General features: G+C 67.1%; 56 protein-coding genes (2 of these 56 cut by a window edge). 30 read left to right on the top strand and 26 right to left on the bottom strand.

Annotated elements, in window-relative coordinates; translation table 11 throughout:
• The 3 genes from CFB89_RS30275 to CFB89_RS30265 all read right to left on the bottom strand — a co-directional run.
• Positions 1-564 carry the 5' portion of a hypothetical protein gene (locus tag CFB89_RS30275; protein ID WP_089471171.1) on the bottom strand. 48 nt of this gene lie to the left of the window's left edge, so only the first 564 of its 612 coding nucleotides appear in the window; its start codon is at positions 562-564; its stop codon lies off the left edge, out of view.
• A gap of 29 nt (positions 565-593) precedes the next feature.
• A complete protein-coding gene (locus CFB89_RS30270) occupies positions 594-887 on the bottom strand; it encodes a RebB family R body protein (protein ID WP_050014033.1) in 294 nt (97 codons plus the stop codon).
• Between the two features lie 115 nt (positions 888-1,002).
• Entirely contained in the window at positions 1,003-1,560 is a 558-nt protein-coding gene (locus tag CFB89_RS30265) for an RNA polymerase sigma factor (protein WP_089471170.1), read from the bottom strand.
• Positions 1,561-1,815: 255 nt separating this feature from the next.
• On the opposite strand from CFB89_RS30265, the gene CFB89_RS30260 reads away from it, so the two are divergent.
• Positions 1,816-2,646: a Crp/Fnr family transcriptional regulator gene (locus CFB89_RS30260; RefSeq protein WP_256979806.1), complete on the top strand. Its 831-nt coding sequence runs from the start codon at positions 1,816-1,818 to the stop codon at positions 2,644-2,646.
• A gap of 81 nt (positions 2,647-2,727) precedes the next feature.
• On the opposite strand, the gene CFB89_RS30255 is transcribed toward CFB89_RS30260, so the two are convergent.
• From CFB89_RS30255 to CFB89_RS30240, 4 genes are all read right to left on the bottom strand, one after another.
• A complete protein-coding gene (locus tag CFB89_RS30255; RefSeq protein ID WP_089471685.1) occupies positions 2,728-3,051 on the bottom strand; it encodes a RebB family R body protein in 324 nt (107 codons plus the stop codon).
• A gap of 173 nt (positions 3,052-3,224) precedes the next feature.
• Complete coding sequence (locus CFB89_RS30250; RefSeq protein ID WP_089471168.1) at positions 3,225-3,596, bottom strand: RebB family R body protein; 372 nt, start codon at positions 3,594-3,596, stop codon at positions 3,225-3,227.
• A gap of 190 nt (positions 3,597-3,786) precedes the next feature.
• Positions 3,787-4,122, bottom strand: coding sequence for a RebB family R body protein (locus CFB89_RS30245; protein WP_034209306.1), 336 nt, complete (start codon positions 4,120-4,122; stop codon positions 3,787-3,789).
• A gap of 80 nt (positions 4,123-4,202) precedes the next feature.
• Positions 4,203-4,841 carry a hypothetical protein gene (locus CFB89_RS30240; protein WP_089471167.1) on the bottom strand — a complete coding sequence of 213 codons (639 nt, stop codon included), beginning with the start codon at positions 4,839-4,841 and terminating at the stop codon, positions 4,203-4,205.
• A 473-nt stretch (positions 4,842-5,314) separates the two neighbouring features.
• Here CFB89_RS30240 and CFB89_RS35120 point away from each other — a divergent pair, with 473 nt between their 5' ends.
• Entirely contained in the window at positions 5,315-5,470 is a 156-nt protein-coding gene (locus CFB89_RS35120) for a hypothetical protein (protein ID WP_179233565.1), read from the top strand.
• 209 nt (positions 5,471-5,679) lie between these two features.
• Positions 5,680-6,693: a tryptophan--tRNA ligase gene (gene trpS / locus CFB89_RS30235; protein ID WP_089471166.1), complete on the top strand. Its 1,014-nt coding sequence runs from the start codon at positions 5,680-5,682 to the stop codon at positions 6,691-6,693.
• 70 nt (positions 6,694-6,763) lie between these two features.
• On the opposite strand, the gene CFB89_RS30230 is transcribed toward trpS, so the two are convergent.
• The 3 genes from CFB89_RS30230 to CFB89_RS30220 all read right to left on the bottom strand — a co-directional run bounded on the left by CFB89_RS30230 (position 6,764) and on the right by CFB89_RS30220 (position 8,997).
• Positions 6,764-7,426 (bottom strand): amino acid ABC transporter permease, encoded by a 663-nt coding sequence (locus CFB89_RS30230; protein WP_089471165.1) that lies wholly within the window; start codon positions 7,424-7,426, stop codon positions 6,764-6,766.
• Between the two features lie 27 nt (positions 7,427-7,453).
• Positions 7,454-8,104 (bottom strand): amino acid ABC transporter permease, encoded by a 651-nt coding sequence (locus CFB89_RS30225; RefSeq protein WP_089471164.1) that lies wholly within the window; start codon positions 8,102-8,104, stop codon positions 7,454-7,456.
• A gap of 65 nt (positions 8,105-8,169) precedes the next feature.
• The gene (locus CFB89_RS30220) at positions 8,170-8,997 is read right to left on the bottom strand and encodes a transporter substrate-binding domain-containing protein (RefSeq protein ID WP_089471163.1); all 828 of its coding nucleotides are present in this window, start codon (positions 8,995-8,997) and stop codon (positions 8,170-8,172) included.
• 477 nt (positions 8,998-9,474) lie between these two features.
• Between CFB89_RS30220 and CFB89_RS30215 the strand changes: the two genes are divergently transcribed.
• From CFB89_RS30215 to CFB89_RS30190, 6 genes are all read left to right on the top strand, one after another.
• Entirely contained in the window at positions 9,475-10,413 is a 939-nt protein-coding gene (locus CFB89_RS30215) for a LysR family transcriptional regulator (RefSeq protein WP_089471162.1), read from the top strand.
• Between the two features lie 102 nt (positions 10,414-10,515).
• Positions 10,516-11,664, top strand: coding sequence for an SRPBCC family protein (locus CFB89_RS30210; RefSeq protein ID WP_089471161.1), 1,149 nt, complete (start codon positions 10,516-10,518; stop codon positions 11,662-11,664).
• Between the two features lie 49 nt (positions 11,665-11,713).
• Positions 11,714-12,892, top strand: a complete 1,179-nt coding sequence (locus CFB89_RS30205) for an ABC transporter ATP-binding protein (protein ID WP_089471684.1) — start codon at positions 11,714-11,716, stop codon at positions 12,890-12,892.
• Between the two features lie 2 nt (positions 12,893-12,894).
• Entirely contained in the window at positions 12,895-13,959 is a 1,065-nt protein-coding gene (locus tag CFB89_RS30200) for an ABC transporter substrate-binding protein (RefSeq protein WP_089471160.1), read from the top strand.
• Positions 13,960-14,055: 96 nt separating this feature from the next.
• Positions 14,056-15,294 carry an ABC transporter permease gene (locus CFB89_RS30195; RefSeq protein ID WP_373559888.1) on the top strand — a complete coding sequence of 413 codons (1,239 nt, stop codon included), beginning with the start codon at positions 14,056-14,058 and terminating at the stop codon, positions 15,292-15,294.
• A 25-nt stretch (positions 15,295-15,319) separates the two neighbouring features.
• Positions 15,320-16,153 (top strand): ABC transporter permease, encoded by an 834-nt coding sequence (locus tag CFB89_RS30190; RefSeq protein WP_089471158.1) that lies wholly within the window; start codon positions 15,320-15,322, stop codon positions 16,151-16,153.
• Positions 16,154-16,339: 186 nt separating this feature from the next.
• On the opposite strand, the gene CFB89_RS34600 is transcribed toward CFB89_RS30190, so the two are convergent.
• Positions 16,340-16,606 (bottom strand): hypothetical protein, encoded by a 267-nt coding sequence (locus tag CFB89_RS34600; RefSeq protein ID WP_144030179.1) that lies wholly within the window; start codon positions 16,604-16,606, stop codon positions 16,340-16,342.
• Here CFB89_RS34600 and CFB89_RS30185 point away from each other — a divergent pair.
• From CFB89_RS30185 to CFB89_RS30160, 6 genes are all read left to right on the top strand, one after another.
• A complete protein-coding gene (locus tag CFB89_RS30185) occupies positions 16,584-17,936 on the top strand; it encodes an NAD(P)/FAD-dependent oxidoreductase (RefSeq protein ID WP_089471157.1) in 1,353 nt (450 codons plus the stop codon). The two genes, CFB89_RS34600 and CFB89_RS30185, sit on opposite strands and share 23 nt — an antisense overlap.
• Before the next feature lie 58 nt (positions 17,937-17,994).
• Complete coding sequence (locus CFB89_RS30180) at positions 17,995-18,441, top strand: RidA family protein (protein ID WP_089471156.1); 447 nt, start codon at positions 17,995-17,997, stop codon at positions 18,439-18,441.
• Position 18,442: 1 nt separating this feature from the next.
• Complete coding sequence (locus CFB89_RS30175; RefSeq protein ID WP_089471155.1) at positions 18,443-19,120, top strand: DUF1028 domain-containing protein; 678 nt, start codon at positions 18,443-18,445, stop codon at positions 19,118-19,120.
• Positions 19,113-20,297 (top strand): acetylornithine deacetylase, encoded by a 1,185-nt coding sequence (gene argE / locus CFB89_RS30170; RefSeq protein WP_089471154.1) that lies wholly within the window; start codon positions 19,113-19,115, stop codon positions 20,295-20,297. The genes CFB89_RS30175 and argE overlap by 8 nt, the downstream gene beginning before the upstream one ends.
• Positions 20,298-20,519: 222 nt before the next feature.
• A complete protein-coding gene (locus CFB89_RS30165; RefSeq protein WP_089471683.1) occupies positions 20,520-21,398 on the top strand; it encodes an amino acid ABC transporter ATP-binding protein in 879 nt (292 codons plus the stop codon).
• Positions 21,399-21,539: 141 nt separating this feature from the next.
• On the top strand, positions 21,540-22,262 hold the full coding sequence (locus CFB89_RS30160) for a class II aldolase and adducin N-terminal domain-containing protein (protein ID WP_089471153.1): 723 nt from the start codon (positions 21,540-21,542) through the stop codon (positions 22,260-22,262).
• 58 nt (positions 22,263-22,320) lie between these two features.
• On the opposite strand, the gene CFB89_RS30155 is transcribed toward CFB89_RS30160, so the two are convergent.
• The 4 genes from CFB89_RS30155 to CFB89_RS30140 form a co-directional block, all read right to left on the bottom strand.
• Complete coding sequence (locus tag CFB89_RS30155; RefSeq protein ID WP_089471152.1) at positions 22,321-22,734, bottom strand: VOC family protein; 414 nt, start codon at positions 22,732-22,734, stop codon at positions 22,321-22,323.
• Positions 22,735-22,827: 93 nt separating this feature from the next.
• Positions 22,828-23,748, bottom strand: a complete 921-nt coding sequence (locus tag CFB89_RS30150) for a bestrophin family protein (RefSeq protein WP_089471151.1) — start codon at positions 23,746-23,748, stop codon at positions 22,828-22,830.
• Between the two features lie 169 nt (positions 23,749-23,917).
• Positions 23,918-24,925, bottom strand: coding sequence for a cytochrome d ubiquinol oxidase subunit II (cydB, locus tag CFB89_RS30145; protein ID WP_050014042.1), 1,008 nt, complete (start codon positions 24,923-24,925; stop codon positions 23,918-23,920).
• A 2-nt stretch (positions 24,926-24,927) separates the two neighbouring features.
• The gene (locus tag CFB89_RS30140; RefSeq protein WP_089471150.1) at positions 24,928-26,328 is read right to left on the bottom strand and encodes a cytochrome ubiquinol oxidase subunit I; all 1,401 of its coding nucleotides are present in this window, start codon (positions 26,326-26,328) and stop codon (positions 24,928-24,930) included.
• A 422-nt stretch (positions 26,329-26,750) separates the two neighbouring features.
• Between CFB89_RS30140 and fdhD the strand changes: the two genes are divergently transcribed.
• The 5 genes from fdhD to moaD all read left to right on the top strand — a co-directional run bounded on the left by fdhD (position 26,751) and on the right by moaD (position 31,104).
• Entirely contained in the window at positions 26,751-27,623 is an 873-nt protein-coding gene (gene fdhD / locus CFB89_RS30135; protein WP_089471149.1) for a formate dehydrogenase accessory sulfurtransferase FdhD, read from the top strand.
• On the top strand, positions 27,620-28,834 hold the full coding sequence (gene glp, locus CFB89_RS30130) for a gephyrin-like molybdotransferase Glp (RefSeq protein ID WP_089471148.1): 1,215 nt from the start codon (positions 27,620-27,622) through the stop codon (positions 28,832-28,834). Before fdhD ends, glp begins: the two co-directional genes overlap by 4 nt.
• 217 nt (positions 28,835-29,051) lie before the next feature.
• Positions 29,052-30,176, top strand: coding sequence for a GTP 3',8-cyclase MoaA (moaA, locus tag CFB89_RS30120; protein ID WP_089471147.1), 1,125 nt, complete (start codon positions 29,052-29,054; stop codon positions 30,174-30,176).
• Between the two features lie 47 nt (positions 30,177-30,223).
• Positions 30,224-30,796: a molybdenum cofactor biosynthesis protein MoaE gene (locus CFB89_RS30115; RefSeq protein WP_089471146.1), complete on the top strand. Its 573-nt coding sequence runs from the start codon at positions 30,224-30,226 to the stop codon at positions 30,794-30,796.
• Positions 30,797-30,846: 50 nt separating this feature from the next.
• Positions 30,847-31,104, top strand: coding sequence for a molybdopterin converting factor subunit 1 (moaD, locus tag CFB89_RS30110; protein ID WP_089471145.1), 258 nt, complete (start codon positions 30,847-30,849; stop codon positions 31,102-31,104).
• An 899-nt stretch (positions 31,105-32,003) separates the two neighbouring features.
• Here the strand turns inward: moaD and CFB89_RS30105 are convergent.
• Positions 32,004-33,428 carry a PLP-dependent aminotransferase family protein gene (locus CFB89_RS30105; protein ID WP_089471681.1) on the bottom strand — a complete coding sequence of 475 codons (1,425 nt, stop codon included), beginning with the start codon at positions 33,426-33,428 and terminating at the stop codon, positions 32,004-32,006.
• A gap of 563 nt (positions 33,429-33,991) precedes the next feature.
• Between CFB89_RS30105 and CFB89_RS30100 the strand changes: the two genes are divergently transcribed.
• Positions 33,992-36,172 carry a DUF4132 domain-containing protein gene (locus CFB89_RS30100; protein ID WP_089471144.1) on the top strand — a complete coding sequence of 727 codons (2,181 nt, stop codon included), beginning with the start codon at positions 33,992-33,994 and terminating at the stop codon, positions 36,170-36,172.
• Positions 36,173-36,182: 10 nt separating this feature from the next.
• Here CFB89_RS30100 and CFB89_RS30095 read toward each other — a convergent pair whose 3' ends face one another.
• A complete protein-coding gene (locus CFB89_RS30095) occupies positions 36,183-37,595 on the bottom strand; it encodes a PLP-dependent aminotransferase family protein (RefSeq protein ID WP_089471143.1) in 1,413 nt (470 codons plus the stop codon).
• Positions 37,596-37,825: 230 nt separating this feature from the next.
• On the opposite strand from CFB89_RS30095, the gene CFB89_RS30090 reads away from it, so the two are divergent.
• Both CFB89_RS30090 and CFB89_RS30085 read left to right on the top strand, forming a co-directional pair.
• Positions 37,826-39,055, top strand: a complete 1,230-nt coding sequence (locus CFB89_RS30090; protein WP_089471142.1) for an FAD-binding oxidoreductase — start codon at positions 37,826-37,828, stop codon at positions 39,053-39,055.
• Between the two features lie 38 nt (positions 39,056-39,093).
• A complete protein-coding gene (locus tag CFB89_RS30085; protein ID WP_089471141.1) occupies positions 39,094-40,248 on the top strand; it encodes a branched-chain amino acid ABC transporter substrate-binding protein in 1,155 nt (384 codons plus the stop codon).
• 41 nt (positions 40,249-40,289) lie between these two features.
• Here CFB89_RS30085 and CFB89_RS30080 read toward each other — a convergent pair whose 3' ends face one another.
• The 5 genes from CFB89_RS30080 to CFB89_RS35115 all read right to left on the bottom strand — a co-directional run bounded on the left by CFB89_RS30080 (position 40,290) and on the right by CFB89_RS35115 (position 44,276).
• On the bottom strand, positions 40,290-41,210 hold the full coding sequence (locus tag CFB89_RS30080; protein ID WP_089471140.1) for a hypothetical protein: 921 nt from the start codon (positions 41,208-41,210) through the stop codon (positions 40,290-40,292).
• A gap of 219 nt (positions 41,211-41,429) precedes the next feature.
• Positions 41,430-43,166 (bottom strand): site-specific integrase, encoded by a 1,737-nt coding sequence (locus CFB89_RS30075; RefSeq protein WP_089471139.1) that lies wholly within the window; start codon positions 43,164-43,166, stop codon positions 41,430-41,432.
• Between the two features lie 183 nt (positions 43,167-43,349).
• On the bottom strand, positions 43,350-43,541 hold the full coding sequence (locus CFB89_RS30070; RefSeq protein WP_027786097.1) for a DUF2964 family protein: 192 nt from the start codon (positions 43,539-43,541) through the stop codon (positions 43,350-43,352).
• A gap of 13 nt (positions 43,542-43,554) precedes the next feature.
• Positions 43,555-44,034 carry a universal stress protein gene (locus CFB89_RS30065; RefSeq protein ID WP_089471138.1) on the bottom strand — a complete coding sequence of 160 codons (480 nt, stop codon included), beginning with the start codon at positions 44,032-44,034 and terminating at the stop codon, positions 43,555-43,557.
• A 92-nt stretch (positions 44,035-44,126) separates the two neighbouring features.
• On the bottom strand, positions 44,127-44,276 hold the full coding sequence (locus CFB89_RS35115) for a hypothetical protein (RefSeq protein ID WP_179233564.1): 150 nt from the start codon (positions 44,274-44,276) through the stop codon (positions 44,127-44,129).
• Positions 44,277-44,331: 55 nt separating this feature from the next.
• Between CFB89_RS35115 and CFB89_RS30060 the strand changes: the two genes are divergently transcribed.
• The 4 genes from CFB89_RS30060 to CFB89_RS30045 all read left to right on the top strand — a co-directional run bounded on the left by CFB89_RS30060 (position 44,332) and on the right by CFB89_RS30045 (position 49,916).
• A complete protein-coding gene (locus CFB89_RS30060; protein ID WP_089471137.1) occupies positions 44,332-45,093 on the top strand; it encodes a 2-keto-4-pentenoate hydratase in 762 nt (253 codons plus the stop codon).
• 31 nt (positions 45,094-45,124) lie between these two features.
• On the top strand, positions 45,125-46,537 hold the full coding sequence (locus CFB89_RS30055; RefSeq protein ID WP_089471136.1) for a 3-deoxy-D-arabino-heptulosonate 7-phosphate synthase: 1,413 nt from the start codon (positions 45,125-45,127) through the stop codon (positions 46,535-46,537).
• Positions 46,538-47,032: 495 nt separating this feature from the next.
• Positions 47,033-49,201, top strand: a complete 2,169-nt coding sequence (locus CFB89_RS30050) for a hypothetical protein (RefSeq protein WP_089471135.1) — start codon at positions 47,033-47,035, stop codon at positions 49,199-49,201.
• A 7-nt stretch (positions 49,202-49,208) separates the two neighbouring features.
• Entirely contained in the window at positions 49,209-49,916 is a 708-nt protein-coding gene (locus CFB89_RS30045; RefSeq protein WP_089471134.1) for a DUF3142 domain-containing protein, read from the top strand.
• A gap of 139 nt (positions 49,917-50,055) precedes the next feature.
• Here CFB89_RS30045 and CFB89_RS30040 read toward each other — a convergent pair whose 3' ends face one another.
• The gene (locus CFB89_RS30040) at positions 50,056-50,892 is read right to left on the bottom strand and encodes an alpha/beta fold hydrolase (protein ID WP_089471133.1); all 837 of its coding nucleotides are present in this window, start codon (positions 50,890-50,892) and stop codon (positions 50,056-50,058) included.
• Between the two features lie 135 nt (positions 50,893-51,027).
• Entirely contained in the window at positions 51,028-51,861 is an 834-nt protein-coding gene (locus tag CFB89_RS30035; RefSeq protein WP_089471132.1) for an oxidoreductase, read from the bottom strand.
• A 94-nt stretch (positions 51,862-51,955) separates the two neighbouring features.
• On the opposite strand from CFB89_RS30035, the gene CFB89_RS30030 reads away from it, so the two are divergent.
• Positions 51,956-52,927: an AraC family transcriptional regulator gene (locus tag CFB89_RS30030; RefSeq protein WP_089471131.1), complete on the top strand. Its 972-nt coding sequence runs from the start codon at positions 51,956-51,958 to the stop codon at positions 52,925-52,927.
• A gap of 221 nt (positions 52,928-53,148) precedes the next feature.
• Here the strand turns inward: CFB89_RS30030 and CFB89_RS30025 are convergent, their stop codons facing one another.
• Both CFB89_RS30025 and CFB89_RS30020 read right to left on the bottom strand, forming a co-directional pair.
• Complete coding sequence (locus tag CFB89_RS30025; RefSeq protein ID WP_089471130.1) at positions 53,149-54,354, bottom strand: MFS transporter; 1,206 nt, start codon at positions 54,352-54,354, stop codon at positions 53,149-53,151.
• Entirely contained in the window at positions 54,351-54,716 is a 366-nt protein-coding gene (locus tag CFB89_RS30020; protein WP_089471129.1) for a RidA family protein, read from the bottom strand. Before CFB89_RS30020 ends, CFB89_RS30025 begins: the two co-directional genes overlap by 4 nt.
• Before the next feature lie 134 nt (positions 54,717-54,850).
• Here CFB89_RS30020 and CFB89_RS30015 point away from each other — a divergent pair, with 134 nt between their 5' ends.
• Both CFB89_RS30015 and CFB89_RS30010 read left to right on the top strand, forming a co-directional pair.
• Positions 54,851-55,669, top strand: coding sequence for a TrmB family transcriptional regulator (locus tag CFB89_RS30015; RefSeq protein WP_089471680.1), 819 nt, complete (start codon positions 54,851-54,853; stop codon positions 55,667-55,669).
• A 16-nt stretch (positions 55,670-55,685) separates the two neighbouring features.
• On the top strand, positions 55,686-56,155 hold the 5' portion of the coding sequence (locus CFB89_RS30010) for a PhzF family phenazine biosynthesis protein (protein WP_089471128.1). 391 nt of this gene lie beyond the right edge of the window; 470 of the gene's 861 nt are visible here — the first part of the coding sequence; the start codon lies at positions 55,686-55,688; its stop codon lies off the right edge, out of view.

The raw sequence follows: 56,155 nt of genomic DNA, 5'->3' as shown, positions 1-56,155 counted from the left end.
GTCGATCCGGTCGAGCGCAACGCTCGCGGCCTCCCCTTCGATCGCTTCCGCGGCGCCCGCGACGACCGCCGCGGTCGCGACGAACAGATCCGTCAACAGCAGGCCCACCGCATCCATCGCCATGCCTTTCACGTCCTCGTCGATGGTCTTCTGCGCGAGGTCCTTCATCAGCACGCTCTTGCCCGCGATCGCCAGCGACGTCGACGCCTCGAAGTAGTTGGCCGCCGCCTGCGCGACCATGCCGCCGGCCTGCGTGATCATCATGTTCGGGCCGACGGCGATCTGCGTGGTCGCGTAGGACGCCGCCTCCGCGTTGATCGCCTGCACGGTCTTCAGCGCCGACGGGGCGGCCCCGGTCGCCCCCGCGATCTGGTCCGGCGCCTTCAGCGCATCGGTGAACCTGCGCAGCCGATTGACCGGCCACGCGCGCTTGCCGGGTGTCGGCGTCGCGTCGTGCGGCGCGACCTCGGCCGGCGCCGTTGCTTCGGCCGCGGCGTCCACGGCGTCGTCCGGCGCTTGCGTCGCACCTTCTCCGCGTCCGCCCAAAAGACCTTTCATGTTCATGATTCAGGTATCCCGATAGTCGTCGCGTTCTAATGCGTGGAACCCGTCGGCGAGCCGCCCGCCGCGGGCAGCGACGCACCGCCCGATGCCGGCTTCGGCGATGCCTCGACGGACAGGATCATGGCCACGGCCTTCGACACGACGGCGTTCGAAATCTGGTTCAACGCCGCCTGCTGCTGTGTCATGTTCTGCGCCGAGATGCCGACGGCCTGGCTGAACATCTGGTAAAGCATGCCCAACGCCTGGGCCGGCGATCCCGCGACGACGTTGACGTTGGTCTGCGTCAGCGCATCGGTAATCTGCTCATTGACTTTGTCTGCCACGAGGCCTCCTCGGATCTCGGCTCCGGCATGCGATTGAAGGAAAACGGCGGGCCGGCAGGCCATCGACGCCGCGCATGCCGTTAGGAACGCTGCATGCCGGCATTCGTGAACGCGCTCACGCGAGTTCCTCGCGCAACTTCTTGCGCAGCAGTTCGACGCGCTTTCTGGCCAGCGGCTCGTTGATCCCGAGCGTCGCGGCGATGTGGAAATACGGCCGGTCCTCCTCGAACTTCAGCGTGAACAGCATCTGCTGCTGCGGGGAGAGCACCGACAGCGCCTGCTCGAGACGCAGCAGTTGTTGCCGCAGCAGCAGTTGCTGCTCGACCGACGGCGCGTGGCCGGCCAGTTCGACCGCGTGATCGTCGTCCCAGGCCGGATCGAATTCGAGCATGCCGCTTTCGCGCAGGCGGCGGCGCGCGCCATCGAGGAACGCGTGATTCAGCGCGAGAAAGAGAAAACCCGTCAGATTGCGAACGCGCTCAGGCGAGCGCTGCAGGTAAATGTGGACCTTGAGCGCGGTATCGGAAAGCAGTTCGTCGGCGCGGTGAATATCGCCCTTGCACAACAGGCGCGCGCGGCGCCGCAATTTCCCCTGCATTTCCCGCCACGTGCGGTCGAGCTGCTGCGCCGGAGATTCAGGCGTCGGGGCAGCGTGCTGGTTCGAGGTCGTCATCCCGTGTCTTCCTTTTTTATGGAAAACACAGAATCGATTCGATGCCGGGAATGGCGCTGTTACCCGTGTAACACCGATATAACGATAATCGGTTTCGGTAAATTTTCTTGATTATTATGAATGGAAATTCAAATTCACCGGCATAACCCGATCCGTCGTTTCAGGTGCACCGCCGGGCCTGACCGAATAACGGCATGGCGATGAAAAAGAACGATTGCCGCAGCGATGCGTCCGTGCGCCGGCCTGCTGCTTCCAATGTCGGTCGATCACACGCACTGGCTGCCAAAGTGCCGCCTTGTCCGTACCGCCCGTCGATTATTTCGATACTTTCATTATTCATTTTTCACGCAATGCCGAAAGCAGCGTTTTTCGCTAGGTGGCTGCATCGTCCAACAACCTCGCGCGGAAAACATGCCTGCCCTTGCTAACGCTCAAACGCTGCGCAATATACCGATACTCGCCGATCTGCCGGAAAGCCTGCTCGCCCACGTCGAGCGGCATGTCACGCCCTGGCCCGAACACGGCAATCGCCTGTTGTTCTTCAAGGGCGACCCGGGAGATTTCGTCGCGTTCGTGCACCGCGGCCGCGTCTACAAGACGCTGCACGAGCCCGGCGGACGCGAGATCATTCTCGGCCACTCGATGCCGGGCGAGCTCATCGGCGAAAACACGCTGATTCTCGCGCACCGGCGCAGCTTCACCGCGCAGTTGAGCGCCGACTGCCGCATTTCGCTGCTGCATCGCCAGCACTTCGCGCCGCTGCAGGCCAACGCGGAATTCATGGCGCGCATCCACGAGCAGTTGTGCCGGCACATTCATCAGCTGAGCGACTTCGTCGAGTCGGCGTGCCTGTACCGGCTCGAAGCACGACTCGCGCGCCATTTGCTGAACCGCATGCAAGGGAACGATCTCGAGGTGCCGCTGCCGGAGAGCCAGAGCATTCTCGCCGCGATGCTCAACGTCAGCCGGCCGCGACTGAACAGCAGTCTGCAGAAGATGCAGCGCGACGGCCTGATCCGGCTCCACGAACACGGCGTGACGATTCGGAAACCGGAGCAGCTCCGGACCATCGTCGACGCCAATTGACGCCCCGGCAAGCGTGCGCGTGACGCGGCGCCGCCGTGCGGGCAGGTTGCGCGCGCCGCGTTGCGCGGCGCGCCGTGAAGGTCAGCCGCGCCCGTGGCCGATGGCGTTCATCAACTGCGCGACGGCCGCCAGTTGCGAGACGAAGCTGTCGTTCGCCGACCGCGCCGCGCTGGCCTGCGCCGCCGGCGAGCTCGCATAGAGCTGCATGATGCCGACGGTCGTGGCGGCGAGGTTGGACGCCGCCTGGTTCGCCTGCATCTGCACCGCGTTGTGAAGCAGGATCGCGGACGCGTGGCTGTTCGATTGCATGAGCGTGCCCAAGGCCACGGCGGGCGCTTCGCCTACCACCTTGACGTTGGCTTGCGTGACTGCATCGGTCATCGCAGGGGAAACCTGTTCCGGCATGTCGTTGCTCCTGATGGGATCGCCGCTGCGGCGCGGCCGCGGCGAAAGCATGAGTGGGTCGGTCGGCGCCGTCGAGACGCGGCAGGACGTCCGCCGTCACGGGCGCCGACACGACGTCGGGCGCCGGACGACAGCCACCGGGTTCGGGGCCGCCGCCCGGCGCCGACGCCGGGTTACTCGGCCAGCGCCTTGCCGAGCGCCAGCACGTCAGCCAGCACGGACAGCACGCCGTTCGAGCCGATTTCCGTCGCGGCGGCGCCAGCGCTCGCCGGCCCGAGCGTGTACAGCTGCATCGTGCCGACGTTCGTCGAGGTCGGCAGTTGCACCGCGGACTGCGACTGCTGCTGCACGGCGTTCTCGAACAGCACGCTGAGCGAATGGCTCTGGGCCTGGTACAGCGAGCCCGTTGCCATCGCGGGCGCTTCGCCCACCACCTTGACGTTGGTCTGCGTGACCGCGTCGGTGATCGCGGCGTTCACCGCGCAGGTCTTGCAGGGGGCCTTCGGATCCTTCGTGTCAAGCGGATCGTTGACGTCGTTTGCCATCGTATTTCTCCTGGTTCGGGAACGGGCACCGCATCGAATCGGCTCGGCCCGCTCCGTCGTTTGCTCCGGAACACCGCGCGGCGCCGCTGGTCGGGCGCCGGCGGTCATGCTGAGAATCCGCGGCACGGCGGCGGTATCGGCGGCGCGTGCCGCTTGCGCCGCCGCTCGGCCACGGCGCCGCGACGACGCCTTACTGCTTGGTCACGGCCTTCCCGATCGCGATCACGTCGGCCAGAATGGAAATGATCCCGTTCGCGCCGATTTCCGTGGCGGCCGCGCCCGCGCTTTCCGGTCCGATCGTGTAGAGCTGCATCGTCCCCACGTTCGTCGACGTTTGCGACTGGATCGCGGCCTGCGACTGCTGCTGCACCGCGTTCTCGAACAGGATGCTGAGCGAATGGCTCTGGGCCTGGTACAGCGAGCCCATCGCCATTGCCGGCGCTTCCGCGACCACCTTGACGTTGACCTGTGTGACCGCATCGGTAATCGCGGGATTGACCTGGCACACTTGACACGTATCAGCCATTTGTTGCTCCTTGGTTCACGTAGTTGAGAGGTCGCACATCGGGGCCGGCCGGTTTCGCGTTCGGCCGCATGACCCGCGTGCTACTCCATGGACGCTGCGCCGGGCGTCTCGTGAACGGCAGCGGTGGGTTCGGACGGTTCGGCCGGGGCGCCGATGCGCCGCAACCGGTCCTCCATCGCGTCGAGTTTGACGGCGAGCGCTTCGGCAAGCCGTTCCGCGAGCGCATCGCCGTATTGCCGGAAGCATGCTTCGATTTCCTGACGGATCAGGCCCGTCAACTGTTCGCCGATCATCGTCAGCGCCTCGCGGGTGCTGTCCTGGATCGCGGCCACGTCGGATGCCTGCGCGTCGCCGGCCGGCTCGTGCGCGTCGAGTACGCCCGATACTTTCCGCTGTTCCGACGCGAGCATGCCGAGGGTCGTCTCGTTCTGCGTGTCGATCGTCTGCAGGATGCCGCGCATCTTCTCGTACGCCTTTTGCTGGTTGAGCTGCAGAAAATGCTTGACCTGTTCGCGCGCCTCTTGCCGGGTCTTGAACTGCGGCAAGGGCGGCTTCGCGGCGCTCGCCTGCGCGGCCGGGCCGGCGGCGGGGGCCGGCGGGTTCCCGTGCCGGCTCGGTAGCCGCTCCAGCAGCACCTGTTCTTCGGCCGGCTCGAGAGGCCGCCGCAGTCGCTTCTCCGCAAGTTGCCGCAGCAGCGGTTCGAGTGCTTCGTTGCTCATGGCTTACACCCCGTAAAGGTTCGCCCGCGGCACGGATATATGCGGTTCGGGTTTGGATGGACGCCGCGCCACGGCGGCCTGGTCGGCGTGCTGCAATGGATATCGCATGGGGTTCTCCTGGAAACGGATGTGCGACGGCCTGGCCGGAATTTCGGCAGGACCGTTGCAAGGACGAACCGTGGGACGGGGATGTGAAGTCGGCCGCTGGCGGCGCACCGGTCGCGCCCATTCCCGACACTTTTTGACTGTGTCCGGCCCATCGAACTGGTAGGATGCCGGTCGCCCCGACGCGGGCAGCCGGCATCGACCACGAACTGCCCCCTTTTTCGAGGGCCCGCGACTGGTAAACTTCGCGCTCGGCTCGGACAACCCGGGCGAACAGTACCCTATCCCCGTAAAACCCGTCATACCCCGGCTCGCCCCGCGCGACCCGTTGCAGTAACCGTTGGAGTGGCGCACCCGCGCCTGCAAGCATGAAGAAATCGAAGCAACCCATCCGCCCCTCACGCGACAAGGACCGCGCGCCGCTCGTACGCGCCGGTGCATGGCTGCTGATGGCCGGCCTGCTGTACCTGCTGTGGCCGTCCGCCGAAACCGCCTACCTCGCGATGGAGTCGGTGATCCGCTGACGCGCGCGGCCAACCGTGCACTACGCTATACTGCCGCGATGGAAACCCAACCCGCCTCGCCGATCGTGCATTGCTGGTGGCGCGCCTGACCCAGGCGGCCCGTTTCCTTTTGCATGTCCCGAACGTGATGCCGCCAGCCATGGCGGCATTTGCGTTTCTGCGCTGACGTCATCGCTGGCGGCCTCGACAACCCGGAGCCAACCACGACCATGACGCAACCCACCCGCCCGACCATCCTCACCGGCGACCGCACCACCGGCCCGCTGCATCTCGGCCACTACATCGGCTCGTTGCGCGCACGCGTGCAGATGCAGCACGAGGCGACGCAGTTCCTGCTGCTCGCCGATACGCAAGCGCTGACCGACAACATGGGCCGCCGCCAGCGCGTCACCGAGAACGTGATCGAAGTCGCGCTCGACTACCTCGCCGTCGGCATCGATCCGGCGATCTCGACGATCGTCGTGCAGTCGCAGGTGCCCGAGCTTGCCGAGCTGTCGCAATACCTGCTCAACCTCGTCACGGTCGCGCGCCTCGAACGCAATCCGACCATCAAGGAAGAAATCCGCCTGCGCGGGTTCGAACGCGACATCCCGGCCGGCTTCCTGACCTACCCGGTGAGCCAGGCGGCCGACATCACCGCGTTCAAGGCGACCCACGTGCCGGTCGGCGACGATCAGTTGCCGATGATCGAACAGACCAACGAACTCGTGCGCCGCTTCAACGCGACCGTCGAGCAGCCGGTGCTGGTCGAGTGCGAGGCCGTGCTGTCGGCGGTCACGCGGCTGCCGGGCATCGACGGCAAGGCGAAGATGAGCAAGTCGCTCGGCAACGCGATCACGCTCGGCGCGACGCCGGACGAGATCGCGCAGGCCGTGAAGGACATGTACACCGACCCGAGCCACCTGCGCGTGAGCGACCCGGGCCAGGTCGACGGCAACGTCGTGTTCACGTTCCTCGATGCATTCGAGCCGGACGTGGCGAAGGTCGACGAGCTAAAGGCGCACTATCGCCGCGGCGGCCTCGGCGACAGCGTCGTCAAGCGCGTGCTGAACGAGCGGCTGCAGGCGCTGATCGAGCCGATCCGCGCGCGCCGTCGCGCGTTCGAGGCCGACAAGGCCGAAGTGATGGCGATCCTGAAGCATGGCACGCTGCATGCACGGGAAGTGGCGGGGGCGACGCTCGCGCAGGTGAAGGGCGCGATGGGGTTGACGTATTTCGATTGAGCGGCGATGCCGGCGTGCATGGCACCCGCCATGCCATGCACGCCGGACCTGAACGTCGACGTGGGCCGCGTCATGCGAGCCGACGCGCGACGCGCCGTTCGACGGCCGTACCCGCCCACGTCGCCATTTCGACGAGCAACAGGTAACACGCGGATAGCGCGAGCAACGTCTCGACGAACGCGAAGCTCGCCGAGCCGATACCGGTCAACACGAATGTCAGTTCCGGAACGGTGACGATCGACAGCACCGCGGTTTCCTTGCTCAGCACGATGGTCAGATTGGTCAGCGCCGGCAGGATCAGCACCATCATCTGCGGCAATTGCACGCGAAAGGTCGTTTGCCAGCGGCTCAGGCCGAGACAGGATGCCGCTTCGACATGCCCTTTCGGCACCGCCAGGAATCCGGAACGAAATGCCTCGGTGAAATAGGCGCCCGCGTAGAGGGCAAGGCCGACCACGCCGGCCGTCAGCGGATCGAGCGTCAATCCGAATGCGGGGCCGCCGTAGTACAGCAAAAAGAGCTGCACGAGAAACGGCGTGCCGCGAAACAGCTCGACATAGACACGAATCGCCGCGCGTACGAAGCGGCCGCCCGCCTGCTGCGCAAGCGCCGCACCGAACCCGATCGCCGCCCCCGCGAGCGTACTCGCCATCCAGGTCGCGACGGTCATCGCGAGACCCGCGCCGATCTCCGGCAGGTTGTTCACGAGTACATCGGGATGGAAAGTCAGCATGAGGATCTCCGGCGAGCAACTGATGCGTCATGCGGCGCGCAGGCGCCGCTCCGCGCCATGCGCGATCAGCGCCAGCGAACCGCAGAGCAGAAAATAGATCATCCCGGCCGCGACATAAGCCTCGAGCGGCTGGTACGTGCTGGCCGCGATGTTCTGCGCGGTTCGCGTGATCTCCGCCACGCCGACCACGGAGACGAGCGACGATGCCTTGATCAGCAGCACCATTTCGTTGACGAGCGACGGCAGCGTCATCCGTACGGCCTGCGGCACCTGGATCCTCCACAGGCGATCCTTCGTCGAGAGCCCGAGCATCGTCGCCGCCTCGAGCTGCCCCTTCGGGAGATTCGCGAATCCGCCCCGGAGAATTTCGGCGATGTATGCGGCCGAGCACAGCGACACGGCGCTGACGGCCGCCATCACGGGCGGCACGTTGACGCCCACGAACGGCAGGAAGTAGTAGACGAGCAGCAGTTGCACGAGCAGCGGCACCCCGCGAAACGCCCGCACATACGCGCCCGCCGCGACACGTATCGCAACGTGCGGTGCAAGCCGCCCGCAGCAGATCGCGAGGCCGATGAAGAAGCCGAGCACGAGCCCGGCCGCGGACACTTCGAGCGTCATCAGCGCCGCATGGAACAGCAACGGCAGGCCGTCGATGAAAGTGTTCAGGCTGAACATGGCAGGTTGCTCGGTAGCGGTGCTCGTCGGCGGTCGCGCTCGATCGTGTTGCCCGGACGCGGCGCTCAGTAGTTCGGCGTGGGCATCTCGGTCGGCAGTGCGGTCGCGACGCCGAGCCACTTGCGCTGCAGTGTCGCCAGCGTGCCGTTCTTGTTCAACGTGACGAGCGCCGCGTTGAACGCATTGGCCAGCGACGCGCTGTCCGCATCCTTGCGCAGCGCATAGGCGAAGTAGACTTTCGCGCCGAACGCAGGCTGCACCACCGAGAATACGGCCGGGCGCTGCTTCGCGACATACGCGATGTTGGTCAGCGAGTTGGCGACGGCGGCGATGCGCCCGGTCGCGAGGTCCGCATACGCCTGGTTGTTATCGACGTATTCGCGGATCGTCGGCGGCTTCGGCAGCGTCGCCGCGTAGCTTTTCAACTGTTCGAGCTGCGCGCTGCCCTTGCCTGCTCCGACGACTTTACCCGCTATATCGGCAGAGGTCTTGAGACTGCCGTCGCCGGTTCGCTTGAGCAACGCATCGGTGGCCTCCGCGACCGGCAACGAGAACGCATAGCGCTCCGTGCGCGCCTTCGTGACGGTCAGCGGTCCCGCGACCATGTCGTACTTGCCCGCGTCGAGCCCGGGCAGCACGCTCTCCCACGGCAGATCGATGAAGCGCACCTTCACGCCGACGATCCGACCCACCGCCGCGAACAGATCCTTGTTGAAGCCCGCCTGCTGGCCGTTTTCGAGGAAATCGAACGGCGCGAACTGCATTTCGGTCCCCACCACCAGCTCGCCGTGCTGCTTGACGCGATCGAGCAGGCTCTCGGCATGCGCGGCCACACCGGCTGCCGCGAGGGTCAATGCGATGAACAGCGAAGTGCAGCACTTGGATCGTTTCATCTGACGTGTTCCTTCGAATCGGAATTGACCGGATGACCGGATGACCGGATTGACTCCCGCCCGGTCGTCGCCCGGCGAATCCGTCGTCAATGCAATCTACGTGGCCAATTTATCGGCAGAAATATTGTTTTCCGATCCACCGAAAAGCTTTTCCTTATGCACGCCGTCTTGCATCGTCTCCGCGCCGCTTCGTGGTGCGGCGACGCGTCTCGCGCGTGCAATCAATCGTCTGCCAATTCATTGCCCGGACGAGCGGTTTGCACGGTTTTGTCGCGTCATGCACCAGTGCGGGTCACCCGTTCGAGCGCTGGATGCACGTACGGAAGCATCCACGCCGTCCTCGGGACGCACGCGCAAATGCGCATGGGAAAAAATGATGCAGATCTTCGATCATCCTCTTTTTGACTATGCAAAATGGCAGCGCGCCTCGCGTTGCGAGCCGTGCCCGATCCCGATACTTTGTGCGAGCCACGCTTCATGGAAAATATTGCGTTGCGCTATTCGTTGCGCCAGTTGCGCTACTTCGTGGTCACGGCGGAAACGCTGTCGTTTACTGCCGCCGCGCGCCAACTGCACATTTCCCAGCCGTCGATCTCCACCTCGATCGGCGAACTGGAATCTTCATTCGGCATCCAGCTCTTCATCCGCCATCGAGCGAGCGGCGTGTCGTTGACGCCGGCCGGCCGCGACCTGCTCGGCCAGGTGCGCAATCTGCTGAAAAACGCGGAAGAACTGCAGACGATGGCACGCGAGATGGACGGGGGCATGTCAGGCACGATCGCGCTGGGCTGCCTCGTCTCGCTGGCTCCGCCGTTGATGCCGGTATTGATGAGCCGCTTCGTTTCCGAGCACGGCGGTATCGGCTTCCGCACGATGGAGGCCAACCAGGACGACCTGCTGTCGGCACTGAGCAACGGCACGCTGGACATGGCGCTCACCTACAGCCTCGATATCGCCGAAGACATTTCGTTCACGCCGCTCGTCACGCTGCCGCCATACGCAATCCTGCCGCTCGAACACAAGCTCACGCGCGGCAAGACGGTCGCACTCGCCGATCTGCTCAACGAGCCGTATGTCCTGCTCGACCTGCCGCACAGTCGCGAGTACTTCGCGGGACTGTTCGACCCGCTGGGCCGACGGCCGACGCCGACGTTCCGTTCGTCGCAGCCGGAAGTCGTGCGCGGCATGGTTGCCAACGGTCTTGGCTACAGCATCCTGAACTTCCCGCTTCGTTCTACCCGCACCGTCGATGGCGCGACTTTCGCGGTCCGTCCGTTTCGCGACGAGGTCACCGCGATCACCCTCGGCATCGCCATGTCGCGCAGCATGAAACCCCGCCAGCTCGTCACGCGCTTCGCTCAATTCTGCGAAACCTACATCCCTCGGGTGCACGTCCAGGCAACGCCGGCCGCATAGGAAAAAACTTCTTGTTGCATCCGAAAAGAATATTTCGACTCTTTATTGGACTTGTTAAATTGGTCGCCAATGTGATCGGTTTGAACGTTTCCCGGAGGCACGATGCGTTCCATTCCTACGGCAGCGCCGTCTATCGACGTGATCGTCCGCGACCTGAAAACCAACTGCGAACGCGACTTCAGCGACGCCCGCGCGATGCCGCCGGGCGTCTACACGTCGCCCGAGTTTCTCGAACGGGAACGGCAGACGCTCTTTCGCAACGAATGGCTGTGCATGGGCCGCGCGAGCGCGCTGCCGAATCCGGGCGACTACCTGACAGCGGAGATCGCCGGCCAGCCGATCATCGTGATCCGCCGCGACGACGGCACCCTGCGTGCAATGTCGAACGTATGCCTGCACCGCATGTCCACCCTGCTCGAGGGCCGCGGCAACGTGCGCCGTATCGTCTGCCCCTATCACGCGTGGAATTATTCTCTGGACGGCGAGCTGCGTGGCGCGCCGATGATGGACAGGCAGGACGGTTTCTGTAAGGACAGCTACAAGCTTCCGCAGGTTCGCTGCGAGATCTGGCAGGGCTGGGTTTACGTCACGCTCAATCAGGAGGCGTCGCCTGTTGCCGCTCGGTTGAAGGAACTCGACGAACTGATCGCCGATTACGACATGGCGTCGTATGTCGAAACCTTCCACGAAGAACACGTGTGGGACACCAACTGGAAGATCCTCGCGGAAAACTTCATGGAGAGCTATCACCTGCCGATGCTGCATCGCGCGACGGTCGGCCCGCACTCCAAGCTCGACGAGATGGAGTGCCCGCCCGGACTGCCCGCATTCAACTATCACTGGATCACGAAAGAGGCGTCGCTGCCGATCGGCAATGCGCATCCGAACAACACTCGCCTGCAAGGTCAATGGCGCAAGACGACGGCGCTGCTCGCGATCTACCCGACTCATCTCGTCACGCTGACGCCGGGCTATTTCTGGTATCTGGTGCTTCAGCCGCTGGGCGTCGATCACGTGCATATCCGCTTCGGCGGCGGCCTGTCGCCGGAATTCATCGACGACCCGAAGGCCGCCGAATACATGGCGACGCTGAAGAAGCTGCTCGACGAAGTCAATCTCGAAGACCGGCGCGGCGTCGAGGCGGTGTTCCGCGGCGTGCATGCCCCGCTTGCGAAGCCCGGTCATCTGAGTCATCTGGAACGGCCGAACTACGACTTCGCGCGCTATCTGGCGTCGCACGTCGCGATTTGAAGCCGCACGCCAACGACTCGCCACCCACGTCACCTCATTGAAGCTCACGATGACCAGCCAACCCTACATTTCGTTCGTCGGCGTCAGCAAGTCCTACGACGGCCGGCATGCGGTTGTCGACGGTCTCGATCTCGACATCGCCCGGGGCGAATTCGTCTCGCTGCTGGGACCGTCCGGCTCGGGCAAGACCACCACGCTGATGATGCTCGCCGGTTTCGAGACCCCGACCGACGGCACCATCCTGCTCGACGGCCACCGCCTCGACGACAAGCCGCCGCATCAGCGCGACATCGGCATGGTGTTCCAGAACTACGCGCTGTTCCCGCACCTGACGATCGCCGAGAACGTCGCGTTTCCGCTCTCCGTGCGCAAGACCGGTCGCGAAGCGCGCAAGCAGCGCGTGCAGCGCGCGCTCGACATGGTGGAGCTGTCGCATCTCGCGTCGCGGCGCCCCGCCCAGTTGTCCGGCGGCCAGCAGCAGCGCGTCGCGCTGGCCCGCGCACTGGTATTCGAGCCTCGCGTGGTGCTGATGGACGAGCCGCTCGGCGCGCTCGACAAACGGCTGCGCGAAACGATGCAATACGAAATCATGCGGCTGCATCGCGATCTGTCGCTCACGATTGTCTATGTGACGCACGATCAGAACGAAGCGCTGACCATGTCGAATCGCGTCGCCGTGTTCTCGGACGGACGCATCCAGCAGGCCGCGACACCCACCGAGCTGTACGAAAACGCGCAGAACGCCTTCGTCGCGAACTTCGTCGGCGAGAACAACGGTCTCGCCGGGCGCGTCAGCGCGCTCGATGGCGAATGGGCCGTGCTTCAGCTTCGCGACGGCATCACGATCCGCGGTCGCCGCGGCAGCCAGGTCGAGGCCGGCGACGACGCCACGCTCGCGCTGCGCCCCGAGCGCGCGCAGGTACTCGGCGCGGCCGAAGCCGCGAACGTGCCGGCGGGCTCGAACGCCCTCGCGGCGACCGTGCGCGACATCGTGTATTGCGGCGATCATCATCGCGTTCAGCTGCAACTCGGCAGCGGCGACACGATGGTCGTCAAGGTCTCCAACACGCGCCTCGTCGCGCTGCCGCCGATCGGTGCGGCCGCAACGATCGTCTGGCGACACGACGACTGCAAGGTGCTGTCGCCGTCGGCCATCACCCGCGTCGCGAGCGCCGCCGTTCGTTTACCCACCCTGCCTGTTGCCGTGCCCATCGCCTCTGGAGCCTGATAATGCAAAACCCTCGCTACGCATCCCCGCGCCGCACGATCGCGGCTGTCGTCGCACTCGGCGCCTTTTCCGCGCTGCCTGCCGCTCGCGCGGCGGATACGCTGTCCGTCGTCACGTTCGGCGGCGCCTATGAAACGGCCGCACGCCACGCGTGGTTCGAGCCGTTCACCGCGAAGACCGGCACCCAGTTCCAGACCGAGTCGTACGACGGCGGCCTGGCCAAGCTGCAGGCCATGGAACAGGCGAAGAACCCGACGTGGGACCTGATCGACATGGAGACCAACGACGCGATCAACGCCTGCGACGAAGGTTTGCTCGAGAAGCTGGACAGCAAGACCATCGGCAACACGTCGGATTTCCTGCCGGGCGCGCTGCGCGAATGCTCGGTGGCCGCGATGGTGTGGTCGACCGTGTATGCGTACGACGCGTCGAAGCTGAAGACCGCACCGACACGCATCGCGGACTTCTTCGACCTGAAGAAATTCCCGGGCAAGCGCGGCCTGAGAAAGTCGCCGAAGGTCACGCTCGAATGGGCGCTGGTCGCCGACGGCGTGGCCCCGGCGGACGTCTACAAGGTGCTCGCGACCCCCGCCGGCGTCGATCGCGCATTCGCGAAGCTCGACACGATCAAGTCGAGCATCGTCTGGTGGGAAGCCGGTGCGCAAGCGCCGCAGTTGCTCGCGGACGGTGCCGTGACGATGGTGCAGGCCTACAACGGCCGCATCGACAGCGCCGTTCACCAGGACAAGAAGCCGTTCAAGATCGTCTGGGACGCGCAGGTATACGACTATGAATGGTGGGGTGTGCCGAAGGGGGCGAAGCACGCCGCGACCGCGAAGCGGTTCATCGCCGCATCGGCGCAGCCGCAGGCATACGCGGATCTGTCGAAGTACATCGCCTACGCGCCGCCGCGCAAGGCATCGTTGCCGCTGATCGACAAGGCACGCCTTGCCGACCTGCCGACCGCGCCCGCCAACTTCAAGCGACCGATCCAGATCGATGCGAACTTCTGGGCCGACAACGGCGATGCGCTGACCAAGCGCTTCCAGACATGGCTCGGCCAGTAATGCGCGTCTGCATGACGTCGTAGCGGTTTTACGCGACGCGCCCCGCTCCGGGCGCGTCGCTCCGGGGTTCCGATGAACGATTCGCCAATGTTTCCCATGACGGCGGCAAGCCCCGCGCTCGCCGCCGGGCACGCCGTCAAATACCGGCAGGCGCGGCGCAAGGCGGCGTTACGCGCGCTGCTGCTGACGCTGCCCCTGCTCGTGTTCCTGCTCGCCACGTTCATCGCGCCGATTGCTTCGCTGCTGGCCCGCAGCGTGCGCAATCCGGAACTGTCCGGCGCGATGCCGTCGTTCGCGCAGACGCTGCGACACTGGAACGGTCAGGGCGTGCCGGACGAGCGGGTGTTCGCGTCCCTCGCCAACGGACTGAAGAGCGCCGGCGACGCCGGCACGCTCGGCGACGTCGCGCGCCGGATGAATTTCTATCAGCCCGAGTTCCGCACGCTGCTGCTGAAGTCGGCACGCACGGTGCGTGCCCAGGATGCCGTCACCGCATGGAAGCCCGTCCTGCTCGCCGCCGACGATCGCTGGAACCGGCCGGAAACCTGGCGCCTGCTGAAACGCGCGGCGTCGCCATGGACGCCGGACTATCTGCTGAACGGCCTCGACGCGCAGGTGTCGCCCGATGGCGCCGTCCATTCGGTGCCCGCGAACAGCGCGGTTTACCGCACCGCGTTCATGCGCACGGTGTCGATCAGCGCCACGGTCACGCTGCTGTGCCTGCTGCTCGCGTACCCGGTATCGTGGCTGCTCGCCAACCTGCCGGCCAGGCAGGGCAACCTGCTGATGCTGTTCGTGATCGTGCCGTTCTGGACCTCGCTGCTGGTCCGCACGACCGCGTGGTACGTATTGCTGCAACCGGGCGGTGTGGTCAACCGCGTACTGCTCGCGCTGCATGTCGTCGATCATCCGCTGCCGTTGATCTTCAACCGCGCCGGCGTGCTGATCGGCATGACGCACGTGCTGCTGCCGTACATGATTCTCGCGATTTACTCGGTGATGAAAAGCGTGCCGCCGATCTACATGCGCGCCGCGCAATCGCTCGGCGCTCACCCGGTCGTCGCGTTCTTTCGCGTGTACGTGCCCCAGACGCTGCCGGGCATCGGCGCCGGATGCTTTCTCGTGTTCGTGCTGGCGCTCGGCTACTACATCACGCCGGCCCTGCTCGGCGGTGCGGGCGACGAGATGATCAGCCAGCTGATCGCGTCGCAAACCAACGATCTGCTCAACTGGGGGCTGGCCGGTGCGCTGTCCGCGTATCTCGTGATCTTCACCGCCGTGTTCTATTTCATCTTCAACCGGCTCGTCGGCATCGACCGGCTCCGGTTCGGCTGACGCCCGACGTCACTGGAGCCGCATCGTGTCCGTGAACCCCAACAGCCTGCCGTCGACGCGCATTGCCACTGCCGGTGTGCGCATCCACTGCGCGGTCGTGCTGTTCTTTCTGGTTGCGCCGATCCTCGTGATCATTCCGCTGTCGTTCAATTCGGGCTCGTATTTTTCGTACCCGATGGAAGGCTTCTCGCTGCGCTGGTACGCGCAGGCATTCGGCAGCCCGGACTGGCAGCGGGCCTTTCTGAACAGCCTCGCGATCGGCGCGGCGTCCACAGCAATTGCAACGACGCTCGGCACGCTCGCCGCGATCGGTCTCGCGCGCGACGACTTTCCGTTCCGCTCGCTGATCATGCCGATCCTGATCTCTCCGATGATCATCCCGATCGTCGTGGTCGCGGCCGGCTTCTACCTGATCTTCGCGCCACTCGGGCTCGTCAACTCCTATCCGGGTGTGATCCTCGCACATGCGGCACTCGGCACGCCGTTTGTCGTGATTACCGTGACCGCGTCGCTGCTGTCGTTCGACCGGAGCCTGCTGCGCGCCGCCGCCAATCTCGGCGCCGCGCCGTGGACGACCTTTCGCCGCGTGACGCTGCCGCTGATCCTGCCGGCTGTGGCCACCGGCGCCGTGTTCGCATTCGCGACATCGTTCGACGAAGTGATCGTGATCCTGTTCATCGGCGGTCCCGATCAACGCACCGTACCCCGGCAGATGTGGAGCGGCATTCGCGACCAGATCGATCCGTCGATCCTCGCCGTCGCCACCGTGCTGATCGTGTTCGCGATCCTGCTCTTCATCAGCATCAACTGGCTGCGTGGCCGTGCGCAGGCCGCGGGCGCCGCGCGCGAAGCGGCATAGCGGCCGTCCGCCGCGCAGCGGGAAGGCGGCCTCGACCCATGCCGTCGCGTCGTGCGTTTCGTTGCGTCCGCTTCCTTTCTTTTCCCGCTTCGATGGCGGCCTCGGCGTTTTGCCGGCGCCATCCGCTTGCGTTCAGTTCATTGCCGGTCCGTACGCACGCATCTGCATAGGCAAACCGGATGCAATTCATTTTTTAAATATATTTTTCAGATTCAGTGCACCGGCGTAGATTTTCTTCAGCAGAACGCAATGCTCAGGAAACACGGCCGCACGACGCACATCGCTTCGGATTACCGACGCGTTCCGGCTTCGGTGCTCGAACGTCGCGATCGCCTCGCGCAATCGCATCGCGAGCACTGCGGCGAATTGCGGCGAAACGGATTTATCCGTCCATGAACAACCCGATCGATATGCACCAGGAAAAATCAACATGACCGTCGAAGTCACATCCATCGATACGCTGGTGGTCGGCGCCGGACAGGCCGGCATCGCGATGAGCGAACACCTCCGTGCGCTCGGCGTGCCGCATCTCGTGCTGGAACGCGCTCGCATCGCGGAGCGCTGGCGCACCGCGCGCTGGGATTCGCTGGTGGCGAACGGCCCGGCATGGCACGACCGCTTCCCCAACATGACTATCGGCGGTGTCGATGCGGACGGGTTCGCAACGAAGGATCAGATGGCCGAGTACTTCGTCGACTACGCGCGCATGATCGACGCGCCGATCCGGACCGGCGTCGACGTCAGGCGCGTGGTCCGCGACGCCGGCCGTCAGGGCTTCGTCGTCGAGACGTCGGACGGCACCTTCCACGCGAACCGCGTCGTGGTTGCGACCGGGCCGTTCCAATGCCCGGTCATTCCGGCCATCGCGCCCACCGACGCGCGCCTGACGCAGATTCATTCCGCCGACTACCGCAATCCGGCGCAACTGGCCGCCGGCAACGTGCTGGTCGTCGGCGCGGGGTCGTCGGGCGTCCAGATCGCGGCCGAACTGCAACGCTCGGGCCGTCAGGTCTATCTGTCCGTCGGCCCTCACGACCGTCCGCCGCGCGCGTATCGCGGACGCGATTTCTGCTGGTGGCTCGGCGTACTGGGTCTGTGGGACATGGAAACGATGCGCCCCGGCCGGTCGCACGTGACGATCGCCGTGAGCGGCGCGGACGGCGGCCACACGGTCGACTTCCGCCGTCTCGCGTACGACGGCGTGACGCTGGTCGGCGTGACGCGAGCGTTCGATCAAGGCATCGTCACGTTCGAAGCGGATCTCGCGGCCAACATCGCGGCCGGCGACGAAAACTATCTGTCGCTGCTGGACGCCGCCGACGCGTACGCCGCCAGCAACGGTCTCGATCTGCCGGAGGAGCCTGAAGCCCGCCACATTCCCGCCGATCCGCCATGCCTGGCCGACCCGCTCACGCAACTCGACCTCGCCGCGGCAGGCGTCACGTCGATCATCTGGGCGACCGGTTACGCGAACGACTTCGGGTGGCTGCAGGTCGACGCCTTCGACGAGCACGGCAAGCCGAAACATCAGCGCGGCGTCGCCAGCGAGCCCGGACTCTATTTCCTCGGTCTGCCGTGGCTGTCGCGGCGCGGCTCCGCGTTCATCTGGGGCGTCTGGCACGACGCGAAACATGTGGCCGGACATATCGCGACGCAGCGCAGCTACCAGCACTATCACGAGGCTGCCGCGCGACGCAGCATTCCGGCCGCGTCGCAAGCCGACGATCACGTCGCCGAGCCAACCATCCCGAGCCCGATGCCGACCCGCGCCGCCGCGCACTGAACGCACGACCGAGTCGCACCGCACGGTCTACCGAACCCTCCTTCAGGAATTCATGACGATGAGCCAGCCGACCCACACCCGTATCCGGATGTTCAACACGAAAGACACCTACCCGAACCAGACGCTCGACAACGATCTGTGCCAGGCTGTCCGGGCCGGCAACACGGTCTACGTGCGCGGCCAGATCGGCACCGACTTCGACGGCAATCTGGTCGGCCTCGGCGATCCGCGCGCGCAGACCGAACAGGCCATGAAGAACGTCAAGCAACTGCTCGAGGAGGCCGGCAGCGACCTCACGCATATCGTCAAGACCACTACGTACCTGATCGATCCGCGTTATCGCGAGCCGGTCTATCAGGTCGTCGGCAAGTGGCTCAAGGGCGTCTATCCGATCTCGACCGGCCTCGTGGTCAGTGCGCTGGGCCAGCCGGAATGGCTGATGGAAATCGACGTCATCGCCGTGATTCCCGACAACTGGCAGCCGACCGCCGCCGCCGGAGCGTGACATGACATTCTCGATCGTCGGACGGTGTGCCGAAACCGGACAACTCGGCATCGCGATCAGCTCCTCGAGCATCGCAGTGGGCGCGCGCTGCCCGTGGGTTCGCGCCGGCGCGGGCGCCGTGGCGACGCAGAACGTCACGCTGCCGTCGCTCGGCCCGCAGGTGCTCGAGCTGCTCGGCGACGGCGCGGCCGATCCCGCGCAGGCGCTCGAAGCCGCGCTCGACACCGATCGCTGGCGCGACTACCGGCAGGTCACGGTCGTCGATGCGCAGGGCCGCACCGCATTCTGGACCGGCGCGCAGGCGCTCGGCCTGCATCATGCGGTGGCGGGCCGACAGTGCGTCGCCGCAGGCAACATGCTGGCCAGTCAGGACGTGATCGACGCGATGGTGCCGGCGTTCGAGCAGACGCCCGGCCCGCTCGCCGATCGTCTGCTCGCGGCGATGCAGGCCGCGATCGACGCAGGCGGAGAAGCCGGCCCGGTGCATTCCGCCGCGTTGAAGATCGTCGATACGCAGGTGTGGCCGCTCGTCGACCTGCGCGTCGACTGGACCGACGATGCGCCGATCTCGGCACTCGCCGCGCTGTGGCATGCATACCGTCCGCAGATGCAGGACTACGTAACGCGCGCGCTCGATCCGACGACCGCACCGAAATACGGCGTCCCCGGCGATGAGTGAGCCGACCAGCCGCACGCTGCTCGCCGAACTGATCGGCTTCGATACGGTCAGCCGGCACTCGAACCTCGCGATGATCGAGTTCATCCGCGACTATCTGGCGGGCTACGGCGTCGACAGCGAACTGTTCTACAACGACGCGCGCAGCAAGGCGAACCTGTTCGCCACGATCGGGCCGCGCGAGCGCGGCGGCATCCTGCTCTCGGGTCATACGGACGTGGTGCCCGCCGACGGCCAGGCATGGACCGTCGAGCCGTTCCGGATGAGCGAACGCGACGGCCGGCTGTATGGCCGCGGCACCGCGGACATGAAAGGCTTTCTTGCGTCAATGCTGGCCGCGGTACCGATGTTCGTCGAGCGACCGTTGTCGTTGCCGATCCATCTCGCGTTCTCGTACGACGAGGAGATCGGCTGTCTCGGCGTGCGGCCGATGCTGGCCGAACTGGCGAAGCGCCCGCATCGGCCCGTGCTCTGCGTGATCGGCGAGCCGACCGAACTGAAGCCCGTGCTCGGCCACAAGGGCAAGCTGGCGATGCGCTGCCACGTCAAGGGCGCCGCGTGTCATTCCGCGTATGCGCCGTACGGCATCAATGCGATCCAGTATGCGGCGCGTCTGGTCAACCGGCTGGAGGAAATCGGCGAGCGCCTCGCGCAACCGGAGCATCACGACGCTCGCTTCGATCCGCCGTTCTCGACTGTCCAGACCGGCGTGATCCACGGCGGCAAGGCGTTGAACATCGTTCCCGATGCATGCGAATTCGATTTCGAGGTCCGCACGCTGCCCGGCTTCGACGCCGATGAAGTGACCACCGAATTGCAGGCCTATGCGGAGCAGCAACTGATGCCGACGATGCGCGCGGTTCACGCGGATTGCGATATCCGGATGCAGCCGCTGTCCGCCTACCCGGGGCTTTCGACACCGGACGACAGCGACGCCGCCCGCCTGCTGGCGATACTCAGCGGATCGAGCGCGTTCGGCACCGTCGCCTTCGGCACGGAAGGCGGACTGTTCGAGCAGGCCGGCATCCCGACCGTGGTGTGCGGACCGGGCAGTATGGATCAGGGGCACAAGCCGGACGAGTTCGTGAGCGTCGAGCAACTGCAGGGTTGCGATGCGATGCTGCGCCGGCTGGCCGACCATCTCTCCACGACCGAAACGACCGATCGCAAGACTGGCTGATTTCGGTTCCGGCAGCGTACGTGGCGGGCCGGCGCCACGCAGGGTCGCTCGATACGGCGAGCCGGCAGGCGATGCTGCATTGGAAAAACCTGCGAACCCCATTCGAAAAGAGTTTTTCCCGATCAATATTGACCACGTAAAGTCGGCTCGTCGAACGCGCATTGCGCCTTTCGCCCGACACGCGTGAATACGGCGCGGCGACCCGAACCGATCGAGGCAATCATGAACGCAGTCAGCGCCCTCCCCGCAAGCGGACCCGCCGCAACGCTCGCCCCGGCATCCGCCACGTCGCTTGTCGAAGTCAAGGGTTTGCACAAGCGGTTCGGCGAGACCGACGTGCTGCGCGGAATCGATCTGTCGATCGCGACATCCGAAGTGGTCTGCCTGATCGGTCCGTCCGGATCCGGCAAGAGCACGCTGCTGCGCTGCATGGCCGCCCTCGAAACCTACGATCACGGCGAGATCCGGATCGGCGGCGAGATGCTCGGCTATGTCGAACGCAACGGCGTGCGCGTGCGCGCGTCGAGCGCCGAGATCAACCGCGTGCGCCGCAACATCGGCATGGTGTTTCAGCAGTTCAACCTGTGGCCGCACATGAGTGTGCTCGGCAACGTCACCGAAGCGCTGCGGCGGGTGCGCCGCATGTCGCGCGCCGACGCGAACGCCGTCGCTGGCCGCATGCTCGAAATGGTCGGCATGTCCGGCAAGGCGGACGCCCATCCGTCGAAATTGTCCGGCGGCCAGCAGCAGCGCGTGGCGATCGCCCGCGCGCTGGCGATGGAGCCGCACCTGATGCTGTTCGACGAGCCGACCTCCGCGCTGGACCCGGAACTCGTCGGCGAAGTGCTGCAGGTCATGAAGCAGCTCGCGCGCGACGGAATGACGATGGTCGTCGTCACGCACGAGATGGGCTTCGCCGCCCAGATGGCCGATCGCGTCGTGTTTCTCGACCATGGCCGGATCGCCGTGAGCGGCGCACCGGGCGACGTGTTCCGCCGCTCCACGAACCCGCGGCTGCAGCAGTTCCTGCAAAACTATCGCGACCGCAACGCATTCTGGAAATCGGACGACGCAACGGCCGACGCGAACGGACCGCCCTGAGACAGCAAGCGGGTCGATGCATCGACGCATGGCTGGCGCTCGGCCGCCCCACTGGTCGAGCCTTTTCTGCAACTCGGTGCGTCCAACCATGAACTTGCGGCCGGCGCCCCCTTTCTCACGCTTCCGATCACGCACTTCGACATGAACGAAACCCAGCTTCGCATCGATCTCGCCGCGGCTTTCCGCTGCTTCGCCCGCCTCGGCATGCATGAAGCGGTCGCGAACCACTTCAGCGTGGCCGTTTCGGACGACGGCCGCCGCTTCCTGATGAACCCCAAATGGATGCACTTCTCGCGGATCCGCGCGAGCGATCTGGTTCTGCTGGACGCCGACGATCGGTCGAGCCTCGAAAACGGCAGCGTCGACCCGACCGCGTGGGCGATCCATGGTCAGTTGCACCAGCAACTACCGCATGTACGCGTCGCCATGCACCTGCATCCCGTCCATGTCACCGCGATCTCGACGTTGTCCGATCCGACCATCCTGCCCATCGAACAGAACACGGCCCGCTATTTCAATCGCGTTGCGCTGGACACCGCATTCTCCGGAATGGCGGATACCGAAGACGAAGGCGCCCGCCTCGTGTCGCTGCTCAAGGACAAGTCACGCCTGCTGATGGGCAATCACGGCGTACTGGTGACCGCACCCACGGTCGGCGAGGCGTTCGACGACATGTACACGCTCGAACGCGCTTGCCAGATCCTCGTCAACGCGTACGCGACCGGCAAGCCGATCAACGTGCTGTCCGACGAAGTGGCCGAGAAGACCGCGCGTGACTGGGAAGGCTTTCGTGAATTCTCGATCGCGCATTTCGACGAGATGAAGCACATCCTCGACGTCGAGGAGCCGTCGTATCGCGATTGAATCGATGCGAATCGGCGGATGCGGATAGACCCGATGCATCGACTGGCTATCGCCACGGTCAGGGTTGCCCACGCTCCGCCACCGCCGCATGACACACGGCCTCGATCCGGTTGCCGGCCGGATCGACCAGAAAAGCCGCGTAGTAGTCGCCGTGGTACTGCGGCCGCAAGCCGGGATCGCCGTCGGACTGCCCACCCGTAGCGAGGCCCGCCTCGAAAAAAGCATGCACCTGCTCGCGGGAAGCGGCCTTGAAACACCAGTGCCGCTTGCTCGCCCCGACTTCGGCGGGATCCAGATACACCGCCAGAAAGGTCGATGCCGGATCGTTCGCGTTGCAACGCTCGCCATAGCCGAGCGCATTGGGCCGGTCATAGACCTTGGTCGCGCCGAGCGCAGCCATGACGGCGTCGTAGAAGGGCCGTGCCAGATCGATGTCCGGCACGCTGATCGACACGTGATCGAGAAGTTGCATGGTGTGGGCTCCATTGAACGAGCACGAGTCTACACAACCGCCCCCGCTCCAGCCGAGCAACCTTACCGACGACTACACTACCGCCCCCGCCGCCTACGTGATCTGATACGTCGACGCAGGCACGAATTCCTCGGGCATCGGCCGATCGCCGAGTTCGAGCACCGATCGCTCGATCGTGCGCGTGATCGCATCGAGCGCGAGCGCATTCGGCGCAAGACCGAACGGTTCCGCCACTTCGTTCGCAATTGCCTCGAGCGCGATCAGCGTGTAGGAAATGAACACGCAGATCAGCGGCGTGAAGAACTCCGTCGAATCGACGAGCCCGAACGGCAGCAACACGCAATACGCATACACGGTGCGATGGAGCAGCACGCTGTAGGAAAACGGAATCGGCGTCGACAGGATGCGCTCGCAGCCACCGATCGCCTTGCCGAGCGCATCGAGTTGCGTCTCGACCATCCAGCACGTCGCGTCGCTGCCGGGCGCGCGCCCCATCGCACGGACGATGCCGCCGCGCAATTCGTCGAGGATCGCGACCGGCTTGTAGCATTTGCCGCCGAGCGCGGCCGTGCGCTCCGTGCCGAGGATGCGCACCAGGTCTTCGGTCGGATCGGTATGACGCAGCTGGTGTTTCAGCGCATAGGCGAGCGCGATCAGCAGATCGGCAAGCCGGTTGCGCTCGGCGTCGCTCACGCCGTCGGGCAGGTAGCGATGCAGTTGCGACGTCACGGCGCGTGCGGCGATCAGCAGGTTGCCCCACAGATGCCGCGCCTCCTTGAAGCGCTCGAAGCTCGCGTTATTGCGAAACCCGAGGAAGATCGCGAGCGCGAGCCCGAACAGCGTGAACGGCGCGGTGTTCAGCGGAATCTTCTCGCCGAAGATGCGCCCGTTCGTGAAGACCGCCAGCGTGCTGACGATCGCCATGAACACGAGCTGCGGAATGATCGATTGCAGCACGGAGCCGTTCCATACGAACAGCATCCGGAGCCAGTTCTGTCGTGGTCGGACGATCATGATGTTTTCTCGACTGGCAAAGGAATAGGGAACCCGAATACGCAACCCGTTGCGCCCGCACCCGATGTGCAACGGCCCGCGCGTGGCGGGCCGCTTTCACATCGGGTGCCGTGCCGGACGCGGCGCGTGATGATACCCGCGCGCCGCGCCCCGTCACCTCGCTTGCCGCTCAGTGATAGCCGATATCGCCCTCGCGCACCTTGCCGCGGAACACGCGGTACTGCATCGCGTTGTACACGAGGATGATCGGCAGCACGATCACGGTGCCGACGAGTGCGAACAACTGGCTCGAGTGGCTCGACGACGCGTCCCAGATCGACAGCGACGGCGGCACGATGTTCGGCCAGATGCTGATCACGAGCCCCGTGTAGCCGAGGAACACGAGCGCGAGCGTCAGCAGGAACGGCGTGGCCTCGTGCGCACGCTTCACCGCGTAGAAGATGCCCCACACGCATGCGACGACGAGGATCGGCACCGGCAGGAACCAGCCGAGGTTGCCGCTGCCGAACCAGCGGTGCGCGACGGCCGGCAGCCCGATCACGGTCCACAGGCTCACCACGCCCATCACCGCGAGCAGCACGCCCGTGAGCGGCTTCATCAGCAACCGCATCTTGCGCTGCAGTTCGCCGTCGACCTTCAGGATCAGCCAGCCGCAGCCGAGCGTCGCATAGGTGACGAGCACGCCGATCCCGCACATCATGCTGAACGGCGACAGCCAGTCGAACGGCCCGCCCGCGAACTGGTTGTTCTCGATCTTGATGCCCTGCAGCAGCGAACCGAGCACGATCCCCTGGCAGAACGCCGCCAGCGCCGAGCCGCCGATGAACGCGAGATCCCACATGTGCTGCGTGCGGGTGGCTTTCGCGCGCAGCTCGAACGCCGCGCCCCGGAAGATCAGCCCGACCAGCATCAGCACCAGCGGCAGGTAGTTGGCCGGCAGCAGCGTCGAATACACGACCGGGAACGCGCCGTAGAGGCCCGCGCCGCCGAGCACGAGGAACGTCTCGTTGCCGTCCCACACCGGCGCGACGGTGTCGAGCATCACCTGGCGCTCGGCCTTCGCATCGAAGAACGGAAACAGCAGCCCGATGCCGAGATCGAAGCCGTCCAGCATCACGTAGATGAATACGCCGAGGCCGATGATCGCGGCCCAGACGACAGGAAGATCGATGTGCATGGTTACTCCGCCTCGGTCACGTTCAGCGGCGTGGACAGCGCGCTCTTGCGCAGCCCCGGATGCCGGTGCAGTTCGATGTAGCCGGCCTGGGCCGCCGGCCCGCGCTTCATCAGTTTCATCATGTAGTAGATACCCGTTCCAAACACCAGGAAATACACGACCACGAAGACCAGCAGCGACACGCCGACCTGCTGGGCGGTGAGCGGGGAGACCGAATCGATGGTGCGCAGCACGCCGTACACGGTCCACGGCTGCCGCCCGACCTCGGTCGTGATCCAGCCCGCCAGCAGCGCGACGATGCCCGACGGCCCCATCGCGACCACGAACCACTGGAACCAGCGCGTCTCGTACAGGCGCCCGCCCTTTCTCAGCAGCAGCCCGAGCAGCGCGGTCAGCAGCATCAACATCCCGAGGCCGGCCATGATCCGGAACGTCCAGAAGATGATCGGCGAATACGGGCGGTCCTGCGGCGGAAATTCCTTCAGCCCGCGGATCTCGCCGTCCCAGCTGTGCGTGAGGATCAGGCTGCCGAGGTGCGGCACCTGGATTGCATAGCGGGTGGTTTCGGCCTGCATGTCGGGCAGCCCGACGAGGTTCAGCGCGGTGCCGCCCTTCTCCGTTTCCCACAGCCCTTCGATCGCCGCGATCTTCGCCGGCTGGTATTCACGGGTGTTCAGCCCGTGCGCGTCGCCGACGAAGATCTGGATCGGCGCGAGCACCAGCAGTATCCACAGCGCCATCGAGAAGCTGCGCTTCACCGGCTCGTCGCGGCGCCCCTTCAGCAGGTGCCACGCGCCGCAGGCGGCGACGATGAAGCCCGCGACGATGAACGCCGCGATCGTCATGTGCGCGAGACGGTACGGAAACGACGGGTTGAAGACGATCTTGAACCAGTCGACCGGCACGACGAGGCCGTTCTCGATCTTGTAGCCCTGCGGCGTCTGCATGAAGCTGTTCGACGCGAGAATCCAGAACGTCGAGATCAGCGTGCCGACCGCGACCATCAGCGTCGCGAAGAAGTGCGCGCGCGGGCTGACGCGCTGCCAGCCGAACAGCATCACGCCGAGGAAGCCGGCTTCGAGGAAGAACGCCGTCAGCACTTCATACGTGAGCAGCGGCCCGGTGATGTTGCCCGCGACGCGGGAGAACCCGGACCAGTTGGTGCCGAACTCGTACGCCATCACGACGCCGGAGACCACGCCCATCCCGAAGCCGATCGCGAAGATCTTCGACCAGAACTGAAACATGGACTTGTAGGCGGCGTCGCCGGTGACGAGGTATCGCCATTCCAGCACCGCCAGGAAGCTCGCCATGCCGATGCTGATCGCGGGGAACACGATGTGGAACGACACCGTGAATGCGAATTGCAATCGGGCGAGATGGAACGCATCGAAGATTTCCATGACCGTAATTTGCTCGTGGTTGTGAGGACGTACGCTCGAAGCAGGAAATCGCGCGACGGCTTGACGACGACACATGCGCGCACCAGCGGTTGCTCGCACGGCATCGAAGCGTGAACGACGATATCGCGTTTGCAACGATACTCGCAATCATTCGAACGTGCGCTGAAACTGTGCTGCTTGCGCCGCCGAAGATGTGTGCACGGAAAATAGTTACCATGCCGGCGGGACGCTCAGCTGTACTGCTTTCCGCGTGGCGGCGCTGTGCGTCGGACGCACTGTTCACTCCACTTAACATGTCGTGCAACACCTGCCCGCGGCGGTCGCGCGCCCTTCGGCGCCCGCCCGGCGGCATCGATACCCGTGGTTCGGCGTACGCGCCGAGCCCGGCCGGCCCGCCGGCCGCCCCGCCTGGAGAAACCCGCATGGAGTCCTGCATTCGCCGCGACGACCCGACCGGCAGCACCGCGTGCCGGGTGACGCGCCATCGTGCCGGCGACGCGCGCGACACCGTCGATCGCGTCGTCGACGAAACCCCGGTTGCACTCGTGTTCAACGGCATCTCGCACACGGTCATGATGGCGACGCCGATCGACCTCGACGCGTTCGGCCTCGGCTTCGCGCTGAGCGAAGGCATCGTCGAGCGCGCGTCGGACGTCTTCGACATCGAAAGCGAATGCCGGCCCGGCAGCGCCGAAGTGCGGCTCACCGTGTCGCAGCAGGCGTTCATGGCGCTGAAGGCCCACCGCCGCGCGCTGGCCGGCCGCACGGGCTGCGGCGTGTGCGGCATCGAAAGCATCGCGCAGCTCGACCTGCACGCGCCGCGTATCGCGGCCGCCGGCACGGCCGCGGGCATCGGCGCCGACGCGATCGCGTGCGCCGCGCGTGCGTTGCCGGCCCGGCAGACGCTGATGCGCGAGACGGGCGGCATCCACGCGGCCGCGTGGTGCGATAGCAACGGCGTCGTGCTCGACGTGTGCGAGGACGTCGGCCGCCACAACGCGCTCGACAAGCTGATCGGGCAGTTCGCACGCCGCCGCGCCGACCTGCACGCGGGCTTCGTGTTCCTGTCGAGCCGCGCGAGCTACGAACTGGTGCGCAAGGCCGCGCGGGTCGGCATCCCGATGATCGCGACGATCTCGGCGCCGACGTCGCTCGCGATCGACGTCGCCCGCGAAGCCGGCGTGCGGCTGCTCGGCTTCTGCCGCAACGACGGCTTCGTCGAATACGTGTCGCCCGCCGCCGTTCACCCCGATCCACACGAACCCGCACCGGCACATCCGGCCCACGCTTCATGACACACCTGTCCGATTTCGATACCGCGCAGCAACGGTTCGCCAGCGCGTTCGCGCCGCTCGAGGCCGTCACCTCCGTGCCGATCGCGCAAGCGGCCGGCCACGTGCTGGCCGCGCCGCTGACGGCCGTGCTCGACCAGCCGCCGGCCGACCAGAGCGCGATGGACGGCTACGCCGTGCGTCATGCGGACCTTGCGCACGGCGAGCCGCTGCGTGTCGCGCAACGCTGCTATGCCGGCGATACGCCCGCGCCGCTCGCGCCGAGCACGGCCGCCCGCCTCTTCACCGGCAGCCTGATTCCGCCCGACGCCGACACCGTCGTGATGCAGGAGCATGCGCACGAACTGGACGGCCGCGTCACGTTCGACATGCCGCAGCGCAGCGGGTCGCACATCCGCCGCCGCGGCGAGGAAGTACGCGCCGGCGCGCTGCTCGTGCCGGCGGGCGTGCGGATGGGCGCGATGCACGTCGGCGTGGCCGCCGCGCAAGGTCTCGCCCGAATCGACGTGCGCGCGGCGCTGCGCGTCGGCATCCTGACGACCGGCGACGAGCTGGTCGCATGCGGCCAGCCGCGCGCGCCGCAGCAGATCTACAACAGCAATGCGCCGATGCTCGCCGCGCTGGTCGCCGGAACCGGCGCCGACGTCGCGGCGAGCGTGCACGCGGCCGATACGGTGGCCGCCGTCGAACGGGCGCTGCGTGACCTGCACGCGCAGTGCGACCTCGTGATCTGCGTCGGCGGCGCGTCGGTCGGCGACAAGGACCTGCTGCGCCCCACGCTGGCCGCGCTCGGCGCGTCGTTCCTCGTCGCCGGCGTGCGCATGAAGCCCGGCAAGCCGGTCGCGCTCGCGCGGCTCGATGCGCGGCCCGTCGTGCTGCTGCCCGGCAATCCGGGCGCCGCGATGACGACGTTCGCACTGTTCGTCGCGCCGCTGATCCGACGCCTGCAGGGGCGCGACGCTTGCGTGCCGGTCGTGCCGTCGCTGCCGATCGACACCGGCTTCGAGCCGGACGCGCAGCGCGAGCGCTTCGTGCGCGTGCGCTGGACGGTGGGCGCGGACGGCGCGCTCGCGCTCGACACGCTGCGTCAGCAAGGCGCCGGCACGCTGCAGTCGCTGGTGCAGGCCAGCGGGCTCGCGCGGCTGCCGGCGGGACTCACCATCGCGCGCGGCGACGCGGTTCCGTACTACGAATTCGCGCGCTGGCTCGCATGAGCGCAAAGTCGACTATCCGCCCGATAAGGCGCGCCTGCCCCGTTCGCCGCGCGTGTCGCGCGTCCCGCGCGGCGAACTGTATTCCTGCAATTCGGGCGCGATTGTGTCCCTGCCGGCCAAACGCGGCGGACTATGCTCACGATGAGGCTCGTCACGACCTGTGCGCCGACACGTCGGCATCCGCACGGCCGAGCGGCGACGCCCCTCCGCTTACTTCATGCAGGCCGACGACCCGATCGTGAATGCCATCGTTTCCGCCGCGCCGGCCGCCGCCGCTTCATCCGGCGACGCATTGCCCGGCGCTTTCTCCCGCCCGTCCGACACGCTCGGCCGTCCGCTGCGCGACCTGCGCCTGTCCGTCATCGACCAGTGCAATTTCCGTTGCGGCTATTGCATGCCGCGCGAAAGCTTCGGCGCCGACTACGCGTTCATGCCGTCGTCCGAACGATTGTCGTTCGCGCAACTGGAAAAGATCGCCCGCGCCTTTACGTCGCTCGGCGTCGAGAAGATCCGCATCACGGGCGGCGAGCCGCTGCTGCGCCGCCACCTCGAAGCGCTGATCGAACGGCTCGCCGCACTGACGACCGTCGACGGCAGGCCCGTCGAAATCGCGCTGACGACCAACGGCTCGCTGCTCGCCGCGAAGGCGCGCACGCTGCGCGACGCGGGGCTGTCACGCGTGACCGTGAGCCTCGATGCGCTCGACGACGCGGTGTTCCGCCGGATGAGCGACGCCGACGTGCCGGTGTCGCGCGTGCTGGCCGGCATCGAGGCCGCGCACGCGGCCGGGCTCGCGCCGGTCAAGGTCAATGCAGTGATCGAGCGCGGCGTGAACGACGACCAGATCCTGCCGCTCGTGCGGCACTTCCGGCATACGGGCGTGGCCGTGCGTTTCATCGAATACATGGACGTCGGCGGCGCCAGCTTCTGGTCCGGCGACAAGGTGATGCCGGCCGCGCGGATGCGCGAGCTGATCGACGCACACTATCCGCTCGTGCTCGTCGGCGAACCGGGGCACGACGCCACCGCGATTCGTTGCGCGCACATCGATGGTGCAGGCGAAGTCGGCTTCATCGCGAGCGTGTCGCATCCGTTCTGCGGCACCTGCTCGCGCGCCCGCGTGTCGGCCGACGGGCAGCTTTATACGTGCCTGTTCGCGACGCAAGGCACCGACCTGCGGCCGTGGCTCGACGATGCGGCGTCGGCCGCCGACCTCGCCGCCGCCGTGCGCGAACGCTGGACGCGGCGCGACGACCGCTATTCCGAGCGCCGGGCCGCACGGCCGGCCCGCGCGCCGGGCAAGACCTATCCGACCGTGCGCATGTCGCTCGTCGGCGGCTGAAGGGCCGCCGCGCGACACCGGATGCGCCGCCCATTGGAGAACCTGTCATGACGACCTTCACCGAATCCCGCGCCGGGCTGCCGGACGATCCGCTGCGTGCCGGCAGCCCCGCGCCGCCCGTCGATGCGGCCGCCCCCCACATCGAAGCGGCGCCCGCGATTGCCGCCGGCTTCGAAGTGCGCGTGCAGCATGCGCCGATCGACGCGGGCGCGGAGCTTGCGCCGATCGTTCGCAATCCGAATGTCGGTGCGGTCGTGAATTTTCTTGGGGTCGTGCGCAAGGAAGGCGACGTCGACGACGTCGTCGCGCTGGAAGTCGAGCATTACCCGACGATGACCGAACAGGCGCTGTGGAGCATCGTCGAGGAGGCGAGCGCGCGCTGGCGGCTCGAGGCGGTCAGGATCGTGCACCGCGTCGGCCGCATTCCGCTCGGCCAGCCCGTCGTGCTGGTCGTGGTGGCCGCCGCGCATCGCGCGTCCGCGTTCGATGCGTGCGAATTCCTGATGGATTTCCTGAAGACTCATGCGCCGTTCTGGAAGAAGGAGATCCGGCACGACGGCGAATCCGGCTGGGTCGAGGCGAAGGCGCACGACGACCAGGCGATGCGGCGCTGGGGCTGATTGCGTTCGCTTCGTGTTTCCAATTCCGCCGCTCCTGCTGACGACATCCTATGAAACTGACGATCAAATACTTCGCGAGCATTCGCGAACAACTGGATCTTGACGTAGAAACCGTCGAGATCGACGCACGCGAACTCACCGTCGACGCGCTGCGCGGCACGCTGGCCGCACGCGACGCGCGCAGCGCGGACGCGCTGCGGATGGACCGCCCCGTGCGGGCGGCCGTGAACCTCGAAATGGTGACCGGGGACTTCGTCGTGCGGGAGGATAGCGAGGTTGCGTTCTTTCCGCCGGTGACGGGGGGATGACGCGACGCGCGGGGCTGCGCGCTCGCATGCAGTCATTTCGCCGCGATCGACGCATCGAGCGCGGTCATCGGCGCCAGCGTGGAAAAACAAAGGTTCGTCGCGGAGTCCCTGGGGACACCGGGGAGAAACGTCGGCGGTCGGCCAATTTCAGACGTTAGACGCGACCACTTAATTGGTCGACAATTGGATCTACCTCCTACTTGCGCTACATGCTCGGGTACCGACATGAAATCGCTGTTCCCTTCCGATTGTTCGACGTGGCTGAAAGACGAAGAATGTATTGAAGCGCCGTACGGGAAGGCCGGACTAGGCCACACATCGTATTTGCAATTCGCAGTGCCGGAAAACGACGGGGCAGCTTCAGTGATTGTCGACGGCATTCGCAGCTATCTTGAACCCCCGAGAACCTGTTTGCTCCAGGTCACGGATTGGTCGAGGTATGGGGAGCTTGAGGATTCACTATTGGAGGAAATGGAATCGACATGCTCCGGCAAGTTAAACCCGTGGGACGGCTTTGGCCAATTCTTCGAGGCCAGCGAAGCAGATGACGTGCTTAGGTGTTGCGCCACAGTGCTTCGTTGCAGCATGAGCGCATACATCTACATACCGCTAAGAGCCCCATTTCTTCTTTGGGAGGGGGATCGTGTCGATCTTTGGGCTAGCGCATCTGTGGCATGGAATCAGTTTCTGCAGCGCTTAAGAAGCGAAGGGGTACGCATTACAAGCAGCTAAATGGCGACTGCACAGATGTTTAGAGGCGAATGAACGACGGCTATCGGTCGATACCACTGTCCGCAACGGGTCGGCCAGCGACGTCCACGAAACTCCACGAAGCACCAAAACAAAGCCGGCACGAAGCCGGCTTTGTCATCGAAGCCCATGACACCGCCCGCGCCCGTTCATCGCATGCACGCCGCGGCCAGCTTGCCGACCGTGATCACCGCCTGCTCGATCTCCGGCGACCACGGGCTGCTGTAGTTCAGCCGGATGAAGTTCCGGTAGTTATCGGTGATGGAGAACATATAGCCGGGGCCGATCGTGATCCCCTGCTCCAGCGCAAGCTGGTACAGCCGCATCGCATCGACCTGCGCGGGCAGTTCGACCCACAGCACGTAGCCGCCCGCCGGGCTCGAAATGCGCGTGCCCTCCGGGAAGAATCGCGACACCATCGCGCGCATCAGGTTCGCCTGCTGCGCATACGCCTTGCGAATCCGCCGCAGGTGGTGTTCGTAGCCGTCGCGTTCGAGAAACTCCGCGATCGCCAGTTGTGGCAACGACGGCGTCGCGAGCGTATTCAGGAATTTCAGCTTCTCGACCTGATCGCGGTAGCGGCCCGGCAGCGCCCAGCCGATCCGGTACGCGGCCGTCAGGCTCTTGGAGAACGACGAACAATGCAGCACGATACCGGTCCGGTCGTAGGATTTCAGCGAACTCGGATGCGTGTCGCCGAAATACAGTTCGTTGTATACGCCGTTCTCGATGATCGGCAGATCGGCCTTCGTTGCGAACTCAACCAGTTCGCGTTTGCGCTCGTCCGGCATCTGGAACCCCAACGGGTTCTGGAAGTTCGGCATCACCATGCACGCGGCGATCGGCTGCGACTTCGCGATCGCGGCCAGCGCCGCGATGTCGATTCCGTATTCCGGATGCGTCGCGACCTCGATCGCCTTCATCCCCATCCGCTCGATCGCGTGCAGCATCGCGTAGAACGTCGGCGATTCCACCGCGATCGTGTCGCCCGGCTTCGCCACGGCCTGCAAACACAGATTGATCGCCTCCGTCGCGCCGACCGTCACGATGATCTCGTTCGGGTCCACCGACATCCCGTTTTCCAGGTAGCGCCGCGCGATCTGCCGGATCAGCCGCGGATGGCCCGGCGGCAGCCCGTCGGTCACGCCCCACAGCGACTTGTCGCGACCGGCCGCATATGCGTAGCGGTTCAGCTTCTCGAACGGGAACAGGCTCGGGTCCGGATACGGCGAACCGAGCGGCACCGCGTCGTCCGTACCGATCGCGCGCAGCGTCGACAGCACGAGCCGGCTCACGTCGACCGACGACGAGATCGCGATCGGCTTCGACGGCCGCAGTTCGCGCACCGGCGCATGGCCGTCGTCGCGCCGCAGGTTCACGAAATAGCCGGACTGCGGCCGGCTTTCGAGCAGCCCGCGGCTTTCCAGCAGCAGATACGCATGCAGCACGGTCGTGATGCTGATCCGGTGCTGCTGGCTCGCCTGCCGCACCGACGGAATCCGGTCGCCGTGCCGGTATACGCGCTGGCGGATCAGGCGCTCGATATCATCCGCGAGTTTTTCATAGAGTTTCATCGCGCGGCTCCCGCCGGCGCGCACCGCCGCGCCGCCCCGCCGTGTGCGTCCGATACGCACGTGTTGCACGTGTTTCGCCCGTCGACCGGGCCGTCGTGATTCCTGATCTGCCCCTCCGGTTTTGCCTTTTCCATCGCACTGACTCTCTCTTGAAGATGCGCCGGCAGGGCTCCGGATGAGCTGAATCTGCGGCACTGTGCACTTAATGACTGGATCTTAAGAGAAGAACAGTTGGCGGCGAGTACACACATCGAATGAGCGAACAAGAGTACAGTTCCGCGCGAGTCGCACATCGCGGGAAAACTGTACGTCTTATGAAATGCCCGGGGGAGCCGGTTGGCCGGCCCCGCACAGCCGAATCGGGCCGGGACGCCCGCCGCACGGGCATCCGCACGGACGTGCCAATGAGGGTGCAATACTGTGCGCCCGCAGGGTTTCCATCTTTGAGCGCCAGACCATGCAGTCCACGATCGAACATGTAGCCGGCCTCGGCGGCGCGATCCGCGCCGCGCGACCCGTACAGAAGCCATCACGCCAGAACGGCGCATCCGGGAGGTGTGCGCATGACTGATCGCGCCCTCGTCGCGCGGCTCATCGCGCGGCTGACCGACCCGGCCGACCACGCGAGCGCCGCCGACACACCGATCGACCTGTCGGCGCTCGATGCGCGGGCGCTCGGCACGGTGTGGCCCGCGTTGCGGCGCGTCGAATACGAGATCCTCGTGCGCGACGAGGCGTTCGACGATCCGCGCGCCGGATTCGCGTGCTGGCTGCACCAACAGATCGACGCGCTCGGTCTCGTGCCGCTCATCGATGCCGATGCGGCACTCGAACTGTTCCGCGCCATTCCGGCCGGCGAGTGGAAACGCGCGCTGGAGGATTTGCCCTGCCTCGACGCGCTGCCGTCGTCCGCGCTGCAGGCAGAACTCGCGCGGATCGCCGGCGAACCGGAAGAAGGCGGATTGCGCGCGGCATCCGTCTATGGCGCCTATACGCTCGACTGGTTCGCGGGCCGCCGCGACTTCTCGGCGCGCCGCGCCGCGTATGCACAGTTGCTGGCGGACTCGTCGTTTCGCGTACGCGAACTCGACGTGCTGCCGGCACTCGGCCCGGCCGCGCTGCTCGCGCTGGCCGCGACCGACAGCGGCTATTTCATGCCGAAGCGGCTGTGGATCGACTCCAGCGATCCGGCCATGACACTCATGGAGGAAGCCGCGTATGTCGCCTTCGCGCGCGACGCGTTGACCGACGCCGCGCGGCAGGTCGCGGCGCTGCACGCCGGCACCGTACCCTACGAAGCCGATCGCGCGTTCACGACCAACGACGCGCAAGTGCTCTCACGCGCCGCACGCGTGGCCGCCTATCGCGACGAAGCATGGCTGCGCCCGCTGATCGGGCCGCTGCTGACTGGCGTGTGCGTCGCGCCGACGGCCGCGAAAACCGCGCCTTCACAGTCGCTCGCCATCGCGCTCGGCCATGCGATCGAGACGATCCCGACGCCCGAAAGCGTGCGCGCGCTGCGCGACGCGCTGGCCGTCGTCCGTCACGCGGGCGTGCAAAAGAAACTCGCGCGCAACCTGAAGCCGGCCGAGCGCGCGCTCGGCGAACGGCCGCACACGGCGCTGCGGATGACGCTCGACGCGAAGCCCGACAAGAAGGCACTCGCGATACTCGCTGCGTGCATGGAAGCCGGCTTCTGGCAGTCGATGACGCTCGGCCACGCCGAATGGCGCGAGCGGCTCGTCGATGCGCCGGCCGGCGCCGCGTTCTCGGCGCGAGTGATCTGGCAAGCACGGCGCAGCGACGGCACGACGCAGTCGTTCATGCCCGACATCGCGAAGGGCAAGGTCGTGCTGCGCGATGCGGCCGGCAACGCGTGCGAAATCGCCGACGATTGCGCCATCCGGCTATGGCACCCGTTGCTCGCCGATGCGGACGAACGGCTCGCGTGGCAGCGGGCGATCGTCGGCCGGGCGCTGCGGCAACCGATCCGGCAAGCGTTCCGCGAGTACTACGTGCCGGGCGACGGCGACGCGTCGTCCAGCGATACCGCGATGTTCGAGGGTCACGTGCTGTCGAGCCGGCCGCTGCTCGGCGTCGCGCGCCGCGAAGGCTGGTCGATTCGTGCGTACGACGACGCGCTCGTCCGCGAATTCGGCGACGTGCGCGCGACCTTCGTCGTCGATGCGCGGCTTTTTCCCGGTTCGGAAAGCCACGGTACGTCGCGCCGGCTGCATGTCGAACGCCGGCACGGCGCGCGCTGGGCGCCGCTGCCGATCGGCGACATCGATCCGGTCGTGTTCTCCGAAGTCGCACGGGCGGTCGACCTGCTCGTCAGCGTGTCCGCATTCGCGCTCGACGACGAGGCCACCCGCGCGGCGGCGGCTGCACACACGACCGACCCGGCTCGCCAGCGCGATATCGAAACGGAACGCCAGGACCGCCTGAACCGGTTGTCGGATCTGCCGCAGGGCGTGATGGCGCGGCATCGCCGGCACGTGCTGTCGCTCGTGTTCGCCGAACCGGTTGCGCAAGGGAGGATCGTGATCGACGAACGCTACGTGCGCGTCGGCGCGTGGGCGGTGCATTGCGCGACCGGCCGCGTGACGCGCGACGGCGAACCGCTCGAATCGATGATCGATTCGCCGTCGGCGCCATCAGCGCCACGTGCGGTGCCGTGGCTGCCGTACGACGAAGCGCTGCTGCAGCGGATCGTCGACGTCGTCGCAGGATTGCTCGACTGAGCCGGCGCCGTCAGATCGAACCGAACAGCGCGCGCGGCCGGTCCTTCAGCGTGCCGGACAGGATGCGCAGCCCGTTGACGAGCTCGTCGCGCGTGGCCGGGCACGCGAGGTTGATGCGCACGCCGTGCTCGAGTTCCGCGCGGTCGACCGCGAAGGTCGACGACGGCATCACGATCACGCCGCGCGCCTTCGCATTCGCGGCGAAGTCGTCGGCACGCCACGGCGGCGGCAGCCGCAGCCACACGAACATGCAGGCGGGGTCGGACTTCAGTTGCCCGGACGGCAGCAGTTCCCGCGCGAGATCGACGCGCGCGCGAATCTCCGCGAGCTGCGCGGCCATGATCCGCTCGGCCGTGCCGTCCTCGATCCACACCGTCGCGATCAGCATCGACGTGGGCGCCGGCATCCATGCGGTGGTGCGCACGGCTTCCGCGCACAGCGCGACGCTGTCGCGCGGACAGCTCAGGTAACCAAGGCGCAGCCCCGGCGCGAGGATCTTCGACGTCGCGCCGATATGGAACGTCAGCTCCGGGCACAGCCCCGCGATCGCCGGCAGCCGGTCTCGCACGAGCGGGCCGTACACGTCGTCCTCGATGAGCGTCACGTGATGGCGCCGCGCGATGTCGACGAGCGCCATGCGGCGCGCGAGGCTCATCGTCGTCACGGTCGGGTTCTGCAGATTCGGCACGACGAAGATCGCCTTGACCGGCATGCGCTGGCAGATCCGTTCGATCTCGTCGGGCAGCAGGCCGTCGTCGTCGGCCGGCGCGCTGACGATCTCGAACTGGAACACCGGCGCGAGCGCCTTGAGCCCGTAATACGTGAGGCGGTCGGCGACGATCACGCCGTCGGTGCCGATCAGGCTGTTGAGCACCGCATACAGCCCGTGCTGCGCGCCGCTCGTAACGACCACCTGGTCGGGCGACGGCGTGAAGCCCGGCGCGGCCAGCCATTGCGCGCCGGCTGCACGCGCCCAATCGGGGCCTTGCGGCGGCTGGTATTCCTGCAGCGCGGCAAACCGCGGATCGTTCGGCAGCGCACCGAACGTCTGCGCGAGGCTCGCGAGAAATTCGCCGGTCGCCGGGCGGTTCACGGTCAGGTCGATCACGCCGTTGCCCGCCGCCAGCGATGCGCGGGCCGGCTCGATGCTCGGCATCGCGCCGCCGGTCACGAGCGAACCGCGACGCTTGCTGCCGATCACGAGGCCGCGCAACTGCAATTCCTTGTATGCACGCGATACCGTCGACACGTTGATGCCGAGGTCGGTCGCGAGCTGGCGCTGCGGCGGCAGGCGGCTGCCAGGCGGATACGTGCCGCTGCGGATTTCCGCTTCGATCGAGCTCGAGACCTCGACGTAGGTCGGCCGCTTCGCCGGTGCCGGGAGGTCGTCATCGCGCTCGCCGGAAAGTTTGTCTGATGCCATCTGTCGCCCGTGACCACACAAAAAGCGTTTGTCTGCCGTTTTGGCTTGCCCCGCGATTGTATATGACCTCCCTGCCCCGTCAATCATTCATCGAAAAGTCTGCTGAATCAGCGAGTTGAAATCGGGTAAACGCCAGCACCACACAATATTATTTTGATTGCATACAAAAATTTACTGTGTGATTCTTGATCGCAACTTTGTGTGAATCACGTCTCCGGAGGGAAAGCGTCATGGCGAACGTCGCCATTGTGGGTGCAGGCTTCATCGGCCTCGGTGCAGCGGCCTGGCTGCAGCGCGACGGGCATCGCGTGACGCTGTTCGATCCGGCCGGCGTCGGCCAGGGCGCGTCGTTCGGCAATGCCGCGACGTTCGCGCCGTACGGTTGCGTGCCGGTGAACGGCCCGTCGGTGTTCCGCAACCTGCCGCACTTCCTGTTCGCCGCCGACAGCCCGCTTCGCATCCGCTGGCCGTACCTGCTGCGCGGCGCGCCCTGGCTCGCGCGGTTCCTGCTCGCGTCGACGCCCACGCGCCACGCACGCAGCGCGACTGCGCTGGCCGCGTTGCTGTCGCGCGCCGCCGACGGCTATGCGCCGCTGCTCGCGCCGTCGCAGCTCGCGGCGTTCGTGCGGCCGCGCGAATGCCTGTACCTGTATGCACGGCAGGCGTCGTTCGACGCCGCGCAGCCGTCGCTCGCGCTGCGGCGCCGGCTCGGCGTGCCGTTCGAGACGCTCGATGCAAGCGCGATCCACCGGCTCGAGCCCGCGCTCGCGCCGATTTTCTCGCGCGGCGTGCTGTTCGCCGGCAGCTGGCATTTCTCCGATCCGCACGGGTTTCTCGGCGAATTGTTCGCCCAGCTCGCCGCCGCCGGCGCGACGCTCGAACGCGCGCGCGTCGAACGGATCGCCCTGGCCGGCGACAGCGTGAACGTACAAGCGGGCGGCACGGTACGTGCATTCGATCACGTCGTCGTCGCCGCGGGCGCCCGTTCGCGCGAATTCGCGGCCGCGTGCGGCGACGCGATGCCGCTCGACACCGAACGCGGCTATCACGTGCAATTCGGCGTGCACGAGCCGATCGTCACGCGGCCGGTCGGCTGGGCCGAGCGCGGCTTCTACATGACGCCGCTCGACGAAGGGCTGCGCGCGGCCGGCACCGTCGAACTCGGCGGCTTCGACACGCCGATGAATCCGTCGCTGGTCGCGTTGCTCACGCGCTCCGCGCGCGAAGCCGTGCCGTCGCTCGGCACGCCGACGCGCAGCTGGCTCGGCTTCCGGCCGACGCTGCCCGACGGCTTGCCCGTCATCGGCCGCGCACGCGACAGCGCGCGCGTGATCCATGCATTCGGTCATCAGCATCTGGGCGTGACGCTCGCCGGCATCACCGGGCAGATCGTCGCCGACCTCGTCGCCCAGCGCGCACCGCCGCTGGACCTCACGCCATACCGGGCCGCGCGATTCTGACGCGCGCCACGATTTCCACCCCTGCAAGGAGAGGCATCATGAATCGTCGTTACTGGCTGGCTGCTTGGCTGGCCGTCTGCTCGATCGGCACGGTCGCGGCGTCCGCGCGGGCCGCGGACCCGGAAACCGTCAAGATCGGCTTCGCCGGCCCGCTGACGGGACCGGTCGCGCGCGTCGGCAAGGATCTGCAATACGGCGCGCAGCTAGCCCTCGACGAGGAAAACGCGAAGCATCCGACCATCGGCGGCAAACCGGTGCGTTTCGTGCTCGACGTCCAGGACGACCAGGCCGATCCGCGCATCGCGATCCAGGTCGCGCAGAAGCTCGTCGACGACGGCGTGGTCGGCGTGATCGGCCACTACAACTCCGGTTGCAGCATTCCGGCGTCGGCCGTCTACAAGCAGGCGAACGTCGCGATGATCACGCCCGGCTCGACCAATCCGCAACTGACGATGCAGGGCTTCAAGAACGTGTTCCGCACGATGGGGCACGACGGGATCGGCGGCGTGGTGGCCGGCCGCTTCGCGGTCGAGCAGCTGAAGGCGAAGCGGATCGGCATCATCGACGATCGCACCGCGTTCGGCCAGGGTCTCGCCGACGCGTTCGAGCAGGGCGTGAAGGACGCGCACGGCAGCATCGTCGGCCGCGAATACACGAACGACAAGGCCGTCGATTTCCGCGGCATCCTGACGACGATGAAGAGCAACAACATCGACCTGCTGTTCTTCGGCGGACTCGACGAACAGGGCGCGATGCTCGTCAAGCAGATGCGCTCGCTCGGCATCCGCGCGCAACTGTTCGGCGCCGGCGCATTGAAAAGCAACGCGTTCCTGAAGATCGCCGGCAACGCGGGCGAAGGCACGCAGGATCTGGAGCCCGGCCCCGCGCTCGACAAGCTGCCGTCGGCCGTCGCGTTCGCGCAGCGCTACAAGGCGCGCTTCAATCAGGACGTCGAGCTGTATGCGCCGTTCGCGTACGACGCCGCGCTCGCGATGATCGCGGCGATCCACAAGGCCGACTCGCCCGATCGCGGCAAGATCGTCGCGAGCCTGCCCAGCGTGTCGGTCACCGGCGTGACCGGCAAGATCTCGTTCGACGAGCGCGGCGACCTGGTCAAGCCGCCGTACACGTTGTTCCGCGTCGAACAGGGGCAATGGCACAGCATTCGCACGGTCGGCGGCGCGTCGAACTGATCGACGCCGAGCAGCAGGCGGCAGGCGGCAGGCAGGCAGCGTCATCGCGCCGTCTGCTGCCGCTGCACCTCCTGCGTTTTCATCTGCAGATACGCGCCCCGCTCCACTTCGTGCAGTTGCTGCGGATACTGCTCGGTCGCGTCGAACCAGCGCGCGAGGCGCTGGTCGATCGGCTTGTCGAGCGTCGCGAGATACGTGTCGATCGCGAGGTAATAGCGCATCGTGTTGCGCTCCAGCAGCCCGCGCACGCCGCCGACGTACTGCGGCTGCCCGGCCGAAGCCGCGCCGACGGTCGTGAACCCGACCTTGTCGCTGCCGACCGTCGCGAGATAGGTTTTCATCGCCATCCGGCCGACCGTGCCGAAGCCATACGAATACGTGAGATGCAGGAACGTGCGCGACGCGCCGATCGGCACGGCCTCGAGCGCGATCCGGTAATCCTTCGTGCCCATCGGGCCGCTGTCGGCGGTCAGGTCGACCTGGAAATAATCGGGCGTCGCGGCCGCCACGCGATAGCGGAACTGCACGCGATAGGTGTCCGACAGCTTTTGCTCGATCTTGCGGCCGAGGTTCACGTCGAGCACCGGGCCGTTGCCGCCGCTCGACGCGTGACAGTACTTGGTGTTCAGGTGCAGGATCAGCACCGCGCACCAGTTCGCCGGGCCTTGCGCGGGATCGTCGAGCTGGCCGCTCACCACCGCGAACGGATAATCGACGACCGCGTAGATGTCGCCCTTCAGCGACGACGACGCTTCCGACGATTCGAGCACCACGGGCCGGTGAAACGCGTTGTCTTTCAGTTGAGGCCTAAGGCTGCGGTAGCGGTCTAGCAACGCGGCCGCGCCGCTTGCGCCGTCCGCGCCGAACGACAGCGCGCTCCAGCCCACACACAGGGTCGCGACGAGCGCATGCCAGGCGCGGCGCGCCGGCCGCATGCCGCGCGTCAATGCGGATGTCTCCATGTTGGTACTCCCTGGCGCACGATGGTCGCGCGCATGTGTCACAGAATACGCCTGCCCGCTGCGCGGCGTGGCGCCGTATTCGCCGCACATCTTGCGGACCGACACCGTGCCGGCCGCGCGATCTGCTCGACGATGAAATCGACCGCGCCCTGGCTCGACGCCATGCGAATCGCCGGGATCGAAACATCGTCTGACCCGCGTCGATGCCGCGTGTTCAACTCATTTGTCGATACCGAACGCGCTCGACATCTGCCGCGCCCGCTTCACGTCGTCGCCATGCAGATAGATCGACGTCGTCGAGATCGACGCATGCCGCAGGTTGTCGCGCACCGTCGTCAGCTCCGCGCCGCGCGCCAGCGCGTGCGTCGCATGCGTATGGCGCATCCAGTGCGGGCTCGCCTGGCGTAGCTTGTGCGCAAGCGCCGGGTGGTCGGCCTCGACGGCGTCGGCCGTCTGCGCGAAGAAACGCTGCATCACCTTCCACAGCCGCACGCTGGTGATCGCGGCCGCGTCGTCTTCGGCAAGGCTCGGAATCAGCGGCGTATCGGGCCGCCAGCGCGCCGGCGTGACCGGCAACCGGCGCGCGACCAGATAGCGATCGAGCGCGGTGCGCGCCAGCGGCGGCAGCGCGACGCGGGCGGCCTTGCTGCCCTTGCCGATCACTTTCAGCCACGCGTCGCCGTGCGCATCCGTCTCGATGTCGCCGAGCATCGCGCCGACCAGTTCGCTCGCGCGCAGCCCGGTCGCATAGCCGAAATCGAGAATGAAGCGCAATCGTTGCGCGGCGGCCGGCGTCCAGCCCGACTGCGGCGCACCGTCGCCCGCGCGCTTGCCGAACTCGAGCCCGTCGGCGATCGTGCGGACCAGCAGCCACTCGCCTTCGGTGAACGCATGCGACGCATCGAGCGCGGTCGCGCCGCGCGTGTCGCGCACCTTGACGCCCGCGAATGGATTCGCGAGCAGATAGCGCTGCTCGATCAGCCAGCGGAACAGCGCGCCGAGCACCGACAGCGTGTATGCCGCCGAGCGCGCGGACAGCGCGCCCGAGAACGGCCGCCAGTCGGGCGCGCTTCGCGGCCGCACGGGCCCGACCCAGCGCTCGTGCGGCGTCGGCCGCCGGATGAATGCGCGATACGCGAGCGCATCCTCGGTCGTCAGCGACGACAGTGCGCGCCCGCGCTCGACGATCGCCCACAGAATCAGCCGCTCGGCCTCCTTCCGGTACGCGCGCCGCGTCGCGGCCGATTCGTGCAGCGACAGCCATGCGTGCACGGCCGCGTAATCGTTGTCCGCGTCGAGCGTGCTGGTCGCGCGCGGCGCGCGGAACGTGCCGGCCGAGCCGTCGACTTCGTGCGGCAGCTTCAGGTGCTCCCACGGCACGATGCTGCCGCGCGGCGTCGCGGCGATCAGCGCGCGCGCCCGTTCGGTCAGGTCCGGATGGGCGGCGAAGAACGCTTCGATGCGCCGCGCACTGGCCATGCCGAGGCCGGCGATCGCGCGCCACCACTGGCGCCGACGCGGAATCCGCACCGTCAGATCGGCGAGCGTCGCGATCCCGTGCGCACGCAGTGACACGACCGCGCGCGCCGGCAGCCACAAGCCAACGTCGTCGCTGATCTGCGGGACCGGCGCACGCGCGTGGCGCAGCAGGCCGATCGCGTCGGTGGCCGCTTTCGCCTCCCGCAAACGCTCACCGTCCGCATGGCCGAGCCGTTCCGCGAGATCGGGGCGGCCGACCTGCCGCGCGACGCGCACGAGGCGACGGCGGATCGCGCCGATCACGCCGCGCGCCGACCGCCCGCCGCCGAGCCGGTCGGGCAGGTAGCGTTCGACGGCCTCGCGCACGGTCATGCCGGCATACCACGCGCGCAGCGCGGCGAGTTCGTCGGCGTCGGGAAAGCCTGCGGGCGCAGGCGCGGAATCGGCGGAAAGCGGTGCAGTGAGGCGCGGTTTCATGGGCGCCAGTTTGACAGAAGCGCCGAGCGGGCGGCAACGTTGAAGCGGCTGATGATCCAGATCGAACAGGACGGCACGAATGCGCCGGCGACGACACGCGACCACGCGAAGTCACGGCGGCGCAACGGCCGTCGCCTGTCATCGCGAAACCGCGGCCCGACGCGCGCCGCCACCCCGCCCGCGTCACTCCTCGCCTTTCGGCCCCGGGTTCAGCATCACGACGAAGCCGGCGACGCCGACGATCAACGCAAGCGCGCCGCCGCGCAACGCCGTCGCGGCATCGAACAGCAGGCCCGTCACGACGGCCATCATCCCGGCGAGCGACACGAACACGGCGATCGCCGCGACGACGATCCGGTACTGGCGGCGTATCATCGCGCGCGCCGCGTCATGCCGCGGCCGCGGCGGCCGGCGCGTCGGCGTCGTCGCCGCGAATCAGCAGCACCGGGCACTTCGCGCCGCGCACGAAACGCTCGGCGACGCTGCCGAGCAGCACGCGCCGGATGCCGCGCCGCCCGTGCGTACCGACCACCGCGAGATCGATCCCGCGCTCGTTCACGTAGCGTTGCAGGCGTTCCGCGATGTCCTCGCCGATACTCTCGGTCTCGACGAGTTCGCCTTCGCCCTTCGCGCCGGCCAGCGCGATGACCTGTTCGGCTTCACGCAGCACCTTGCGCCCGTCGTCGCGGATTTCCTCGACGAGCGCATGCGGATCGAGACTGCCTGCATACGTAAACAGTACCGACTTGTCGACCACGTACACCGCGCTGACGTGCGTATCGCCCGCCAGCGCCACCTTCACGGCTTCGGCAAGCGCCTGTTTCGACGAAGCGCTGCCGTCGATGGCCACCATGATTTTCTCGTACATGCGAACCTCGCTGGGGTGAGTTGCCGCGCGCGCTGTCGCGCACGGCGATGTCCCCATCATCGGCCGGCGGCGGGTTCGGATGTTGACGGCGGTCAAGCCCCGGCGATCCCGCCGCATGCGGCAAAGCGACGCGACGGGAAACGGGCGGCTTGCGTTGTCGGCAGGCCGCGAACCGCGCCGGCCATGCAGGCGCCGATGCCCTTTCGAGCGCCCATCGCGCCGAAGGCGCTATCATCGACCATGCGACTTTCGTCCGGCCCTTTTTTGCCGGCCCCACTTTCAACTCGCTCAACCGACATGACAACGACTACCGAACGCGTGGACGGCGCCGCCCAACATCTCGTCGCCGCCCGCCATGCCGGCTCGCCCGGCCCGCTGTTGCCCGATGCACTGCGCCCCGACGACATCGACACCGCGCTCGCGATCCAGCAGCGCGTGGCCGACTTGCTCGGCGAACCCGTCGGCGGATGGAAATGCGCGTTGCCGCCGCCCGATCGCGTGATCCTCGCGCCGATCTTCGCGTCGACGATCCGAGACGCCGATGCGCCGTACCGCGTCGTCGGCGGGCCGATCGTGCGGATCGAACCGGAAATCGCGTTCGTGCTCGATCGCGACCTGCCCGCGCGCGAGCAGCCGTATGACGAAGGCGACGTGCGCGCGGCGGTCCGGGAAGTGCGGATCGTGCTCGAGGTGCTCGGCTGCCGCTACGCGGAACCGGCGCGCGCATCGAAGTTCGAACTGCTGGCGGACGGGCAATTCAACCAGGGGCTGTGCGTCGGCCCGGTCGTGCCCGACGGGCTGAACGTGCCGCTCGCGACGCTCGCGCTGTCGTTCGAAGGCGCGCTGAACCGCACGATCGACGGCAGTCATCCGGACGGCGATCCGCTGAAGCCGCTGGTGTGGCTCGTCAATTTCCTCGCGTCGCGCGGCGATGCGGTGCGCGCCGGCCAGATCGTGACGACGGGCTCGTACGCGGGCGCGATCGAGGTGCCGCTCGGCGATGCGCTGACGGTGCGCTTCGGCGAGCTCGGCAGCCTGTCGGTGACGCTGACCGCTTGACCGGTCGGGTCTCTTTCACGCCCACACCGCCATGTCGCTGACACCGCTTCCCGCCCTGCTCGACGCCACCCTGCGCACCGTCGCGCGCCGTTACCGGCTGCCGCCGCTCGAGCGCGCGTCGTCGCTGACCGACGCGACGAACCCGGCCACCGCGCTGGCGATCGTGATCGACGAAGCGCGCAGGATGCGGGCGGACGGCCACGCGCCCGGCGCCGACTTGCGGCAGCGCTTCATCGATGCGCTCGCGCGGATGATCCGCGACGCGATGGATCCATCGTCCGGCGATTCGTCGTTTCAGGCGTCGGTGCTGCGTCACGATGCGCCGAACGTGCGCGAATACGCGTCGTTGTCCGCGCACGCCGAGCAGGATCGGCGCGCGCTCCACTCGGCCGTCAACGCGATCGCGCACCCGGCCAAGCTCGCGCGCAGCGCACAGGCCTGGCAACGCGACGGGCTCGCGCGCCTGCATGCGGCCGCGACCGCGGCGTCGTGGGCCGAGTTGCACGCAGCGCTCGCGCAGCTGCTCGCGCTGCCCGGGATGGCGACCGACGCGGCGTTCGAGCAGGACGTCGTCAAACTCAAGGACAGCCCCGCGCTCGAACGCATGCTGCGGCTCGACGCGCTCGCCGCGGACGAGGACGTCCGTCGCTACCGCGCGCTGTGGGTTCGTCAGGGCCCGCTCGTCGGCAGCACGGTCGCCGTCGCGCAGGGCGTCGCGTCCCAGCAGCGCGGCGCGGCCGTCGAAGCGCTGGCGGCGCAGGCGCTCGACGCACTGGCGCGCAAGCTCGACGCGGTGGACGAGCAGCGCACCTACCGCGTGGTCACGTCGATGCGCGTGCCGTCGTCGATCCCGGGCCGGCACGACCGCGCGAAAACCGAATGGGATGCGATCCTGCTCGAACGCGCGCGCGGCAACGACCCGGCGCTCGCATGGAACGTGCGTTTCCTCGTCGAGGCGAAGGCCTCCGCGGATGCCGCGACGACCGATCTGCCGCGGCTGCTGCGCGGCCTGACCCTGCTCGCGCAAGCGGCCCCCGACACGGTCTATGCATTCGAGACGCACCAGGGCACGGTACGCGTGCACGGCGCATCGCTGCATGCGTTGACGACCGACGATGCGGCGCTGCCCCGGGAAGTGCTGTATTGCTGCGACGCGTCCGCGGATGCGACGCCGCGGCTGCTGAGCGCCGCGAGCCGGATGCAGCTGCTGTCCGCGCAGGCGAGCCTCGAATACGCGAGCGCGCTCGCGCAACGGCAGGATGCCGATCCGGACGGCCTCGGCGTCATCTGGCACGCGCTGCTGACCCTGCCGCAATGGCAGGCCGTGCTGCATCAGTACCCGTCGTTGCGGCAGGTCCGCGAACTGATGGTGGCCATCGACGACTTGCGCGCCACGCTCGACGAGATGGACGACGGAGGCATCGCCAGCAGCGTGTGCGCGTGATGTGCGAATACCGCCGCCTCACGACGCTCGCGTACGGACCGCTCGGTGGGCGAGCACCCCGAACGGCGGCGTCCAGCCCGCCAGCCGGCCGCCATCGCCCCAGCGCGCATCGGTCGCACCGCACGGCGGCAGGATCGGCGCCGCCGCATGCGGTCAGTGCGAGCGCGGCCGCCATGACCATCCATGCAAGGGTTTTCATCGGAAACGCGAACGCCGCTTTCGGCAGCCCTCCCCCGTCGGGCAACGCGGACCCCGTCGGGTCGCCCATCGCCGGACGTCCGCCACTGCCGGCTGCATCTTAATTCAAGCGATCCGGATTCAAGGTGGCGTTGCGTCCACACCGAGTGGATTTCCATTTCGCGGGAGCCGGCCTTCGGCGCGGCCGGCAAGCCGGCACACTGCCGGCCATGACGGCCCGTGAGGTACGATACGCGCCGGGCCCACGCGCCCCCTGAGAGAACCGGCCGTCGCGGCCTCCTACCCGACACAAGAAAAATGCGAAGAAACCCGACGCTGCACCGAAACCTGTTCGCCGCGCTGGCGGCCAGCCTGCTGGGGATGCCGGCCGCCCATGCGAGCGGAGACGACGGCTGTTACGTGCCGAACACGCTCCGGCAGACGTCCTACTCGTGCGGCAACGTGCCGATGCTGACGCCCGCCAACGACACGCGCGTCAACGCGATGCTGATGATGGTCGACAGCGCCAAGGTCGCGCAGGTGTTTCCCGATCCGAAGACCATTCCCGCGAAAGAGCGGATCGACCGGATCATCGTGCCGTTCCCGATGGACTTCTCCGGATGGATCGACATCGGCCAGAAGACGCCCGACAAGACCGGCGGCGGGGCCGATGCCGATGCGTCGTCGAACCGGTACGCGGACGGCGAAGGCAGCATCTGCCGCAGCATGAGCGCGGGCGCGGACGCGTTCAACGACGCGCTGGGCGGCGCCGGCGGCCTGCCCGCCGACGAAGCCGCGCGCCTGCGCGCGGCGCGCGCCGACATCGCGCAGAAGACCTGTGCCGCGGGCGGCGCGAGCGCCGCATGGACGAAGCCGCCGGTCAAGTCGCCGCTCGGCCAGCAGTTCGCCACGTACCTCGACGGGACGAACGCGTTCTACCGAGCCGACTTCCTCACCGCGACCCGCGCGTTCGCGAACGCGTCGCACAGCGCGGACCCGTGGCTGAAGGAAACCAGCCTCTACATGGCCGGGCGCGCGCAGTTGAACGCCGCGCAGGCCAACGTATTCGACAACGACAGCCCGACGCCGACGCGCGCGCGCGTGACGAAGGTGTCGCTCGACGCGGCGAACACGGTATTCCAGACCTATCTGAAGGTGTATCCGAAGGGGCGCTATGCGGCGTCCGCGAGCGGACTGTTGCGACGGGTCGCATGGCTCGGCGGCAACGTCACGCGGCAGGCCGACCTGTACGGCCACGCGCTCGCGCGCTGGTCGCCGGCGACGTCGAACGTGCCGCTGATGCAACTGGCGAACGAACTCGACAGCAAGCTGTTGTTCGGCCCGGATTTCGACGCGCGCCAGATCCAGTCGCCGACCGTGCTCGCCACCGTCGACCTGCTGCGCATGCGCGCGTCGGACAGCGCCGATGCGAGCCGCAAGCCGATGACGCTGGACGAGCTGCAGGCGCAGAAGCCGCGCTTCGCGAACGCGCCCACGCTGTACGACTACCTGCTCGCAACGTGGTACGTGCAGATCGGGCACAAGCCGGACGCGGCCCTCGATCTGTTGCCGCAGACGCCCGCCGCGCCGCTCGACTACTTCGGGCTGAGCCAGCAGGCGCTGCGCGGGTTCGCGCTGGAGGACAGCGGGCAGAACGACAAGGCCCGCCAGCTGTGGCGCGACCTGATCCCGCTCGCGACGTTCCGCTTCCAGCGCGAAATGCTGGAACTCGCGCTCGCGATCAACCTGGAGCAGGCCGGGCTCGTCAACGACGCGTTCGCCGACGATTCGCCCGTGCAGAACGCCGCGATCCGCGGAGTGCTGCTGCAACGCACGGCCAACGCCGACCTGCTGCGCGCGCAGGCGCAGAATCAGGCGACCACCGGCGCGCTGCGCAGCACCGCGCTGTACACGTTGCTGTACAAGGAGCTCACGCGCTCGCACTACGCGGACTTCCTCGCCGACACCGCGCTGGTGCCCGGCACGCTCACCGATCCGTTGAAGCCGTTCGTCGCCGCCGGCGCGAAAAACGAAGACGGCTACACGTGCCTGTCGGCGCGCGACATCGCCGCGACGCTGCAGCAGAATCCCGCCGATCCGAAAGGGTTGAACTGCCTCGCCGATTTCGTCCGGCTGCATCCGCCCGCATCCGGCCTCGAAAGCGATCCGGTGCCGCTGTGGATCCGCAACGCGTCGAACACGGCCGCCACGCGCGTGCCGCCGACGCTCGGCGCGGCGCCGTCGCAGTTCGCGGGCAAGCCGTACGAACGGATGTCGAGCTACGTGACGGTGATGGCCGATACGCAGGCGAACCCGAACGACCGCGCATACGCGTTCTACCGCGCGATCAAGTGCTATGCACCGGGCGGCTCCAACGAATGCGGCGGCAAGGACGTGCCGAAGAGCACGCGCAAGCGCTGGTTCGACACGCTGAAGACCGCCTATCCGGGCAGCCCGTGGGCGCAGAAGCTTCGCTACTACTGGTAAGCGCCGGATGAAGCGCATCGCGTGCGTCGCGCTGCTGCTGGCCGCGCGCATCGCGCTGGCCGGCACCGTCGACGCCGCGCGGTACGACGCGTTCTGGCTGTGGGCGGGCGTGAAGCCGCAGGCGGTCGTGCGCGGTGCGCGCATCGTCTACGTGCTGCAAGGCCAGATCGAGGCGTCGCCGCGGGACGAGTCGCAGGTGCGCGTGATCGCGCAGGGCGTCGCGCTGCCGCCGGCGCCCGACGCACGCGTGTGGCTCGTCTATCGTGCGCATACGCTGCGCTGGACGCCGCGCGTCACGCAGATCATGCTCGCGCAGCTCGCACGCTGGCGTGCGTCGGGGCGCACGATCGCCGGCATCCAGATCGACTTCGATGCCGGTACGCGGCATCTTCAGGATTACCTTGCGTTCCTGCGCACGCTGCGCGACACGTTGCCCGCCGATTGCCGGCTCAGCATCACGGGGTTGCTCGACTGGAGCAGCCGCATCGATACCGACCAGGTCAACCAGCTCAAGGGGATCGTCGACGAGGTGGTCGTGCAGACCTATCAGGGCCGCCGCACGATTCCCGACTACGCGGCCTATCTGCCGCGCGTCGCGCGGCTGCAACTGCCGTTTCGGATCGGCGTGATCCAGGGCGGCGAGTGGGACACGCCGCCGTATCTCGCGTCGAATCCGTGGTTTCGCGGTTATGTCGTGTTCCTGCGCAACGACTAGCGGTGAGGGACTAGCGGTTAGCGGTTAGCGGGCGGGTGCAAACGCGGCGGGGCGATCGGCAGCCATGCGCGGCACCGCCGCCGGATCGCCCGGTTTCGATCACGGCGCCGCACGCCGCAGCGGGCCGGCGCCGCCATCGTCATGCCCGCACGAACGCGAGCAGGTCGGCGTTGAGCACGTCCGCGTTGACCGTCAGCATCCCGTGCGAATAGCCCGGGTACGTCTTCAGCGTGCCGTTCTTCAGCAGCTTGACCGACTTCAGCGCGGCATCCGCGATCGGCACGATCTGGTCGTCCTCGCCGTGCAGCACGAGCGTCGGAACCGAGATCGACTTCAGGTCTTCGGTCTGGTCCGTTTCGGAAAACGCCTTGATGCCGTCGTAATGCGCCTTCGCGCTGCCTTCCATCCCCTGCCGCCACCAGTTGCGGATCACGCCCTGATGAACGGTTGCGCCTTCGCGGTTGAACCCGTAGAACGGGCCGCTCGGCACGTCGAGGAAGAACTGCGCGCGATTGTCGGCGAGCGCTTTGCGGAAACCGTCGAACACCTCGAGCGGCAGGCCTTCGGGGTTCGATTCGGTTTTCAGCATCAACGGCGGCACCGCGCTGACCAGCACGGCCTTCGCGACGCGGCCGGCCGGCTCGCCGTGCTTCGCGACATAGCGCGCCACTTCGCCGCCGCCGGTCGAGTGACCGATATGCACCGCATTGCGCAGGTCGAGCGCTTCGACGACCGCGAACGCGTCCGCGGCGTAATGATCCATGTCGTGACCGTCCCACACTTGCGCCGAGCGGCCATGGCCGCGCCGGTCGTGCGCGATCACGCGATAGCCGTTCTGAACGAAGAACAGCAGTTGCGCATCCCAGTCGTCGCTGGACAGCGGCCAGCCGTGGTGGAACATGACGGGCTGCGCGTCTTTCGGACCCCAATCCTTGTAGAAAATCTCGACGTTGTCCTTCGTGGTGACGTATGGCATCGCGATGCTCCTGTGAGGTGAATGAACGTGGCGAACGGGCCGCAGCCATTATCGCCATTATCGTGAAACCACGGCGCCATCGTGCAATGCAACGGCCGATCGTCGCTCGGCAGGGAACGAACGACGCCGCGCGCGTCAGCCGTCGGTCGACACCGTCACGGCTTCCCACGCGCGGATTTCGTCGTCCAGCGCTGCCAGTTTGCTCCGCACGAGGCGCAGCGCGTCGCTGCCGAGCAGCAGGTGCGCGGGCGGATGGTCCGCCGCGATCACCGCGAGCATCGCCCGCGCGGCCTTCGCGGGGTCGCCCGGCTGCTTGCCGCTTTTCTCCTCGCGCGCGCGGCGGATCGGGTCGAACAGCGCGTCGTAGTCGGCGATCGAGCGCGGCGTGCGCGCCATCGAGCGACCGGCCCAGTCGGTGCGGAACGAGCCCGGCGCGACGGCCGTCACCGCGATGCCGAACGGCTCGAGCTCCTTGCCGAGGGTTTCGGAAATGCCTTCCAGCGCGAACTTGCTGCCGCAGTAGTACGCGATGCCCGGCATCGTGATGTGCCCGCCCATCGACGTGATGTTCAGGATACGGCCGCGCCGTCGCTCGCGCATGAACGGCACGACGGCCTTCATCATCGCGACCGCGCCGAACACGTTCACGTCGAACTGCCGGCGCATCTCGTCGAGCGGCGCCTCCTCCATGATCCCTTCGTGCCCGTAACCCGCGTTGTTCACCAGCACGTCGACGGGCCCGACGTTCGCTTCGACGTCCGCGACGACGCCGTCGATGCGCTCGAATTCGGTCACGTCGAGCACGCGCGCGACGGCGGCCTGCGCGGACAGCGCTTCGAAGTCGCGCGCCGCCTGCGCGCTGCGCACCGTGCCGACCACCGTGTGGCCGGCGGCCAGCGCTTCCTGGGCCAGCGCGCGACCGAAACCGCTGCTGACGCCGGTAATGAGCATGATGTTGCCGGATGCCATGTGAGCTTCTCCCGAATGTCGATTGAAGCGTGCATACTAGTCTGACGATCCGAGCCGAATAAGCCCGATTCCACTGATTTTCTTGCACAAAACTATGAGCACCGTACCCGTCTCCGCCCGGCCTCCGGCGCCTTCGCCACGCGACCGGAAGCGCCTGGTGACGCTGCTGCGCGCGCTGGCGCCCGACGAAGGCTACAACCTGACCGCACTGCCGAGCGTGCGCATCCTGCGCTCGAACCGCGCACTGTCGCGCACGCCGGTGCTGTACGACCCGGGCATCGTCATCGTGTGCCAGGGGTCGAAGCGCGGCTACTTCGGCGGCGAGCGCTATCTGTATGACGAACACCATTACCTGGCCGTCTCCGTGCCCGTGCCGTTCAGCATGGAAACCGACGCGACGCCCGAGCGCCCGCTGCTCGCGCTGTACCTGCACCTCGATTTCACGCTGGCCGCGGAACTCGCCGCGCAGATCGATCGCGCCGGCGTCGCGGAAATCGTGCAGGCGCCCAAGAGCATGATGTCGACGCCGATGGACGAAGCGATGCACGCGTCGGTGCTGCGTTTCGTCGACGCGATGCAGCGGCCGCTCGACGCCGCGGTGCTCGGCCCGGCGCTGCTTCGCGAGCTGTATTTCCGCGTGCTGACCGGCGCGCAGGGCAACGCGATGCGCAGCGCGCTGGCGATGCGCGGGCAATTCGGCCGGATCGGGCGATCGTTGCGCATGATCCATGCCGATTACGCGCGGCCGCTCGACGTGTCGCAGTTGGCCGACGCAGCCGGCATGAGCGTGCCGAGCTTCCACAGTCACTTCAAGGCGATCACGCAGGTGTCGCCGATGCAGTATCTGAAATCGACGCGCCTGCATCAGGCACGGTTATTGATGGTGCGTCAGGACCTGACGGCGGAAGCGGCCGGCTACGCGGTCGGCTATACGAGCCCGTCGCAGTTCAGCCGCGAGTTCAAACGCCTGTTCGGTTCGACGCCGGCGAAGGAAGCGCAGCGCATGCGCGCGAGCTTCGCGATTCCGGAGGCGTTCGACGATGCGGTATTCGTGTCGTCGCATTGACGTGATTGGCGTGCGCCGAACTCCGAGCGCGACGCACGCGTTCATTGCGCGGCCTCGAGCGCGAGGCCGGCCAGCGACTTCACGACGAACGCGGTCACGCTTCAGATGTCCCGCGGCTGATTCGCCCGATACCAACCGCCCGCACGTTCGCCGTTCGCGTATTGCCGCGCCAGTTCCGCATTCGGCAGCGCGGCGAACCGGAACGCGACAATTTGCCCGCTTCACCCGGCGGACGTCGGTTCGCCCGCGGCATCGACGCTCACGCGTGCGGCCCCGACCCACGCGGCCACCGTCACCGCACCCGCCGCGACGAGCATCATCGCGCCCCACCCGATCCGTTCGACGAGCATGCCCGGCGCCACGGCGCCGCCGGCGCCGGCCGCGTAGTACAGCGTCAGGTACGCGGCGTTCAACGCACCGGCCCGCGCCGGTTGAATCGCCACGACACGGGCCTGGTTCGCGACCTGCGCGGCGAAGCAACCGGCATCGAACAGCGCCAGCCCGACACCCAGCCAGCCCGGATGACCCAACGCCACGCCAAGCAGCAACGTGGCAAGCGCAGCCACCGCGAGCCCGCCACCGATCACCGCACGATCGCCGAAGCGATCCGCGAGCTTGCCCGCCACCCGCGTCACGCCCAGGCCGAGCACGCCGGCGAGACTGTATGCGCCGATCGCGGCCGCCCCGAGGTTGTACGGCGGCGCGGCCAGCCGGATCGCCAGCCCCACCCACACCAGATTGAACGCGAAGAACCACAGCATGCCGGCGCAGGTGCGGCGCCTCAATGCGGCGCTGTCGCGCAACAGCCGCGGCATCGCGCCGATCGTGGCCCCGTGGCCGGAACGCCGTTCGGGGCGATCGCCGGGCAACAGCACGCCACTGCCGACGGCCGCCAGCGCCACGCAGCCGGCCAATGCGAGCAGCGCGCCCCGCCATCCGCACCATTGCGACAACGCGCCGCCGACGAAACGGCTCAGCAGGATGCCGGCGGAAATCCCCGCGGAGACGGCGCCCATTGCCCCGCCGCGCCGATGCGGATCCGCGTGCTTTCCGACGACCGCGCTGCATTGCGCCGCGACCGTCGTGGCCGCGCCCACCAACAGGAAGCAGGCGTCGAGCGCGAGCGGCGTCGGCGAGCGCGACGCGCACGCGAGCAATATCGCAAGCACGCTCATTTGCGCCGGAATGAGCGTGCGCGCACCGAACCGGTCGACCAGCGGCACCAGCAGCGCCAGGCCGGCCAGATAGCCGAGCATCGTCACGGACGCGAGGGTCGCCATCCGCGCGGCCGGCACGCCGAAGTCGCCGGCCAGCGCCGCCAGCGACGGCTGCAGCGCATAGCCGTTGGCGATCGCGACGCCCGCCGCGAGCGCCAGCATCGCGGTCGCGGTGCGGGACAGGTACGCGCGCGGGCCGGCGACCGTCATGCGGCGGTCCGGACCGCGATCGCCTCGACCTCGACGCGAATCCCGGGATCGACGAACGGCAGCGCATGGACCAGCGAGAACGCCGGCCGGATATCGCCGTATATCTCGCCGTGCGCCCGTGCCGCGTCTTCCCAATGGTCGAAATCCGCGACCACCAGCCGGCTCTGGACGACGTCCGACAGCGCGAATCCGCTGTCCGCGAGCACCTTGCCGAGCGTCGCCAACGCATCGCGTGTCTGCGCATACACGTCGTCGCCTTTGCCGGCCGTCCCCGACACGTAGATCGTGTTGTCGACGACGACCGCACGCGAATAGCCCACCTTCGGCTCCCACGGGGAGCCGGTACTGATCCGTTGACGCATCTTGATGATCCTCTTCGGTAAGGTTTGGAAATCCCGCCTACTACTTCAGTAGTAGGCAGAATCGATTCTATACTACTCCGGTAGTTAATCAAGCATCGCCGTGACGCACGTCACGGCCATTCGAGTCCATGCAGATGAACGAAAACGCGGAACTGATCACGTCATTGATCCGGCTTGGCTTTACGCAATACGAGGCGCAGGCGTACGCCGCGCTCGTCGGACAAGCCGCGCTGACGGGCGCGGAAGTCGGCCGGCGCGCCGGCATGCCGCCATCGAAGGTCTACGAGACGCTCGGCCGCCTGGAGGCGCGCGGCGCGGTGCTCGTCAACCGCTCCGAGCCGGTCCGCTATGCAGCCGTGCCGCACCGGTCGCTGCTGGAAGAATTGCGCACGCGCTTCAACGCGGATCTCGAACTGGCGGCGGGCGCGCTCGACCGGCTGCCGGCGCGGCAAGAGCCGGGGCTGGTCTGGTCATTGAGCGGACGCGCAGCGATCGTCAGCGCATTCGCACGCGTGATCGACCAGGCGAAAACGGCAATCTTCGCGGGCGTGTGGGACGAGGAAATCGACGATCTCGGGCCGCTGCTCGAAGCAGCCGCGGCGCGGGGCGTCGATACGCACGTGGCGATCTACGGCAATCGCACGCTCAACGGGCCGCGCCACTACGACATGGCCAAATGCGGCGCCAGCGCGCGGCTTCGTCTGTCGGGACGGCGGCTGGCCGTCGCGGTCGCGGACGACACCGAGGCGGTGGTCGCGGAATTCGGCGACCAGTCGCCCGACCACGCGACGCTGACGACCAATCCGGTCATCGCGCTGCTCGCGGTCGAGTACATCAAGGCCGACGTGAGCGGCCGCGTCTTGATCGATGCGATGAGTCCGGCGGAATACCGGAAAGTGTTGAAGCATCCCGACATGCAGGCGATGCTTGCACCGATCGACAAGCAGGGCTGACCCGCACGAGATCCCGATGCCCCAATACACCTTCCGCCTGCTGAACGTCTTCGCCGAATCGACGTTCGGCGGCAACCCGCTTTGCGTGTTCGACGATGCGCGCGGCATGGACGACGCGACCATGCAGGCGCTGGCCGTGCAGTTCAACCTGTCGGAGACGACCTTCGTGCTGCCGTCCGAGCGCGCGCATGCACGCGTGCGCATCTTCACGCCCGGCTACGAGATGGCTTTCGCGGGCCATCCGACGCTCGGCACCGCGCACGTCGTGCGCGACCGGCTCAAGGCCGGCGATGCGCTGTCGCTGGAATTCAAGGCCGGCGTCGTCGACGTCACCGCGCGCGACGACGTGTGGACCTTCATCGCGCCGCATGCCGGCATGCCGAACACGGCGCCGTGCACGTTGCCCGATGCGCGGATCGCGGCGCTGCTCGGGCTCGCGGAGGACGACCTGCTCGCGCCGCCGCTATGGGTCGACACCGGCGCCGA

The sequence above is a fragment of the Burkholderia sp. AU16741 genome (assembly GCF_002223345.1).
Taxonomy (GTDB): domain Bacteria; phylum Pseudomonadota; class Gammaproteobacteria; order Burkholderiales; family Burkholderiaceae; genus Burkholderia; species Burkholderia sola.
This window is presented reverse-complemented; position numbering and strand designations above follow the sequence as displayed.

Coding starts and splice junctions, on each gene's coding strand:
- CFB89_RS30265 (WP_089471170.1), bottom strand. CDS start 1,560: ATGACGACCTCGAACCAGCACGCTGCCCCGACGCCTGAATCTCCGGCG.
- CFB89_RS30260 (WP_256979806.1), top strand. CDS start 1,816: ATGTCGGTCGATCACACGCACTGGCTGCCAAAGTGCCGCCTTGTCCGT.
- CFB89_RS30255 (WP_089471685.1), bottom strand. CDS start 3,051: ATGCCGGAACAGGTTTCCCCTGCGATGACCGATGCAGTCACGCAAGCC.
- CFB89_RS30250 (WP_089471168.1), bottom strand. CDS start 3,596: ATGGCAAACGACGTCAACGATCCGCTTGACACGAAGGATCCGAAGGCC.
- CFB89_RS30245 (WP_034209306.1), bottom strand. CDS start 4,122: ATGGCTGATACGTGTCAAGTGTGCCAGGTCAATCCCGCGATTACCGAT.
- CFB89_RS30240 (WP_089471167.1), bottom strand. CDS start 4,841: ATGAGCAACGAAGCACTCGAACCGCTGCTGCGGCAACTTGCGGAGAAG.
- CFB89_RS35120 (WP_179233565.1), top strand. CDS start 5,315: ATGAAGAAATCGAAGCAACCCATCCGCCCCTCACGCGACAAGGACCGC.
- trpS (WP_089471166.1), top strand. CDS start 5,680: ATGACGCAACCCACCCGCCCGACCATCCTCACCGGCGACCGCACCACC.
- CFB89_RS30230 (WP_089471165.1), bottom strand. CDS start 7,426: ATGCTGACTTTCCATCCCGATGTACTCGTGAACAACCTGCCGGAGATC.
- CFB89_RS30225 (WP_089471164.1), bottom strand. CDS start 8,104: ATGTTCAGCCTGAACACTTTCATCGACGGCCTGCCGTTGCTGTTCCAT.
- CFB89_RS30220 (WP_089471163.1), bottom strand. CDS start 8,997: ATGAAACGATCCAAGTGCTGCACTTCGCTGTTCATCGCATTGACCCTC.
- CFB89_RS30215 (WP_089471162.1), top strand. CDS start 9,475: ATGGAAAATATTGCGTTGCGCTATTCGTTGCGCCAGTTGCGCTACTTC.
- CFB89_RS30210 (WP_089471161.1), top strand. CDS start 10,516: ATGCGTTCCATTCCTACGGCAGCGCCGTCTATCGACGTGATCGTCCGC.
- CFB89_RS30205 (WP_089471684.1), top strand. CDS start 11,714: ATGACCAGCCAACCCTACATTTCGTTCGTCGGCGTCAGCAAGTCCTAC.
- CFB89_RS30200 (WP_089471160.1), top strand. CDS start 12,895: ATGCAAAACCCTCGCTACGCATCCCCGCGCCGCACGATCGCGGCTGTC.
- CFB89_RS30195 (WP_373559888.1), top strand. CDS start 14,056: ATGACGGCGGCAAGCCCCGCGCTCGCCGCCGGGCACGCCGTCAAATAC.
- CFB89_RS30185 (WP_089471157.1), top strand. CDS start 16,584: ATGACCGTCGAAGTCACATCCATCGATACGCTGGTGGTCGGCGCCGGA.
- CFB89_RS34600 (WP_144030179.1), bottom strand. CDS start 16,606: ATGGATGTGACTTCGACGGTCATGTTGATTTTTCCTGGTGCATATCGA.
- CFB89_RS30180 (WP_089471156.1), top strand. CDS start 17,995: ATGAGCCAGCCGACCCACACCCGTATCCGGATGTTCAACACGAAAGAC.
- CFB89_RS30175 (WP_089471155.1), top strand. CDS start 18,443: ATGACATTCTCGATCGTCGGACGGTGTGCCGAAACCGGACAACTCGGC.
- argE (WP_089471154.1), top strand. CDS start 19,113: ATGAGTGAGCCGACCAGCCGCACGCTGCTCGCCGAACTGATCGGCTTC.
- CFB89_RS30165 (WP_089471683.1), top strand. CDS start 20,520: ATGAACGCAGTCAGCGCCCTCCCCGCAAGCGGACCCGCCGCAACGCTC.
- CFB89_RS30160 (WP_089471153.1), top strand. CDS start 21,540: ATGAACGAAACCCAGCTTCGCATCGATCTCGCCGCGGCTTTCCGCTGC.
- CFB89_RS30155 (WP_089471152.1), bottom strand. CDS start 22,734: ATGCAACTTCTCGATCACGTGTCGATCAGCGTGCCGGACATCGATCTG.
- CFB89_RS30150 (WP_089471151.1), bottom strand. CDS start 23,748: ATGATCGTCCGACCACGACAGAACTGGCTCCGGATGCTGTTCGTATGG.
- cydB (WP_050014042.1), bottom strand. CDS start 24,925: ATGCACATCGATCTTCCTGTCGTCTGGGCCGCGATCATCGGCCTCGGC.
- CFB89_RS30140 (WP_089471150.1), bottom strand. CDS start 26,328: ATGGAAATCTTCGATGCGTTCCATCTCGCCCGATTGCAATTCGCATTC.
- fdhD (WP_089471149.1), top strand. CDS start 26,751: ATGGAGTCCTGCATTCGCCGCGACGACCCGACCGGCAGCACCGCGTGC.
- glp (WP_089471148.1), top strand. CDS start 27,620: ATGACACACCTGTCCGATTTCGATACCGCGCAGCAACGGTTCGCCAGC.
- moaA (WP_089471147.1), top strand. CDS start 29,052: ATGCAGGCCGACGACCCGATCGTGAATGCCATCGTTTCCGCCGCGCCG.
- CFB89_RS30115 (WP_089471146.1), top strand. CDS start 30,224: ATGACGACCTTCACCGAATCCCGCGCCGGGCTGCCGGACGATCCGCTG.
- moaD (WP_089471145.1), top strand. CDS start 30,847: ATGAAACTGACGATCAAATACTTCGCGAGCATTCGCGAACAACTGGAT.
- CFB89_RS30105 (WP_089471681.1), bottom strand. CDS start 33,428: ATGAAACTCTATGAAAAACTCGCGGATGATATCGAGCGCCTGATCCGC.
- CFB89_RS30100 (WP_089471144.1), top strand. CDS start 33,992: ATGACTGATCGCGCCCTCGTCGCGCGGCTCATCGCGCGGCTGACCGAC.
- CFB89_RS30095 (WP_089471143.1), bottom strand. CDS start 37,595: ATGGCATCAGACAAACTTTCCGGCGAGCGCGATGACGACCTCCCGGCA.
- CFB89_RS30090 (WP_089471142.1), top strand. CDS start 37,826: ATGGCGAACGTCGCCATTGTGGGTGCAGGCTTCATCGGCCTCGGTGCA.
- CFB89_RS30085 (WP_089471141.1), top strand. CDS start 39,094: ATGAATCGTCGTTACTGGCTGGCTGCTTGGCTGGCCGTCTGCTCGATC.
- CFB89_RS30080 (WP_089471140.1), bottom strand. CDS start 41,210: ATGGAGACATCCGCATTGACGCGCGGCATGCGGCCGGCGCGCCGCGCC.
- CFB89_RS30075 (WP_089471139.1), bottom strand. CDS start 43,166: ATGAAACCGCGCCTCACTGCACCGCTTTCCGCCGATTCCGCGCCTGCG.
- CFB89_RS30070 (WP_027786097.1), bottom strand. CDS start 43,541: ATGATACGCCGCCAGTACCGGATCGTCGTCGCGGCGATCGCCGTGTTC.
- CFB89_RS30065 (WP_089471138.1), bottom strand. CDS start 44,034: ATGTACGAGAAAATCATGGTGGCCATCGACGGCAGCGCTTCGTCGAAA.
- CFB89_RS35115 (WP_179233564.1), bottom strand. CDS start 44,276: ATGGTCGATGATAGCGCCTTCGGCGCGATGGGCGCTCGAAAGGGCATC.
- CFB89_RS30060 (WP_089471137.1), top strand. CDS start 44,332: ATGACAACGACTACCGAACGCGTGGACGGCGCCGCCCAACATCTCGTC.
- CFB89_RS30055 (WP_089471136.1), top strand. CDS start 45,125: ATGTCGCTGACACCGCTTCCCGCCCTGCTCGACGCCACCCTGCGCACC.
- CFB89_RS30050 (WP_089471135.1), top strand. CDS start 47,033: ATGCGAAGAAACCCGACGCTGCACCGAAACCTGTTCGCCGCGCTGGCG.
- CFB89_RS30045 (WP_089471134.1), top strand. CDS start 49,209: ATGAAGCGCATCGCGTGCGTCGCGCTGCTGCTGGCCGCGCGCATCGCG.
- CFB89_RS30040 (WP_089471133.1), bottom strand. CDS start 50,892: ATGCCATACGTCACCACGAAGGACAACGTCGAGATTTTCTACAAGGAT.
- CFB89_RS30035 (WP_089471132.1), bottom strand. CDS start 51,861: ATGGCATCCGGCAACATCATGCTCATTACCGGCGTCAGCAGCGGTTTC.
- CFB89_RS30030 (WP_089471131.1), top strand. CDS start 51,956: ATGAGCACCGTACCCGTCTCCGCCCGGCCTCCGGCGCCTTCGCCACGC.
- CFB89_RS30025 (WP_089471130.1), bottom strand. CDS start 54,354: ATGACGGTCGCCGGCCCGCGCGCGTACCTGTCCCGCACCGCGACCGCG.
- CFB89_RS30020 (WP_089471129.1), bottom strand. CDS start 54,716: ATGCGTCAACGGATCAGTACCGGCTCCCCGTGGGAGCCGAAGGTGGGC.
- CFB89_RS30015 (WP_089471680.1), top strand. CDS start 54,851: ATGAACGAAAACGCGGAACTGATCACGTCATTGATCCGGCTTGGCTTT.